The sequence below is a fragment of the Streptomyces sp. NPDC028289 genome (genome assembly GCF_055565975.1).
Map to the genome: position 1 here is coordinate 56,846 of NZ_JBVHTI010000010.1, position 56,849 is coordinate 113,694.

Annotated in this window: 47 protein-coding genes and 1 pseudogene (2 of these 48 running past the window's edge); 23 read left to right on the forward strand and 25 right to left on the reverse strand. The window is 71.7% G+C overall.

Features of this window, described 5'->3' with window-relative positions; genetic code table 11:
- The 4 genes from ACZ4UV_RS42685 to ACZ4UV_RS42700 all read left to right on the forward strand — a co-directional run.
- Positions 1–353, forward strand: partial view of a DUF1684 domain-containing protein gene (locus ACZ4UV_RS42685; RefSeq protein ID WP_390046019.1) — the 3' end only. The gene continues 463 nt to the left of window position 1, outside the view; only the last 353 of its 816 coding nucleotides appear in the window; its start codon lies off the left edge, out of view; it ends in the stop codon at positions 351–353.
- A 251-nt stretch (positions 354–604) separates the two neighbouring features.
- The gene (locus ACZ4UV_RS42690; RefSeq protein ID WP_451016513.1) at positions 605–1,504 is read left to right on the forward strand and encodes a S1 family peptidase; all 900 of its coding nucleotides are present in this window, start codon (positions 605–607) and stop codon (positions 1,502–1,504) included.
- Between the two features lie 134 nt (positions 1,505–1,638).
- Positions 1,639–2,466 (forward strand): slipin family protein, encoded by an 828-nt coding sequence (locus tag ACZ4UV_RS42695; protein ID WP_390046021.1) that lies wholly within the window; start codon positions 1,639–1,641, stop codon positions 2,464–2,466.
- Between the two features lie 295 nt (positions 2,467–2,761).
- Positions 2,762–3,841, forward strand: coding sequence for a S1 family peptidase (locus ACZ4UV_RS42700; protein ID WP_467845631.1), 1,080 nt, complete (start codon positions 2,762–2,764; stop codon positions 3,839–3,841).
- Between the two features lie 115 nt (positions 3,842–3,956).
- Here ACZ4UV_RS42700 and ACZ4UV_RS42705 read toward each other — a convergent pair whose 3' ends face one another.
- The 4 genes from ACZ4UV_RS42705 to ACZ4UV_RS42720 form a co-directional block, all read right to left on the reverse strand.
- A complete protein-coding gene (locus ACZ4UV_RS42705; protein ID WP_451016511.1) occupies positions 3,957–4,157 on the reverse strand; it encodes a hypothetical protein in 201 nt (66 codons plus the stop codon).
- 404 nt (positions 4,158–4,561) lie between these two features.
- On the reverse strand, positions 4,562–5,548 hold the full coding sequence (locus ACZ4UV_RS42710) for a DNA polymerase Y family protein (protein ID WP_467845634.1): 987 nt from the start codon (positions 5,546–5,548) through the stop codon (positions 4,562–4,564).
- 5 nt (positions 5,549–5,553) lie between these two features.
- Complete coding sequence (locus ACZ4UV_RS42715; protein WP_467845637.1) at positions 5,554–9,006, reverse strand: DNA polymerase III subunit alpha; 3,453 nt, start codon at positions 9,004–9,006, stop codon at positions 5,554–5,556.
- Between the two features lie 420 nt (positions 9,007–9,426).
- Positions 9,427–9,801: a cupin domain-containing protein gene (locus tag ACZ4UV_RS42720; RefSeq protein ID WP_390046031.1), complete on the reverse strand. Its 375-nt coding sequence runs from the start codon at positions 9,799–9,801 to the stop codon at positions 9,427–9,429.
- Between the two features lie 85 nt (positions 9,802–9,886).
- Between ACZ4UV_RS42720 and ACZ4UV_RS42725 the strand changes: the two genes are divergently transcribed.
- Together ACZ4UV_RS42725 and ACZ4UV_RS42730 are read left to right on the forward strand one after the other, a co-directional pair.
- Positions 9,887–10,333 carry a MarR family winged helix-turn-helix transcriptional regulator gene (locus ACZ4UV_RS42725; RefSeq protein ID WP_451016508.1) on the forward strand — a complete coding sequence of 149 codons (447 nt, stop codon included), beginning with the start codon at positions 9,887–9,889 and terminating at the stop codon, positions 10,331–10,333.
- 170 nt (positions 10,334–10,503) lie between these two features.
- Positions 10,504–11,364, forward strand: a complete 861-nt coding sequence (locus ACZ4UV_RS42730) for an esterase/lipase family protein (protein WP_467845642.1) — start codon at positions 10,504–10,506, stop codon at positions 11,362–11,364.
- Positions 11,365–11,437: 73 nt separating this feature from the next.
- Here the strand turns inward: ACZ4UV_RS42730 and ACZ4UV_RS42735 are convergent, their stop codons facing one another.
- On the reverse strand, positions 11,438–12,388 hold the full coding sequence (locus tag ACZ4UV_RS42735; RefSeq protein WP_451016506.1) for a lytic polysaccharide monooxygenase auxiliary activity family 9 protein: 951 nt from the start codon (positions 12,386–12,388) through the stop codon (positions 11,438–11,440).
- A gap of 182 nt (positions 12,389–12,570) precedes the next feature.
- Here ACZ4UV_RS42735 and ACZ4UV_RS42740 point away from each other — a divergent pair.
- Positions 12,571–13,018, forward strand: a pseudogene (locus ACZ4UV_RS42740) (GNAT family N-acetyltransferase).
- A gap of 18 nt (positions 13,019–13,036) precedes the next feature.
- Here ACZ4UV_RS42740 and ACZ4UV_RS42745 read toward each other — a convergent pair.
- A complete protein-coding gene (locus ACZ4UV_RS42745; RefSeq protein WP_089102986.1) occupies positions 13,037–13,171 on the reverse strand; it encodes a hypothetical protein in 135 nt (44 codons plus the stop codon).
- 140 nt (positions 13,172–13,311) lie between these two features.
- Between ACZ4UV_RS42745 and ACZ4UV_RS42750 the strand changes: the two genes are divergently transcribed.
- Positions 13,312–13,926: a class I SAM-dependent methyltransferase gene (locus tag ACZ4UV_RS42750; RefSeq protein WP_451016504.1), complete on the forward strand. Its 615-nt coding sequence runs from the start codon at positions 13,312–13,314 to the stop codon at positions 13,924–13,926.
- A gap of 16 nt (positions 13,927–13,942) precedes the next feature.
- On the opposite strand, the gene ACZ4UV_RS42755 is transcribed toward ACZ4UV_RS42750, so the two are convergent.
- The gene (locus ACZ4UV_RS42755) at positions 13,943–14,443 is read right to left on the reverse strand and encodes a ribonuclease FAU-1 family protein (protein WP_351488398.1); all 501 of its coding nucleotides are present in this window, start codon (positions 14,441–14,443) and stop codon (positions 13,943–13,945) included.
- A complete protein-coding gene (locus tag ACZ4UV_RS42760) occupies positions 14,424–15,353 on the reverse strand; it encodes a GNAT family N-acetyltransferase (protein WP_451016503.1) in 930 nt (309 codons plus the stop codon). The genes ACZ4UV_RS42755 and ACZ4UV_RS42760 overlap by 20 nt, the downstream gene beginning before the upstream one ends.
- A 69-nt stretch (positions 15,354–15,422) precedes the next feature.
- On the opposite strand from ACZ4UV_RS42760, the gene ACZ4UV_RS42765 reads away from it, so the two are divergent.
- Complete coding sequence (locus ACZ4UV_RS42765) at positions 15,423–15,794, forward strand: GntR family transcriptional regulator (protein WP_390046046.1); 372 nt, start codon at positions 15,423–15,425, stop codon at positions 15,792–15,794.
- Between the two features lie 302 nt (positions 15,795–16,096).
- On the opposite strand, the gene ACZ4UV_RS42770 is transcribed toward ACZ4UV_RS42765, so the two are convergent.
- Positions 16,097–16,867 (reverse strand): DUF72 domain-containing protein, encoded by a 771-nt coding sequence (locus ACZ4UV_RS42770; protein WP_390046048.1) that lies wholly within the window; start codon positions 16,865–16,867, stop codon positions 16,097–16,099.
- 16 nt (positions 16,868–16,883) lie between these two features.
- A complete protein-coding gene (locus ACZ4UV_RS42775) occupies positions 16,884–17,978 on the reverse strand; it encodes a DUF5925 domain-containing protein (RefSeq protein ID WP_390046050.1) in 1,095 nt (364 codons plus the stop codon).
- A 198-nt stretch (positions 17,979–18,176) separates the two neighbouring features.
- Between ACZ4UV_RS42775 and ACZ4UV_RS42780 the strand changes: the two genes are divergently transcribed.
- The gene (locus tag ACZ4UV_RS42780) at positions 18,177–19,601 is read left to right on the forward strand and encodes a GH39 family glycosyl hydrolase (protein ID WP_451016502.1); all 1,425 of its coding nucleotides are present in this window, start codon (positions 18,177–18,179) and stop codon (positions 19,599–19,601) included.
- Between the two features lie 61 nt (positions 19,602–19,662).
- On the opposite strand, the gene ACZ4UV_RS42785 is transcribed toward ACZ4UV_RS42780, so the two are convergent.
- The 5 genes from ACZ4UV_RS42785 to ACZ4UV_RS42805 all read right to left on the reverse strand — a co-directional run bounded on the left by ACZ4UV_RS42785 (position 19,663) and on the right by ACZ4UV_RS42805 (position 26,794).
- Complete coding sequence (locus tag ACZ4UV_RS42785) at positions 19,663–23,469, reverse strand: lipopolysaccharide biosynthesis protein (protein WP_467845664.1); 3,807 nt, start codon at positions 23,467–23,469, stop codon at positions 19,663–19,665.
- Positions 23,462–24,262, reverse strand: a complete 801-nt coding sequence (locus ACZ4UV_RS42790; RefSeq protein WP_451016500.1) for a polysaccharide deacetylase family protein — start codon at positions 24,260–24,262, stop codon at positions 23,462–23,464. Before ACZ4UV_RS42790 ends, ACZ4UV_RS42785 begins: the two co-directional genes overlap by 8 nt.
- On the reverse strand, positions 24,259–25,278 hold the full coding sequence (locus tag ACZ4UV_RS42795) for a glycosyltransferase family 2 protein (RefSeq protein WP_390046057.1): 1,020 nt from the start codon (positions 25,276–25,278) through the stop codon (positions 24,259–24,261). Before ACZ4UV_RS42795 ends, ACZ4UV_RS42790 begins: the two co-directional genes overlap by 4 nt.
- Positions 25,275–26,096 carry a glycosyltransferase family 2 protein gene (locus ACZ4UV_RS42800; protein WP_451016499.1) on the reverse strand — a complete coding sequence of 274 codons (822 nt, stop codon included), beginning with the start codon at positions 26,094–26,096 and terminating at the stop codon, positions 25,275–25,277. The genes ACZ4UV_RS42795 and ACZ4UV_RS42800 overlap by 4 nt, the downstream gene beginning before the upstream one ends.
- Before the next feature lie 404 nt (positions 26,097–26,500).
- Positions 26,501–26,794: a hypothetical protein gene (locus ACZ4UV_RS42805; protein ID WP_390046059.1), complete on the reverse strand. Its 294-nt coding sequence runs from the start codon at positions 26,792–26,794 to the stop codon at positions 26,501–26,503.
- Positions 26,795–27,242: 448 nt separating this feature from the next.
- Here ACZ4UV_RS42805 and ACZ4UV_RS42810 point away from each other — a divergent pair, with 448 nt between their 5' ends.
- On the forward strand, positions 27,243–28,046 hold the full coding sequence (locus tag ACZ4UV_RS42810) for an SGNH/GDSL hydrolase family protein (RefSeq protein WP_451016497.1): 804 nt from the start codon (positions 27,243–27,245) through the stop codon (positions 28,044–28,046).
- A 3-nt stretch (positions 28,047–28,049) separates the two neighbouring features.
- On the opposite strand, the gene ACZ4UV_RS42815 is transcribed toward ACZ4UV_RS42810, so the two are convergent.
- From ACZ4UV_RS42815 to ACZ4UV_RS42830, 4 genes are read right to left on the reverse strand one after another with little or no spacing between them, the layout of a single operon-like run.
- The gene (locus ACZ4UV_RS42815) at positions 28,050–29,672 is read right to left on the reverse strand and encodes a serine/threonine-protein kinase (RefSeq protein ID WP_467845682.1); all 1,623 of its coding nucleotides are present in this window, start codon (positions 29,670–29,672) and stop codon (positions 28,050–28,052) included.
- Between the two features lie 12 nt (positions 29,673–29,684).
- Entirely contained in the window at positions 29,685–31,472 is a 1,788-nt protein-coding gene (locus ACZ4UV_RS42820) for a HoxN/HupN/NixA family nickel/cobalt transporter (RefSeq protein WP_467845684.1), read from the reverse strand.
- Positions 31,469–33,040 (reverse strand): tetratricopeptide repeat protein, encoded by a 1,572-nt coding sequence (locus tag ACZ4UV_RS42825; RefSeq protein WP_467846491.1) that lies wholly within the window; start codon positions 33,038–33,040, stop codon positions 31,469–31,471. The genes ACZ4UV_RS42820 and ACZ4UV_RS42825 overlap by 4 nt, the downstream gene beginning before the upstream one ends.
- 46 nt (positions 33,041–33,086) lie before the next feature.
- Positions 33,087–34,613 carry a DUF4331 domain-containing protein gene (locus ACZ4UV_RS42830; protein ID WP_390046067.1) on the reverse strand — a complete coding sequence of 509 codons (1,527 nt, stop codon included), beginning with the start codon at positions 34,611–34,613 and terminating at the stop codon, positions 33,087–33,089.
- A gap of 206 nt (positions 34,614–34,819) precedes the next feature.
- Between ACZ4UV_RS42830 and ACZ4UV_RS42835 the strand changes: the two genes are divergently transcribed.
- The 3 genes from ACZ4UV_RS42835 (at position 34,820) to ACZ4UV_RS42845 (ending at position 36,569) form a co-directional block, all read left to right on the forward strand.
- Entirely contained in the window at positions 34,820–35,362 is a 543-nt protein-coding gene (locus tag ACZ4UV_RS42835) for a sigma-70 family RNA polymerase sigma factor (RefSeq protein ID WP_451022422.1), read from the forward strand.
- Positions 35,359–36,162 (forward strand): anti-sigma factor, encoded by an 804-nt coding sequence (locus ACZ4UV_RS42840; RefSeq protein WP_351488434.1) that lies wholly within the window; start codon positions 35,359–35,361, stop codon positions 36,160–36,162. Before ACZ4UV_RS42835 ends, ACZ4UV_RS42840 begins: the two co-directional genes overlap by 4 nt.
- A 137-nt stretch (positions 36,163–36,299) precedes the next feature.
- The gene (locus ACZ4UV_RS42845) at positions 36,300–36,569 is read left to right on the forward strand and encodes a hypothetical protein (protein ID WP_361293154.1); all 270 of its coding nucleotides are present in this window, start codon (positions 36,300–36,302) and stop codon (positions 36,567–36,569) included.
- An 11-nt stretch (positions 36,570–36,580) separates the two neighbouring features.
- Here ACZ4UV_RS42845 and ACZ4UV_RS42850 read toward each other — a convergent pair whose 3' ends face one another.
- From ACZ4UV_RS42850 to ACZ4UV_RS42860, 3 genes are read right to left on the reverse strand one after another with little or no spacing between them, the layout of a single operon-like run.
- The gene (locus tag ACZ4UV_RS42850; protein WP_451022421.1) at positions 36,581–37,789 is read right to left on the reverse strand and encodes a CaiB/BaiF CoA transferase family protein; all 1,209 of its coding nucleotides are present in this window, start codon (positions 37,787–37,789) and stop codon (positions 36,581–36,583) included.
- A gap of 33 nt (positions 37,790–37,822) precedes the next feature.
- Positions 37,823–38,599, reverse strand: coding sequence for an ABC transporter permease (locus tag ACZ4UV_RS42855; protein WP_451022420.1), 777 nt, complete (start codon positions 38,597–38,599; stop codon positions 37,823–37,825).
- Positions 38,596–39,531: an ATP-binding cassette domain-containing protein gene (locus ACZ4UV_RS42860; protein ID WP_351488442.1), complete on the reverse strand. Its 936-nt coding sequence runs from the start codon at positions 39,529–39,531 to the stop codon at positions 38,596–38,598. The genes ACZ4UV_RS42855 and ACZ4UV_RS42860 overlap by 4 nt, the downstream gene beginning before the upstream one ends.
- 63 nt (positions 39,532–39,594) lie before the next feature.
- On the opposite strand from ACZ4UV_RS42860, the gene ACZ4UV_RS42865 reads away from it, so the two are divergent.
- On the forward strand, positions 39,595–40,305 hold the full coding sequence (locus ACZ4UV_RS42865) for a TetR/AcrR family transcriptional regulator (protein WP_451022419.1): 711 nt from the start codon (positions 39,595–39,597) through the stop codon (positions 40,303–40,305).
- 79 nt (positions 40,306–40,384) lie between these two features.
- Here ACZ4UV_RS42865 and ACZ4UV_RS42870 read toward each other — a convergent pair whose 3' ends face one another.
- Genes ACZ4UV_RS42870 through hmgA form a run of 3 tightly spaced genes read right to left on the reverse strand, consistent with a single transcriptional unit; the run spans position 40,385 to position 43,698 of the window.
- On the reverse strand, positions 40,385–41,539 hold the full coding sequence (locus tag ACZ4UV_RS42870; protein ID WP_467845694.1) for a type ISP restriction/modification enzyme: 1,155 nt from the start codon (positions 41,537–41,539) through the stop codon (positions 40,385–40,387).
- A gap of 12 nt (positions 41,540–41,551) precedes the next feature.
- A complete protein-coding gene (locus ACZ4UV_RS42875) occupies positions 41,552–42,301 on the reverse strand; it encodes a GntR family transcriptional regulator (protein WP_390046080.1) in 750 nt (249 codons plus the stop codon).
- Positions 42,302–42,327: 26 nt separating this feature from the next.
- Positions 42,328–43,698, reverse strand: coding sequence for a homogentisate 1,2-dioxygenase (gene hmgA, locus ACZ4UV_RS42880; protein WP_467845698.1), 1,371 nt, complete (start codon positions 43,696–43,698; stop codon positions 42,328–42,330).
- Positions 43,699–43,855: 157 nt separating this feature from the next.
- Between hmgA and ACZ4UV_RS42885 the strand changes: the two genes are divergently transcribed.
- From ACZ4UV_RS42885 to ACZ4UV_RS42920, 8 genes are all read left to right on the forward strand, one after another.
- Positions 43,856–44,404 carry a hypothetical protein gene (locus tag ACZ4UV_RS42885; RefSeq protein ID WP_451022403.1) on the forward strand — a complete coding sequence of 183 codons (549 nt, stop codon included), beginning with the start codon at positions 43,856–43,858 and terminating at the stop codon, positions 44,402–44,404.
- Positions 44,405–44,468: 64 nt separating this feature from the next.
- Positions 44,469–45,086, forward strand: a complete 618-nt coding sequence (locus tag ACZ4UV_RS42890) for a TetR/AcrR family transcriptional regulator (RefSeq protein ID WP_467845703.1) — start codon at positions 44,469–44,471, stop codon at positions 45,084–45,086.
- Positions 45,087–45,151: 65 nt separating this feature from the next.
- On the forward strand, positions 45,152–46,027 hold the full coding sequence (locus ACZ4UV_RS42895; RefSeq protein ID WP_390046088.1) for a hypothetical protein: 876 nt from the start codon (positions 45,152–45,154) through the stop codon (positions 46,025–46,027).
- A gap of 24 nt (positions 46,028–46,051) precedes the next feature.
- The gene (locus tag ACZ4UV_RS42900; protein ID WP_467845709.1) at positions 46,052–51,484 is read left to right on the forward strand and encodes a caspase family protein; all 5,433 of its coding nucleotides are present in this window, start codon (positions 46,052–46,054) and stop codon (positions 51,482–51,484) included.
- Between the two features lie 139 nt (positions 51,485–51,623).
- On the forward strand, positions 51,624–53,855 hold the full coding sequence (locus tag ACZ4UV_RS42905; RefSeq protein WP_467845714.1) for a molybdopterin oxidoreductase family protein: 2,232 nt from the start codon (positions 51,624–51,626) through the stop codon (positions 53,853–53,855).
- 122 nt (positions 53,856–53,977) lie between these two features.
- On the forward strand, positions 53,978–55,366 hold the full coding sequence (locus ACZ4UV_RS42910) for a CitMHS family transporter (protein WP_467845720.1): 1,389 nt from the start codon (positions 53,978–53,980) through the stop codon (positions 55,364–55,366).
- 68 nt (positions 55,367–55,434) lie between these two features.
- On the forward strand, positions 55,435–56,679 hold the full coding sequence (locus tag ACZ4UV_RS42915) for an MFS transporter (protein WP_467845725.1): 1,245 nt from the start codon (positions 55,435–55,437) through the stop codon (positions 56,677–56,679).
- 101 nt (positions 56,680–56,780) lie between these two features.
- Positions 56,781–56,849 carry the start of a hypothetical protein gene (locus tag ACZ4UV_RS42920; protein WP_467845729.1) on the forward strand. The gene runs 699 nt beyond the window's last position, so 69 of the gene's 768 nt are visible here — the first part of the coding sequence; the start codon lies at positions 56,781–56,783; its stop codon lies beyond the right edge, outside the window.

Consider the following 56,849-nt stretch of genomic DNA (forward strand, 5'->3'; position numbering starts at 1 on the left):
ACGACGACCCGCGCACGGTCCGCGTCGGCACCGCGGACGGAGTGGAGCGCGCGCTCGTGCTCGCCGGGGAGCTCGGCTTCGCCGTGGCCGGCCAAGACCTGACGCTGCAGGTCGCCGAGCAGGCCGACGGCCGGCTGTGGGCGGTGTTCGCCGACACCACCAGCGGGGCCGGCAGCTTCCGGTTCAGGTTCCTCTATTCGGCCGCACCGGCCGCCGACGGCTCCACCACCGTCGACTTCAACCGGGCGCAGCTGCCGCAGTGCGCCTTCGCGGACCACTTCATCTGCCCGTTCCCGCCGCCGGGCAACACGCTGGACCTCGCGGTCGAGGCGGGCGAGCGGAAGCTCGCCTGAGGCATTCGACGGACATTCGACAGGGCGTCAACTCGCCCGGACCACGACAGGATCACACAAAGTCGGCATGGTTCGAACACGGTCGCACGGCCGAAAGGCACCCTTGCGGGTACCGGTCGTTCGCCCGAATACTCCCCCTCAGCGCTTGTCAGGGGCATTGCGTGTCCGAAATCCGGGCGCCGCCCACTGGCTGCGCCTCACGGGCCCCGACCCCACGCGGGCCCCCGACTTCCCCTGGGAGGGAACGAAAAGTGAGGATCAAGCGCACGACCCCCCGCAGCGGTATCACGAGACGGACCCGGCTGATCGCCGTGGGCACCGGCTTCCTGGCCGCGGCGGCGCTCGCCGTCCCCACCGCGAGCGCGAGTGACACCCACACCTTCAGCACCACCGAGCTGAAGGCCGTGAACAGCTCCGTCCTGAAGGCGGACGTCCCCGGCACCGCCTGGGCCGTGGACAGCAAGACCAACCGTGTCGTCGTCACCGTCGACTCCACGGTCTCCCAGGCCGAGATCGCCAAGATCAAGCGGCAGGCGGGCGTCAACTCCGGCGCGCTCACCATCAAGCACACCCCCGGCACCTTCAAGAAGCTGATCACCGGCGGCGACGCCATCTACGGCGGCGCCTACCGCTGCTCGCTCGGCTTCAACGTGCACAGCGGCAGCACGTACTACTTCCTGACCGCCGGGCACTGCGGCGAGGTGGCCTCGACCTGGTACAGCAACTCCGGTCACACCACGGTCCTGGGCACGAACGTCGGCTACAGCTTCCCGACGAACGACTTCGCGCTGGTGAAGTACACCAACACCTCGATCGCGCACCCGAGCGCGGTCGGCAGCCAGACCATCTCCAGCGCGGCCACGCCCAGCGTCGGGACGACGGTGTACCGTCGCGGTTCGACCACCGGCACGCACAGCGGCCGGGTCACCGCGCTCAACGCCACCGTCAACTACGGCAGTGGTGACATCGTCTACGGCATGATCCAGACCACGGTCTGCGCCGAGGGCGGCGACAGCGGCGGCCCGCTCTACGGCGGTTCCGTCGCCTACGGTCTGACCTCCGGCGGCAGCGGCGACTGCACCTCCGGCGGTACGACCTTCTTCCAGCCGGTCACCGAGGCGCTGAGCTACTACGGCGTGAGCGTCGGCTGACGACCCCTCGGATCGGCTTCCGGCCGGCTTCCGGCGAGCCCCCGTACGCAACCGGCGTACGGGGGCTCGCCCTTGTACGACCCCGGAGTTACCGTCGAAGGACCGTTGAAGTCAGTCACCCTCTGGGGGCCGGCATGGTCGAGGCGTTGGTGGCGGCCGGAGCCGCTCTCGTGTCCGTCGGAGCGGTCTACGCGCTGGCCGCGGCACGGGTCGTCAGGCAGTACGAGCGAGGCGTGGTGTTCCGCCTCGGACGGCTGCGACCGGAGGTGCGCGAGCCCGGGTTCACCATGATCGTCCCGTTCGTGGACCGGCTCCAGAAGGTCAACATGCAGATCGTCACGATGCCGGTGCCCGCGCAGGAGGGCATCACCCGCGACAACGTGACCGTGCGCGTCGACGCGGTCGTCTACTTCAAGGTGACCGCGCCCGCCGAGGCGGTGGTCCGGGTCGAGGACTACCGGTTCGCGGTCTCGCAGATGGCGCAGACCTCGCTCAGGTCCATCATCGGCAAGAGCGAACTGGACGACCTGCTGTCGAATCGCGAGAAGCTCAACCAGGGCCTGGAGCTGATGATCGACAGCCCGGCCGTGGAGTGGGGCGTCACCATCGACCGCGTCGAGATCAAGGACGTCTCGCTGCCCGAGACCATGAAGCGGTCCATGGCCCGGCAGGCCGAGGCGGACCGGGAGCGCCGGGCCCGCGTCATCAACGCCGACGCCGAACTGCAGGCATCCAAGAAGCTCGCGGAGGCGGCGAAGGAGATGTCGGAGCAGCCCGCCGCGCTCCAACTGCGCTTGCTGCAGACGGTGGTGGCGGTCGCCGCCGAGAAGAACTCGACGCTGGTGCTGCCGTTCCCGGTGGAGCTGCTGAGGTTCCTGGAGCGGGCCCAGCAGCAACTGCCCCCGGGGGGAGGGGCCGACGGTTCCGTCGGGTCGACGGGGGCGGATTCCGGCCAGGGGTAGCGGAGGGACTGCTGGGCGCGGACGTCACTGTCCGCCGTGCGTTGCTCACACGTGTTGTTTGCAGTGCGAATCCTCCGCGGGCGACGCCGGGCGACCCCGGGCGATCCCGGAGCGACCCGGGGGCGACTGTGAACGGTCCGCACACGGGGGGCGCACAACATCCGCGCACACGAGACCTGCAGTCGACCTTGTGTGCTCCCTGTGGGGGTCGGAATAGTGGGCGGCCGTCAACCAGCCTTCCGGCTCCTGAGGTCCCCACAACCTTACGGGCCGACCCCCCACAGGAGGACATGAGTTGAAGCACCGACGCATACCCAGGCGCCGGGCGGCGCTCGCCGGCGCGGGTGTCGCAGCGCTCGCCGCCGCCGGAGTGACCTTCCAGAGTGCGAACGCGAGCGAGCCCGCCAGGACCGCCCTGCCCCAGATCCTGTCCGCCCCGGCGGCCGGAAAGCTCGCCTCGACGCTCACCGCCGACCTCGGCACCGACACGGCGGGCACCTACTACGACGCCCGGTCGAAGAACCTCGTCGTCAACGTGCTCGACGACACCGCGGCCAAGGCCGTCGAGGCGGCCGGGGCGAAGGCGAGACTCGTCGCCAACTCCCTCGCCGAACTCGACGGCGCACGCACCACCCTGAAGCAGGACGCGACCATCCCCGGCACCTCGTGGGCGACCGACCCGGTCGGCAACAAGGTCGTCGTCACCGCCGACAGAACGGTCACCGGGGCCGAACTGGCCAAACTCACCAAGGTCGTCGACGCACTCGGCGGCAAGGCCGAACTCCGGCACTCGAAGGGGGAGTACAAACCCTTCATCGCCGGCGGCGACGCCATCAGCGGGTCGGGCGGCCGCTGCTCGCTCGGCTTCAACGTGGTCAAGGACGGCGAGCCGTACTTCCTGACCGCCGGGCACTGCACCCAGGCCATCTCCACCTGGTCGGACTCCTCCGGGAACGTGATCGGCCAGAACGCCCGGTCCAGCTTCCCCGGCAACGACTTCGGCCTGGTCAAGTACACCTCGGACGTGGACCACCCGAGCGAGGTCGACCTCTACAACGGCTCCGCCCGGCAGATCACCGGCGCGGCCGAGGCCACCGTCGGCATGAAGGTGACCCGCAGCGGCTCCACCACCCAGGTCCACGACGGCACGGTCACCGGCCTCAACGCCACCGTGAACTACTCCGAGGGCACGGTCGGCGGACTCATCCAGACCGACGTGTGCGCCGAGCCCGGCGACAGCGGCGGCTCGCTCTTCTCCGGCAGCAACGCGATCGGCCTGACCTCCGGCGGCAGCGGCGACTGCACCTCCGGCGGGGAGACGTTCTTCCAGCCGGTGACGGAGGCGTTGTCGGCGACGGGGGCGCAGATCGGCTGACGGTTCCGGTATCCGGTTCGGCGACCTGCGCCGTATCCCGGCGAGGGCCTGCCCCCTTCGAGAGGGCAGGCCCTTCGTCGTGCACGTCGTCGCTGGCTCGCAGGGTGACCTGGTGTCAGTCGGCAACGGCCTGAGAGGCGAGGCAGCTGTGCATCGCGGCGACCAGCTCGCCCGGGTCGGCGCCGGCGGCCGTGCCTGCCCGCATCTCGGCGGCGATTCGGCCGAACTTAACGTCCTTGGGCCGGTCGCCGCGGTGGGGCGCGTCGATCGCGACGATCGCGGAACCCCCGGCGGCGTAGTGGCGTGCGCGGGACACGGTGTGGGGGGCGTCCAGTGCTGCCCGCCGCCGTGGCCCAGCAGAATCAGGGGGCGAGTACCGCAGGTTCCCTCCGGCGTCCACAGCACGCCGGTGATCTCGTCGAGGGTGAAGAACTGTTCGGTGACGCCGTCCGACGACGCCTGGGAAGTGAACCGCATCGGCGTTTCAAGGCTTTCGGAAGTGCCCTGTGCGGGCGCTCCCTGGACCACGCAGAGGAGGGAGCCTCGACCTGTCACAGCGTTGATCGGTCTCTCCTCCTCGAATGCGCAGTGGCGCACGGCGGCGCCGAAGTTGTCACGAAGAACGTCACCCGTGCCTCGTCAGTCCACATCACCCCGAGGCATGGGGAGAGGCGCCGCCTCCTGGCCTGGGACACTACGGCGGTCTGTCGGCGCAGGCGGTCAGTTCGCCATGGTGGCCGGACGTACGGCTTCCGGTCCGAAGCGTCGTCGGGCACGGTCCGCGGCGGCTTCGGCGGCGCGGGCGCGGGCGCGGGCGTCGCCGGGGTCCAGGGAAAGCTGGCGGTAGGCCCGGTCGGCCGGCAGCAGGTCGTCCGCGCGGATCACGAAGGCGCGCACCCTCGCTCGCTGCAGGCCGAGACCGGTCAGCAGACCCAGTGCGGTCGCGGCGAGGGAGGGTGAGTGGTTGCTGGGTTCCGGCAGTGTGCGCGTGCGGGTGGTCGAGCTGCGGTCGGCGTACCGCACCGTGAGGGTGAGCCGGCTCGCGATCTGACCTTCGCCGCGCAGCCGTTGACCGACCTGGTCGGCAAGTCCCAGTACCGCGCGGTGGTGTTGGGCAGGATCGAGGCAGTCCCGTTCCAGGACGAGGTCGGCGATCTGGTGCGCCGCGGGTTCCGTGGGGACGACCGGACGGGGGTCGTGGCCGCGGGCGCGTTCGGTCAATAGCCGGGCCTGGCCTGCGCCGAGGAGCCGTTGCAGGGTCGCCGAGGGCAGGTCGGCGATCTGGCCGATGGTGTGCAGACCGTATCGGCGAAGTGTGTCTGCCATGGCACGTCCGATCCCCGGCAGCGCGGTGACCGGGCGGGGGTACAGCCATTCGGCGACCCGCTCGGCGGGGACCCAGGTGGTCGCGCCGGGCGCGGCGGCGTCGGCGGCCATCGCCGCCAGCATGCGGTTGCCCGCGAGCCCGGCGCTGCTGTCGACACCGTAGAGGGCCTTCAGTTTGAGCTTCGCCAGCTGGACCACGTCGTAGGGGGACAGGTCGAAGTACCGAAGCGCCGACGTCAGATCCAGTTGGACGGCGTTGGGCGGGATGGCCTGCACATGAGGCGTGACATCAGACATCAGTTCGATTATGTCGGCGTACTGAGCCTCGGTCAGTGCCGCGTGCAGGTGCAGGTGGGCGATGTGCCGCTGCCGTGTACTCATCCCGCTCATCCCGCGCTCCCGGGGCTTCGGTGGCCGAACTTCTTCAGGTCGGCCGAGCGGGTGCCGGCGGGCTGGAGGTCGGCGTACGGATGCAGCCGTGCGCCCGCGGTGCCGTCGACCAGGGTGCGCTGCGGCTGGGCGGGCGTCGGGTGCGCGCGGCTTCGGCCGAGCAGAGCGAGGGCGGCCTCGGGGCCGTTGTCCCGGCGGGCCGCGGCGATCTCGTCCAGGTCCCAGGCCATGGAGCCGACGACGGTACGACGGGTACCGCGCACCTGGACCGTGCCCCGGACCAAGAGCAGCCCGCTGTGGAAGACCGTGTACGCGCACGCCGGATGGGAGTCCTCGAAGAAGGCCAGGTCGACCAGGCCCGACCCGTCCTCCAGCGTGACGAAGATGATCCGCTTGCCGCTCGCGATCGGCGGCGTCTGGGTCGAGGCCCGGACCCCGGCCACGAGGACCTGCTGACCCGCCCGCAGTCCGGCCAGGTGCGCCGCGTCGGTCGCGCCGATCTCGCGCAGCAACCGGTGGTGGTGTTCCATCAGGTGCCGGGAGACGTCGATGCCGAGGGTGCTCAGCTCGGCGCTCAGGGCCTCGCGGCCGGTCATCTCCGGCAGGCCGCTCGGCTCCGTCCCGCCGATGGCGCCCGCTTCGATGGGCAGTTGTCCCGCACCCGCGGACCGGGTGCGGGACTGCCGGTGCAACTCGGCGATCTGGAGCAGCAGATCACGCCGGGTGAGCCGGCCGTCGTGCAGAGAGCTCAGCGCACCGATCTCGGCGAGGTGTTCGGCGATCGGTCTGCTGGGGTGTGCCCGCTGCCAGAAGTCCGACAGCGATCCGTACGGTTGCCCTTCCTCGATCCGCGCACACTCCGCCTCGCTGATGCCGTGCACCGCGGAGAGAGCGAGGCGTACGCCCCACTGGTCGCCGTCGGTCTTCTCCACGGTGTGCCGCACGCGGGAGTTGTTGACGTCGACGGGCAGAACGGGAACCCCGCCCCGGCGGGCGTCGGCGACCAGGACCCGCTTGGGCCACATCCCGGGGTCGTGTTCGAGCAGGCCGGCCAGCAGGAACGCCGGGTAGTGCGCCTTGAGCCAGGCGCTCTGCAGGGCGGGTACGGCGAAGGCGACCGCGTGGGCGCGGCAGAAGCCGTACGCGCCGAAGGCCTCGACGGTCTTCCACACCTCGTCCCGTACGGCCGCGCTGTAGCCGCGCGCACCGGCCCGCTCGTGGAACCAGTTCCTGATCCTGGGCAGTTGTTCCTTGTCGCCGAGCGCCCGCCGGGTGATCTCCCCGAAGGCCCGGTCGCAGCCGGTCAGCACCCGCAGCGTCTCGATGATCTGCTCGTGCCAGATGGTCACGCCGTAGGTGTCGGCGAGCACCGGCTCCAGGTCCGGGTGGGCGTAGGCGGGTGCGCCGCCGTGGCGGGCGGCGATGTACCGCTCGGGCATGCCACCGGCGACCGGGCCGGGACGGAAGAGGCTGATGTCGGCGATGACGTCCTGGACGTCGCGCGGCTGGAGCCGGGACAGGAGGTCCTGCTGGCCGGGCGACTCCAGCTGGAACAGGCCCAGGGTCTGGCTGGCCTGGATGAGCTTGAAGGCGAAGACGTCGTCGAGCGGCACCTGCCGGGGGTTGTCGAGATCGATGTGGTTGCCGGTGGTCCGTTCGATTTCGGTGACGGCGTGGGCCATCGCGGACTGCATCCGGACGCCCAGGACGTCGAGTTTGATGTTGCCCAGCGCCTCGATCTCCTCCTTCGCGGCCATGGCCATGGGGTAGTCGCCCTGCGGGGTGGGCTGCACCGGCAGCCGGTCCAGGAGGGTGGCGTCGCTGATGACCACGCCGCAGGGGTGCATGGCCATGCCGTGGACCAGGGAGTCGAGGCCCTCGGCGAGCTCCCACAGCGGGCCGTACCGGTGTGCCTCGCCCGCCAGCTGCCGTAGCTCGGGCAGTTCGGCGAGGGCACCGGTGATGTCGCAGGCGCGCAGGTGCGGGAAGCTCTTGGCGATCCGGTCCACGTCGGCGGGCGGGATGCCGAGGGCGAGGCCGGTGTCGCGCAGGGCGCGGCGGGCGCGGTAGGTCTCGGGCATGGCGGTGACGGCCACCCGCTCCTTCCCGAAGCGTTCGAAGATCGTGTCGTAGCACTCCAGGCGGCGGGCGGACTCCACGTCGATGTCGATGTCGGGCAGCGAGGCCCTGCGCACGCTGAGGAAGCGTTCGAACAGCAGGCTGTGGTCGAGCGGGTTGGCGGTGGCGATGTCCAGGGCGTGGCAGACCAGGGAGCCGGCGCCGGAGCCGCGGGCCGCGACCCGGATGCCCTTGGCCCGGATGTCGGCGACGACCTGCGCGACGGCGAGGAAGTACGCGTCGTAGTTCCAGTGGGAGATGACGGCGAGTTCCTCGTCCAGCCGGGCGAGCGCCTCCCGGTCGCGGTCGAGGCCGCGCCGGACCAGGCCGGCCTCACTGCGCAGGCGGAGCAGCCGGGCCGCGCCGTCGGCCCCGGGCTCGGCGCCGAAGAGTGCCGGTTCGGGGAGGTGCGGGGTGCCGAGGCCGAGGTCGGCCGCCGGATCCACGGTGCAGGCGGCCGCGGTGTCCGCGGTGTCGGCCATCAGCCGGTGGGCCCGGTGGGGGTCTGTTCCGGCGCAGTCAGTGATCATGCGGGCGACGGCCGCCATCCCCCTTTCGTCCCTGAGCCAACGCTGCCCGCTGTCCAGCCGGCGCCGGTCGATCGGCCGCAGCAGCCGGGCGGCGTCCAGGACGTCGGCGAGGCGGTGCTGGTCGGGGTCGGCGTAGCGGACGGCGTTGGAGAGCACGGCGGTGGTGCCGGTGCGGTCGGCCAGGGCGAGGGTGCGGGCGGCCAGGCGCAGGGATCCCGGGCCGGTGCCGGAACGTTTCTGCGCGACGGCTTCCAATCGAACATCCCTTCCGAAGATCTCCTGCCAGGGTGTGAGCAGCTTCACCGCGACGTCCTCCCGGCCCACCGACAGCGCCCGTACCGGCTCCGAGAGCGGCCCGAGCAGCACGGTCAGGCCGGGGCCGCCGTGCTCGCGCAGCGCCTCCCATGGCACCACCGGGGGTGTGCCGGACACGGCGCCGACGTGGGCGGCCGACGTGATCCGGCACAGCCGGGCCCAGCCCTCCCGGTCCTGGGCGAGCAGCACGAACCGCAACGGCGGCTCGATCACGTGCGCGCCGCCGCGCGCCGGGGTGCGGCGCCGCCGGACCGGCGGCGGGGGTGCCAGGGCCGCCACCGCGAGGTCGATACCGAAGACCGGCTTGACCCCGCCCTTCAGGCAGGCCTGCGCGAATCGAACAGTCCCGGTGACCGTGTCCCGGTCGGTGAGTGCGAGGGTCGTCATGCCGCGCTCGGCCGCCCGCTGGACGAGCTGCTCGGGGTGGGAGGCGCCGTAGCGGGCGGAGTAACCGGACGCGACGTGCAGATGGGCGAAGCCCGTCATGCCGCACCTCCATCACTCCACCCCTTTTCAGCACGTACGCCCTATATGTTCATCGTACTCTCGTTCGATTACTCTAACCCCATCAACCCCGGTCAGCGACTCTTAATCGAACATGCAAACGATTCTTCGAGGGCGGGTGACGCCCGAAACAGGCATCGCCCGGTCAGTTCCCTGACCGGGCGATGCAGTTGGAGGGAATCGCCTCCGCGGCGTGTCTCGCGCTGCAGGGATTCGGCGATTCGAGATGGGTGGACGGGGCCCACGCGTGAGCGCGGCGCTCGGGGGGATCGTGGCTCTCAGGGGGTGTGCCGGCCGCCTGGCGGCCGTTCCGGCGGGGTTCGTGCCGCGGGTGTCGCCGCCATGAACTGCGCACCGGTCCGGCAGGACGGGCCCACGGGTGGGGCCGTCGGCCCCGGTACGTCAGTTGGCCCACGGCGGCACGATCCTGCTGCCGTCGGCCAGCTCGGCCTCCAGGCCGACGGACGTGGTGACCCAGGAGAGCGCGGTGTGGTCGGTCGGGTTCTCGACGGTGAGGGTGGCGCCGGGGTTGACGATGACGGTGTCGCCGGCCCGGACGCGCTCGGTGCGGCCGTCGACGGTGATCAGGAGCTCGCCGACGAGCAGGTGGAAGATCTCCTCCCGGTTGACGGTGTGGGCGGGCGCCCTGGTCCCGGCCGGTATCTCCCCTCGCCAGGCGCAGAGTTCCTTGCTGCCGGTGCGGGGAGTGGCGTAGGAGACGAAGCGGGCGCCGTGGATCTCGTGGGTGGTGGCCTCGGCGGAGCGGACGACGGGCATGGGTACCTCCTGGCGAAGTGGTCAAGTAGCTTGACTATATGGTCAAGTGGCTTGACCGATCCGTCAAGGGTGTTTCAATGCCTCCGTGCAGAACTCCGAGGCCATGGCCCTGTCCGCAGCCCTGCTCGCCGCAGCCGGTGAGCTGACCCAGCGCATCAACGACGGGGTCGTCGCCCGCGGCTTCGACGGGATGAGGCCCGCCCACGGCTTCGCCTTCTCGCGGCTCGCCCCGGACGGGGCCACCGTCACCGAACTCGCCGCGCATCTCGGGGTGACCAAGCAGGCGGCGAGCCAGCTCGTCGATGAAATCGTGCGCAAGGGGTATGCCGAGCGCCGGCCGCACCCCGGGGACGCGCGGGCGCGGCTGATCGTGCTCACCGGGCGGGGGTGGGCGTGCACGCGGGCCGCGGAGGAGGCGGCCGCGGAGGTCGTGCGGGGCTGGGGTGATGTGCTGGGGGAGGAGGGGGTGCGCGTGTTGCGGCACTCTTTGGCCCGTATCGCCCCCTATGGTCCCCTCAGGCCCATCTGGTGACACCCCGTCAGGTGAGTTGCGCGCGACCGGTTACTCGGAAGTTTTACCGACGCGTAACTTCACGCTTTCACTACTCGCCCGTAACTTGATGGGTGAACAGCATCCTTCGTGATCCGGATCACAGGGCGTAAGGCCGTCGTACCTCCCTTGAGCCGCAAGGAGATCACCCGATGCTGCCCTGGAAACGAGTGCTCAGACCCCTCACCGCGCTGCTCCTCGCCGCCGCCGTCGCCACCGTTCCCGCCGCCACCGCCCACGCCTCCAGCGCCCCCACCACCGGCTGGAACGACTACTCCTGCCGCCCCTCCGCCGCCCACCCCCGCCCGGTGATCCTGGTCCACGGCACCCTCGGCAACTCCGTCGACAACTGGCTCTCCCTCGCCCCGTATTTGGAGGACCGCGGCTACTGCGTCTTCTCCCTCGACTACGGCCAGCTGTCCGGCGTCCCCGTCTTCTACGGACTCGGCCCCATCGACAAGTCGGCAGAGCAACTCTCCGCCTTCGTAGACAAAGTGCTCGCCGCGACCGGCGCCGCCAAGGCCGACCTCGTCGGCCACTCCCAGGGCGGCATGATGCCCCGCTACTACCTGAAGTTCCTCGGCGGCTCCGCCAAGGTGAACGCCCTCGTCGGCCTCGCCCCCGACAACCACGGCGCCACCCTCAGCGGCCTCACCAACCTGCTGCCGTACTTCCCCGGCGCCTCGGACCTGATCAAGGCCACCACCCCAGGCCTCGCCGACCAGATCCCGGGCTCCGACTTCCTCGCCAAGCTCAACGCGGGCGGCGACACCGTCCCCGGGGTGCACTACACGGTCATCGCCACCAAGTACGACGAGGTGGCCACGCCCTGGCAGAGCCAGTACCTGAGCGGCTCCGACGTCCACAACGTCCTGCTCCAGGACCTCTGCTCGCTCGACCTCTCCGAGCACGTGGCGATCGGGCTCTTCGACCGGATCGCGTTCCACGAGGTGGCCAACGCGCTCGACCCGGCCCACGCCACCGCCACCACCTGTGCGTCGGCGTTCAGCTGAGCCTTCGCCCAACTGAACGCCGCCGGGGCCTGTCCGGCCTGAGCCGCCGGTCAGGCCCCGGAGCCATGAGGGATCAGCGCCGCGGCGCCCCCCGCCGAACCGACAGGAGGAGCGCGCTGGAGCCCAGCGCCAGAGCGGCCGCCCCGCCGATCGCGAGGTACGGCGCGGAGCCGTCGCCGCCGGTCGCGGCGAGTGTCGTCTCCGTACTTCCGGCGGGCTCGGGCGCGTTGGCCTCCGTGGCCGGTGCCGCCGAGGTGCTCGCGTCGTCGTCGCCGTGACCGCCGTGCCCGATCGTCGACCTGCCGGCACCGGCCGCGATCTGCTCGTCGGTGGGGGTGGAGGCGGTCGGGGCCGGGGAGGCGTTCGTGGCCGTACCTGTGTGGGCTTTGTCACCGCCCCCGAAGTCGACGTCCGAGCAGGAGTAGAAGGCCTCCGGGCTGTCCGAGCGCTGCCAGATCGCGTACAGCAGCTGGCGGCCGGTGCGCTCGGGGAGGGTGCCGGAGAACGTGTAGAAGCCGCCGGCGGCAACCGGGTCGGTGGCCGTCGCCACCGGGTGGTCGAGGTCCAGGTCCGCCCAGGCCGGCGGCTTGGCCGGGTCGTAACCGGCCTTGGTGAGGTACACCTTGAAGGTGCCCTTGTGCGGCGCGGTCACCCGGTACCTGAAGGTGTACGACCCGCTGCTCACGTTGGTCGCCGGCCAGTCGGCGCGGGCCAGGTCGAGACCCTTGAACTCGTCGTTGCCCGCGCTGCACAGCTTCCCGTCCGGGATCAGCGCCTGGTGCCGGCCGTTCGCGTCGCCGATGCGGATGCCGTTCCAGTCGTAGAGGGCCTGCGTGCCGCCGGCCGCGACCGCCGCCTTGCACGCGTCCGACGTCGGGCTCTCCGGGTTCTCCGCGTAACACTGGGCGACCCGGCTGACCGGGTCGCCCATCGTGCCGTGCGCGGACGCCGGCGCGGCGGCGAGCGTGACCGCACCCACGCCGAGCGCGACGGCGACGGCGATCTGACGGCGTGTTGCGAGCATGCGGAGACTCCTCGGAACGGTCCTCGGGGCGGGCTCGGTCCCGCCTGCTGGATCCCGTGGGGGCGATCAGAAAGCTAGCCCCAAGAAACCGTGAAATCGCCTGCTGGGAGCGGGCGACGGAGATCCTTATGGTCGCCTTAAGGGAGTGTTCGGACTGCGCTGAGGTAGCTAGCGTTCACGCCATGACGAACGACGAGATCCGGCCCGCCCGGCCCGCCGACGTACCGGCCGTGAAGGCCGTGACCGACATGGCGTACCACCACTACATCGCGCGGATCGGGGTGGTGCCGCAGCCCATGGAGGCGGACCACATGGCGAACGTGGCAGCGGGCCGGGTGTTCGTCGTCGGAGAGCCGGTGACCGGGCTCGTCGTCATCGAGGCCCACGACGGCCACCTGTTCCTCGACAGCATCGCCGTCCACCCCGACGCGCACGGCGGGGGTGGGACGGCGGCTGCTGGAGTTCGTGGACGCACGCGCGCGTGCGCTCGGCCTGCCCGAGGTCAGGCTCTACATGAACGCGTCGATGTGGGAGAACCAGAAGATCTACCCGAAGTACGGGTACGAAGTCGTCGAGCGGCGTGCGGACGGGCCCTACGACCGTATCCACTACCGCAAGCGGCTGGACTGAAGGGCGTGGGGGCGCATGTCAGCCGTCCGGCCACCAGGTGCGTGCGATGTCCTTGCGCACCTCGGGGCGGCCGGCGGGGCGCTCGTCGGCCTCCTCGCGGATCCGGCGGCTGTCTGTCCTCTTCAGGGGCTTCTGCACAGTTGTGCGGCGCATGGCTGCCTCCTTCAGGGCCTACCGAGTTCCGCGTTGTCACGGAGGTAGACGCTTTTGGCGAGAGTTCCTCATCGATGCCGGTCTGTCAGTGGTCGCTGTCACACGGATCGAGTGTCAGTGGTGGGTGTCACGCTGGGGGCATGAGGAATGAAAGTGATCGGACGGTTGCGGTGAGTGTCGACTGGGATGCCGAGGCGGCCCGGTTCGACGAGGAGCCGGATCACGGCCTCGGCGCCCCCGAGGTCCGGGCGGCCTGGGCGGCGCGGCTGAGGGCGTGGCTGCCCGAGCGCCCCGCCGACCTCCTCGACCTCGGCTGCGGCACCGGCAGCCTGGCCCTCCTCGCCGCCGAGCAGGGCCATCGCGTCACAGGGGTCGACAGCTCCCCGGCGATGGTGGAGCGGGCCCGCGCCAAGCTGGCCGGCCGTGACGCGGTGTTCCTGCCCGGCGACGCGGCGGCGCCGCCGGTGGGCGAGCGGCTCTTCGACGTCCTTCTCGTACGGCATGTGCTGTGGGCGCTGCCCGACCCCGCGCGCGTGCTGCGGCACTGGCGGGGCCTGCTGCGGCCCGGAGGGCGGTTCGTGCTGGTGGAAGGGGTATGGGGGACCGTGACCCCGGTCGGCATACCCGCCGACCGGCTCGCCGCCCTCCTCGCGCCGCTCGCCGCGGACGTGCGCGTGGAGCCGCTGTCGGCGCAGGCGGTGCTGTGGGGCAAGGAGGTGGACGACGAGCGGTACGCGGTGGTGGCGACGGTGTGAGGGGGTCTCGGGGGCTTCAGGACAGCAGGGCGGTGAAATCCGGCTTCCGGGCCAGGCTCTCCAGCGTGTCCAGCGCGGCCTCGGCCGCCGCCGCGGCCTCCGGGTCCCGCTCCGCCAGCCCGCTCTCGGCGAACTCGTCCTCGTCCAGGCGGCGTACGTCCGTGCCGTCGGCGGAACGCCACAGGTCCAGGTCGAGGTCCTCGACGACCAGCCGGCCGCCGCTGAGCGTCGCCGGACGGGTGACGTCGCAGTACCAGCCCTTCAGCGTGCCGTCGGCGGCGCGGACCTCCTTCACCGCGTACCAGCGGTCCCGCCAGTAGAACTCGGTGAAGACATCGCCCTGTTCGAAGCGGACGAAGCCGAAGTCGCGCGGCGTGTCGCCGGCCCAGGGGGCACGCACGGCGATCCGGGTACCGTCGTCGTGCAGCAGCTCGGCGGGGTAACGGATCTTCGTACGGCCCGCCTTGACCAGCTCGACGTCCACCGTGCCGGTCGGCTCAGCCGAGTTCACGGACATACCTGACCTCCGTCGCGCAGATTTCGTACCCGAACCACTTGTTGATCGCCAGCATCGGGCCGTTGCCGCTGTCGTTGCCCGTCAACGCCTGGGTGAAGCCGGCGGCGCGGGCACGGTGCAGTGAGTCGTTCTTGGCGAGCTTGGCCAGCCCCTGGCCGCGGAAGGCGCGGGCGGTGCCGGTCATGACGGTGCCGTACCGGGTGCCGCCGTCGGTGCGGGCCGCGCTGAAGGCCGCGGGGCGGCCGTCGACCAGGACGACCGACGACAGCTCATGGCTGAGCAGCGGGTGTCGCCAGGTCTCGTCCAGCCAGGCCTCGTAGTCGGCGAACTCGAAGTCGATGTCGCTCGGTTCGTCCAGCAGCGTCTCCGCGTCGAGGTCGAAGAGCGGACGGGGGTCGTCGGCGAAGTCGGCGGCGGTGCGCAGCTCCACACCGGGCGGGGGAGTCCGCAGCGGGGGCAGCTCGCCGTGCGCGAGGTCGAGACGGAGGAAGTGGGCCGAGCGGCTCGCGGTGTAGCCGCGGCGCTCGGCGAAGGCACGGTTGGCCGGGGCGTCCAGCACCCAGGCGTACGACGTGCTCGCGCCCACCGCCGACAGGTGCGCCTCCGCCGTACGGACCAGGAGGGCGCCGGCGCCCCGGCCGGTGCGCTCCGGATGCACGTACACGTTGGCGAAGCCCTGGCCCGGCTCCGTGCTCTCGTGGGCGAGGCCGACCTGGGCGGTGCCGATCACCTCGCCGTCCTCCTCCGCGACCAGCTGGCGGAAGCGGGCGTCGGGGTGGGCGTGCGTGAGGTCGTGGACCAGCGACTCCGGGGTGTACAGCATGAAGGGGAGGGCGAGCTGCCGGACCCGGGCGAAGCCCTCGGCGTCGGACCGGACGTCCGGGCGCAGGTCGCGCACGATCACTGTCATGGGGCGCACGCTATGCGGGACGTGTGCGGGATGCCTCTCATTTTCCGGCGGGTACGGGAGAATCGGGCCGTGACCTTGAAGATCCACATCGATGACAGCGCGCCGCCGTACGAGCAGGTGCGGGCGCAGATCTCCGAGCAGGCGCGGGGCGGGGTGCTGCCGGTGGGATACCGGCTGCCGACGGTGCGGGGGCTGGCCGAGTCGCTGGGCCTGGCGGTGAACACCGTGGCCAAGGCGTACCGGGCCCTGGAGACCGACGGGGTGATCGAGACGCGGGGGCGCAACGGCACGTTCGTCGCGGCGGCGGGGTCGGCGGCGGAGCGGGAAGCGGCGGTCGCCGCGCAGGCCTATGCCGACCGGGTCCGGCGACTCGGGCTGGCCGAGGAGGAGGCGCTGTCCGCGGTGCGGGATGCGGTGCGGGCGGCGTACGGGGCGAGCTGAGGCCGGCTCGGCACCGCCGAAATCCGCCGTCGCGGCTGATCACCGCCGCGGCGGAAGAAAAAGAGCCGGAGGGAGGGGCCGGGTTGGTGGGGTGGGGTGAGTCGGCGGAAGGGACCGAGGCGGCGGGAAACCCTGAGGTGGTGGGGAAGTCCGATGATGGTTGCCTGTGGTCCTTCTCCTCCGTCGGCTCTCTTTCTCCGCCGCAACGGCGATCAGCCACGGCGGTGCCGTACTTTGCTCGGCCCCGACGTGGCAAGCGCGGCGTCAGCCGCTCGTGCTCAGCTCCAGCGTCCTGGTCGCCGTCAGCCGCTCGTGCTCAGCTCCGGCGTCCTGGTCGCCGTCAGCCCCGCCCGTTCCGCCGCCCTCCCGAACGCCACCGCGTCCCGCACCGCCGCCCCGCCCGGGTCGTTGTTGAAGTACGTGTAGACGTCGGCCTTCCTGGGGTACGCCGTGGCGATGCGGTCGACCCACGTCTCCAGGGAGCGGCGGCCGTAGCGGGGCCAAGGCTGGGCCCGGCCCTCGTGGAAGCGGACGTAGGCCCAGTCGGCGGTGCGCCAGAGCGGGGTCATGGGGCGGGCCTGGATGTCGGCCCAGCACAGGGCCGCGCCCCGGGACTCAAGGACCTCCCGGGTCTCCCGCGTCCACCAGGAGTCGTGGCGGGGTTCCACCGCCACCCTCGTACCGCGCGGGAAGCACGACAGACAGGCGTCCAGCAGGGGCGGGTCCGCCCTGAGCGTCGGCGGGAGCTGGAGCAGGACCGGGCCCAGCCGGTCGCCGAGGCCCGCCGCGTGGGTCATCAGGCGGTCGACCGGCTCCTCGGGGTCCTTGAGCCGTTTGATGTGCGAGAGGTAGCGGCTCGCCTTGACCGCGATCACGAAGTCCGGCGGGACCCGGTCCCGCCAGGACTCGAAGTTCTCGCGGCTCGGGAGGCGGTAGAACGCGTTGTTCAGCTCGACCGTCGTGAAGTGCCGTGCGTACTCCTCCAGCCACGAGCGCAGGGGCACGTCGGCCGGGTACAGGACGTTCCGCCAGTCCTTGTACTGCCAGCCCGAGGTTCCGATGAACAGGGGCATACCCCCCATCAAAGCACTACAGGTACAGCCCCGCGTCCGTGCCCTCCCGCGCCCCCGGCACCGACGTCGGCGCCGTGCCCCGGCGCAGTGCGTACAGCTCCGCCAGGGTCGCCCCGTCCCGGCCCACACCCTCCTCCGCGCCCAGCCAGTTCACCGCCTCGCGGTGGGTCAGCGGGCCCACCTCGATCCGGGCCAGGCAGCGGCCGGGGCGGACCACCGCGGGGTGCAGCCGCTCCAGGTCCTCGTTGGTGGTGACGCCGACCAGGACGTTGCGGCCCTGGCCGAGCAGACCGTCGGTGAGGTTCAGCAGCCGGGACAGCGCCTGCCCGGCCGTGTGCTTGGCCTCGCCGCGGATCAGTTCGTCGCAGTCCTCGAGCAGCAGGAGCCGCCAGCGGCCCTTGCCGGCGCCGTCCTCCTCGCCGATCGCGATGTCCATCAGATAGCCGACGTCGGAGAAGAGCCGCTCCGGGTCGAGGACGCAGTCCACCTGGCACCAGTCCCGCCAGGAACGGGCGAGGGTGCGCAGCGCGGAGGTCTTGCCGGTGCCGGGCGGTCCGTGCAGGAGGAGCAGACGGCCCGCGATGTCCTCGGGCGTCGTCTTCATCAGGTGGTCCATCGCATCCGCGACCGGCGCGGTGTAGTTGGCGCGGACCTCGTCCCAGGTGCCCGCGGAGATCTGCCGGGTGGTGCGGTGCGGGCCACGGCGCGGGGAGACGTACCAGAAGCCCATGGTCACGTTCTCCGGCTGCGGTTCCGGCTCGTCGGCCGCGCCGTCCGTCGCCTCGTTGAGCACCTTGGCGGCCAGCTCGGCGGTGGTGGCGGTGACGGTGACGTCGGCACCCCGGTTCCAGCGGGAGACGAGGAGGGTCCAGCCGTCGCCCTCCGCGAGGGTCGCGCTGCGGTCGTCGTCGCGGGCCACCCGCAGCACCCGCGCCTCCTTCGGCAGCAGGGTCGCCCCGGAACGCACCCGGTCGATGTTGGCCGCGTGCGAGTACGGCTGCTCGCCCGTCGCGAAGCGGCCGAGGAACAGCGCGTCGACGACATCGGACGGGGAGTCGGAGTCGTCGACGTTGAGCCGGATCGGCAGCGTCTCGTGCGGCTTGGCAGACATGCCGCCATGATCCGTCACCGGGGCCCGCAGCGCACCCGTTTTCCGAAGTGGGAGGGGAGTGTCGGGTGTGCACCGAGCTTCCGGAGTATTCCGAAATGGTCACGCACGCAGCCCCCGGGTGCTCGCGCCCCTGTTACACGGCTGTCGATCCCCGATACCTGCCCCCGGGGGCGATTTCCGCCGTTAAAGTTGTCCTTGATGGGACGTCATGGGTGGAATTCGGGGGCTCGGCGGTGGCGGCTCACCGCCCTGCTCGGGGTGGGTGTGGCCGTGCTCGCCCTGATCGTGACACTGGTCAACACACTTCCCGGGGGCGGCGCCGGCACCGCGGGGACGACCCGCGACGGCGACAAGGTGCACGGCACCCCCGCCACCCCGCCGGAGACCACCGGGCCGTCCGTGGGCTGGGGCTTCACCCACACCCAGTACAGCGCCGACGAGGGCAGCACGACCGCCACCGAGCGGGTCGAGGACCGGCTCTCCCAGGACGCCGGCATGCCGCAGGACCAGGCCATCATGGGCTGGGGCGCCGACAACCCCGAGCCGGTGAAGGGGCGTTACGACTTCGGCGCACTGGACCGGCGCGTCGACTTCATGCGCAGGTCGGGCGGCACCCCGGTGATCACCCTGTGCTGCTCCCCGGACTGGATGAAGGGCGGCAGGGCCGGGGTGGACAACACCGACTGGAGCCAGACCGCCCTGGAGACCGCGCCCACCCCCGACCACTACCAGGACTACGCCGATCTCGCCGCGACCGTCGCGAGGCGCTATCCGGACGTGCGGCACTTCATCGTCTGGAACGAGTTCAAGGGTTTCTGGAACAACGCGAAGGGCCGCTGGGACTACGAGGGCTACACCGAGCTCTACAACCTCGTCTACAAGGCGTTGAAGGCGGTGAACAAGGACATCATGGTCGGCGGGCCCTACCTCGTCATGGACAGCTTCGACCCGCGCCAGACCGAGAACGCCTCCGCCACCCTCAAGGGCTCGTGGGGCGTCATGGACCAGCGGGTCGTCGACGCCTTCGGCTACTGGAACGCCCACAAGGCGGGCGCCGACTTCGTGGTCGTCGACGGGTCCAGCTACACCAACGACGACGACATGCTGCCGGACGAGTTCGCCGCCACGGAGAAACTGACCTACGTCAGCGAGTGGGTGCGCAAGCAGACGCACGACCTGCCGCTGTGGTGGGCCGAGTACTACGTCGAGCCCGCCGACGGCCAGGACCGGCGCGACGGCTGGACCGAGGACCACCGGGTCGCCGTCCAGGCCGCCGGCATGATCGCCCTGGTCAGGGGCGGCGCCGACTCCGGCTTCTACTGGAACCCGGAGGACGAGAAGGGCGGCGACTGCGCCGGCTGCCTGTGGACGACGACCGACAGCGCGAACGGCGGGCGGGCACTGCCCATGTACGACCTGGTGGCACGGTTCGGGAAGGCGTTCCCGCCGGGGACCAGGTACGAGACGGTCTCCGTCGCCCAGGACGACGTGCCCAACGTCCGCGTCCTCGCCAGTGACAGGACGGTCCTGGTGGTCAACACCCTCGACCGGGCGATCAGCGCGCAGGTGGACGGGAAGCGGTTCGGGATGAAGGCCTACGAGGTGAAGTGGCTCACCAGGTGAACCGGTTGAGCCGGGTGAACCGGCTGAACCGGGTGAGCCACTTCGACCCCGTCGCCTGAGGTCACTTGATGGTCAGGAACCGCTGCGCCAACGAGGCCAGCAGCACCGCCAGCAGCGGCAGCGAGAACCAGAAGCTGCCCTGCAGCAACCGCAGTTGACGCACTCCGGGCCGGACCGCGACCCGGACCACCTCACGCGCCGTCAGCAGCAGGACCAGCGCGACGGCGGCGAGACCGCCGATCACCGACCACGGCGTCCAGGTGATCCGCGGCCCGATCGGTCCCGGATCCGGCTTCTCCACCGCGCCCGCGGGCTGCCTGCGCAGCGCGTACATGGTGACGTCGTCGTTGACCAGGACCTTCGTCAGGTCCTGCCGGTTGTCCAGGTTCCGGATCAGCCGGCTCTCCCAGGTCGCCGAGTAGCCGGCGTCCAGCCGAAGATAGGTGACCTGACTGCTGTTGACCATCAGATACGAGTGCGGGCCCGCGTCCTTCAGCGCCTTGACCAGGCTCGACACCAGTACCGGGTCGGCCGGGGCGAGCGTCGGCACGTAGTCGACCCGCTCCATGTCCTTCGCGCCCCACGGTATCGCCGGGGTCACGTCGTTGACGGTGTCGTTGCTCAGCCACAGCAGCCGTACCGTCGGCTGGTCGTGGGCGTAGACGTAGTCCATGGCGGCGACCTCGCCGGGCCGGACCCGCTCGAAGGACTCGTTGCCCCAACGGGCCACCAGGAAACCGCCCACGAGCAGCAACCCGGCCATGAGCGCGGCCACCGGCGCCAGGCTGACCCGGTCCTTCTCGCGCTCCTTCGCCGTGACCCCGGTGCGCGGGAACAGGGCCAGCCCGGCCAGCAGGGCCGCGCCCGGCACCGCGAACATGAAGACGCGCAGCGCCATCTCGCCGCCGTACGACTGCATGCCGAAGCCCAGGAACGGGACGAAGGTCAGGACCGGCAGGGAACGCTCGCGGTACCTGTGGAAGCGGCGGCGCCACCAGCCCCAGACGGCGAACGCCATCATGCTCCCGGCCAGCAGGACCCGGACGTACAGCACCAGCTTGTGGGTGGAACTGCCGCCCTGGATACGGCCGGAGACCGAGGTGGTGACATTGCTGCCGACCCCGCCGACCCCGCCGAACAGGTCGTTGAAGTGCCCCGACCAGTACGGCTCGGCCATGAAGCCCAGCCAGACGGCCGCGACCACCCCGAACAGGATGGGCAGGCCCCGCAGTTCGGACCGGCCGACCAGTACCAGGACCGCCAGCACGCCCAGCATCACGAACGGGGTGAGCTGGTGCGCCGGGACCGTCGCCGCGTAGAGGCCGATCAGCACCATGAGCAGCACGGCCTGCTGACGGCGGTCGGCCGGCTCGACCTCCGCCTCGCCCGGCCGGAACTTCGCCCAGACGACGTGCGGGGCGCGGAACCACACGAGCAGGATCGCCACGAACAGCAGATAGAGCAGGTACGTGAAGCCCTGCGGGGAGAAGTAGTCCTGGCCGACCCAGCCGCACAGCACGAAGAACCAGATGCCGGTCCACTTCGCCCGCCAGCTCGCCCGCAGCGACCGCGCGAGCAGGAACATCGGGGCCAGGTAGGCGAGCTGGATGAACGTCGGCCACCAGCGGATGACCTCGGTGAAGTCCGTGACCCCGCACGCCCGGCCGATGAACGCGGCCGCCGCGAAGAAGCCCGGCCAGCTCCAGCGGGCGTCCAGGTCCGGTACGGCCGAGCCGGTGCGGTCGATGTAGTCGATGAACCCGAGGTGCTGCCAGGCGGTCGGGAAGCGCGGCTCCGTCTCGATCACGGAGGGCAGGGCATGGAGCGACACGACCGTCGCCAGCAGGGTGACGAGGAGCAGCGCCTTGTGCTCCCGGCGCAGCCACAGCAGCGCGGCGAACACCGTGACCAGCAGCGCCGCCCCGACCAGCGTAGGCAGCGGCAGCACCGAGACCAGCCCGAGCCCGCCCATCCGGTCCAGGTCGGCGTCGTCGAGCCGGGCCGCCGGCACCCAGTAGAGCAGCAGAGCGGCGATCAGCAGGCAGCCGAGGACGACCCCCGGGCGGGTCGGCGTCAGCCGCTCCCGCAGCGAGCGCGCGGACGCGGGCGCGGACTCCTCCGGAGCCTCGGCCGGTACGTCCGGCTCCTCGGGTACAACCGCCTTCCCGAACGGTGCGTCGACCTCCGCCTCCCTCAGCAGCGAGGCCTCGGCAGGCCCGAGCGAGGCCTCCGAGTGCGGCTCCCTCTCCTCCACCGGCAGCCCCGGATTCCGCGGCGGCCGCAGTGCCCGCGTCGGCCGGTCGCCCGGTCGGACAACGGGCGTACCCGTGGGCGGGGTTCCCGGACCGGGCCGGACGTCCGGCCGCCGCTCCACATGGTCGAAGTCCACATGGATGCCGAGGGCGAGGGTGTCGGTGTCCAGCGCCCACGCCGGGCCCCGCCTGCGCGGGGCGGTGGCGGGCGGGACCTCGCGCGTCCCCAGGTCGGCGAGGTCCCCGTCCGGAGCGGTGTCCGCGGGGACCTCGGCCGGGGCGGCCCGCAGGGTCCGCCACAGCCGGGGCGCCGCGATCGTCACGATCACCGCGAGGCTGGAGATCTCGGCCACGCCCGCGCCGGTCAGCCCCATCCGGGGCAGCAGGAGCAGGGTCAGCCCGAGCACCAGCACGCACAACAGGCCCTGCAGCCAGGCGAGGCCGCCGGTACGGCTCTGCGCGCGCAGCACCGCGAAGTACGTCTCCATCACGACCCGGAGCAGGGCGCCGACCGCGAACCAGCGCAGCAGCGGGGTCGCCGCGTCCGCGTAGCCGGGGCCGAACACGCCGAGGATCCAGGGCGCCCCGAAGAACAGCAGCGCGCAGATGGGGATCATGATCCGGGCCATCCGCCGCAGCGCGGCCCGGGCGTTGCCGGCCAGCCGGGCCGGGTCGTGCGAGCCCTCGACGGTGAGCGAGGCGCCCATGTTGATGGCGAGCAGGTTGGTGGTGCCGCCGATGGTGGTGGTGATGTAGAAGTACGCGTTGTCCTCGGAGCTGACCTGCGAGGCGATGATGACCGGGACCAGGTAGACCACGGCGAGGGAGAACAGCGAGCCGGTGTAGTCGCCGGCCAGGAACCTGCCGATCTCCTGCAGCGTGGGCGGCTTGGCGTGGTCCGCGGTCGCCTTGACGTGCCGCGGCACCAGGCGCCGGAACACCAGCCAGCCCAGCGGGACGAAGGAGGTGGCGATCGCGGCGACCCAGGAGACGAAGACACCGGCCATCGGGACCGCCGCCGCGAAGGCGACGAGCAGCGCCAGCTTGACGGCCGAGAACACGGTGTTGCCCACCGGCACCCAGGGCGCGTTGCGCAGCCCGGTCAGCACCCCGTCCTGGAGCGTGAGCAGGTTCCAGGCGATCACCGCCACGACGAACCCGAGCCCGGGCAGCGGCCCGTGCAGGAAGCGGTACGACGGCCCCCACACGCCGAGCGTCATCAGGAAGACCCCGGCCGCCAGCGCCACGACCAGCGAACTGCCGGCGTAGGTGCGGAAGATGAGCTTGCCGGTCTGGCGTCCGGCGACCGGGATGAAGCGGGCCAGGGCGCCGGTCAGGGTCACCGCGGTGAGTCCCGCGAGGAGCTTCATGGCGGCGATGGCGGCGGAGCCCTGGCCGACGGCCGATTCGGAGTAGTAGCGGGCGGCGGCCAGCCAGAAGCCGAGCCCCAGGACGGCGGAGATGCCGGTGTTCAGCATCAGCGCATAGGCGTTCCGGAAGAGCGGACTGCCGCCGGACGAGCCGCCCCGTCCGGGCAGGCGAAGACGGCGCCCCGACTGCTCGGGCGCCGGCGTCTCGGTTGTCGCGGTCTCGGTTGTGGTCGTCGTGTCAGACACGGGAACGGATGGCCTTCCGGCGGACCTGGCGTGCTCTGCGGAGAACGGCGTACCCCTTGGTGAGGGCACGGTCCCTGGCGAAGTTGCGGGCGATCGAACGGCCTTCGAGCAGCCGCGCGAACTCCGCGGCGTCCGTACTGCGGCGCACGGTGACGCGCTGCAGCGCGAACGGACCCTGACGACGGCGGGCGAGATCGTTGCCGACGGCGAGCGCCTGGGTGTACCCGGCCGCCCGCACGGCCTGCCGGACCCGGCGGCTGGAGTAGCCGTACGGGTAGGCGAACGAGGCGGGCGCCGCGCCGAGTTCGTCGGTGACGATCTCCCGGCTGCGCACCAGTTCGGTGCGCAGCCGGTCGTCGTCCAGCTGGTCGAGCTGCGGGTGGGTGTGGCTGTGCCCGCCGATCTCGCAGCCGGCGCCCGCGAGTTCGCGTACCTGGTCCCAGTCGAGCATGGCGTCCAGGCCGCCTCCGGTGTCGTACGCGCCCCTGATCCAGCCCGTCGAGACGAACAGCGTGGAGGCGAAGCCGTGCTTGGCGAGCACGGACAGGGCGTGCCGGTGCACGCCCTCGTAGCCGTCGTCGAAGGTGATCAGGACCGGACGGTCGGGGAGCGAGCCGCCCGAACGCCAACCCGCGGCCAGGTCGGCCGTGCTGACGGGGGTGAGGCCCAGGTCGCCGACGAGCGCCATCTGCTCGGCGAACGCCTCCGGCGCCACCGACAGCGCGCGGGTGGCGTCGTTGGGCGCGGTCGCGACCGAGTGGTACATGAGGATCGGGACCGGGGCGTCTCTCATGAGCCACCCCCGTCGGCAGGGGCGGACGTGCAGCCCGGTCCGCCCTCGATCCCGGCGACGGCGAAGGCCGCCCCGCCCCGCCGCGCCCGCACGCTCCCCACCACGTAGCCGCCCGCCGCCGTCAGCACCCCGGCGACGATCGCGCCCGCCCGGCCCGCGCCGCCCGGCCGGGCCAGCAGTGCGTCCCGCAGGCCACGAGCGACCCCCGCGGGCAGCACACGCGTGGTGTACCGGCGTTCGGACTCCAGGCCCTTCCCGGCGCCCACACTGCGGGCGACCAGGGCCTTGGAGAGGCCCTCGGCGTAGGCCCGGGTGCGGAAGTACCCGAAGTGCTCACGGACTTCCGGGACCCGGTGGTGGATCACCGCGCGGTCGTCGATGAGCAGCACGGCGTCCGGGCGGGCCCGGGTGAGCCGGATGCACAGCTCCGTCTCCTCGCAGCCCAGCGGGCGTCTGTCGCCGTCGCGGCCGATGCCGGTGGCGAAGCCGCCCGCCGCGTCGAAGGCGGTACGCCGGAAAGAAGCGTTTCCGCCGAGGACGTTCCGGACCCGGACGCGGCCCGCCGGCAGCCCCCGGTAGGTGCAGCCGACGACCCAGTCGAACTCCTCCGGGAACCAGTCCGGGCGGCGGCCCGAGGCCCAGATCGGCATGGTCCGGCCGCCGACGGCCATCACCTTCGGGTCGGCGTACCCCTCGGCGAAGCGGCGCAGCCAGTCCCGCTCGGCCACGGCGTCGTCGTCCAGGAAGGCGATCACCTCGCCGTAGGAGGCGGCGATGCCCGTGTTGCGGCCCGCGGACAGGCCGCGGGGACCCGCGTTGGCGAGCACCCGCACCCCCGTGGCCTCCTTGTACTCCTTCGTGAGCCGTTCCAGGAGCGCCGCGTTGTGGTCGACGACCAGCAGGGTCTCCAGCGCCGGATACGACTGGGCGCGCACCGAGGAGACCGCCGCGAGGATGTCCTCCCAGCGGTCCTCGGTGTACACGCAGATCACGACGGAGATGTCGGGATCGCTCAAGACGACTCTCCCTGGCCCGTGGTGAGCATCGGGGAGTGCCGCACCTGCCGTCGCAGGTCACGCCGGTTGGAGCGCTCCTTCAGGATCACCTTGAGCACCCGCAGCCCGTCGCGTACGGCCCGCAGGTTGCTGGTGCCGTGGATGCGGAGGTACTCGTAGCTCGGGATCTCCTGCACCTTCAGGCCCGCCTTGACCACCCGGATGTTGATCAGGGTCTCGATCTCGAAGCCGGTGCAGTCGAGGTCGATCTTGTCGAGGCAGTGCCGCCAGAACGCGTTGTATCCGTAGCAGAGGTCGGTGTACCGGGCGCCGAACTTACGGTTGACGACGGTGCACAGCGCCCAGTTGCCGAGCTTGCGGATGAAGGTCATGTCGTCCGTGCCGCCGCCGTTGGCGAAGCGCGAGCCCTTGGCGAAGTCGGCGCCCGAGACCAGGGCGGAGACGTACGACACGATCTCGTGGCCGTCGGCCGAGCCGTCCGCGTCCACCATGACGATGATGTCGCCGGTGCACGCCTCGAACCCGGTGATGAGGGCATCTCCCTTGCCCTTGCCACTCTGTTCGACGACTTTCACTTCGGGCCACAACTCCCGCGCTACTTCCACGGTGTTGTCGGTGGAATTACCGTCCACAAGGACCACTTCGTGTATCCAGCCGGGAAGTGTCTTGAAGACGTAGGGGAGATTCTCCGCCTCATTCATGGCGGGAATCACCACACTCACCGGCGGTGTGATCGCCAGGTGGGAGGAGATCGGCCGGTATTCGGCGGCCATGAACGGATCTTGGCCCGAAGTCGGCTGACGCAGAACAGAACTCACGAGTCTTGTCCCTCTCGTCCGGTGGACCGCCCGCCCCTTGGGCAGCCCGCATTGGTGTCCGGTTCGAAAGGGGGGTTCTTCTCACCCGTGGCACGGAGAAAGGATCTCCGTACTCGCAGGTGAGCTGGTAAAGCTGCCCGGTCTGCCGGCAAACGGCAGCCGGTCGCGCGGCACGACTCGGAAACGACAGTGGTCATTGCGGTCACCGAGCACGGCACCCCCCTACCGCGCCCCGCCCCGGAACATCGCGGTCCTTGAGCCCTCCCCTGGAGCCGCTTGATGACGATCCGATGCGGGTGAGATGTATGACGGTATTGACGATTGAACCAGTATGGCAAGTCCCGGAACTGGTTCTCACGTTTTTATTGGTTTGGCCGTTACGAAACTTTGGCCGACCTCGTTCTTCAACTCGAACGGATTTTCCCGGTTCGTCGGGGCATCCGTTCGAGAATGCGTTCCACCGGTCGCAGGAGTACCAGCAGAAGCAGCAGAAGGCTGATCGCGGTCACGGCGACGATGCCGCCGCGCCAGGACCAGCGGTGAAAGGCGAGCATTCCCTGGGCGACAAGCATGTCCAGAGCGACGGCGCCCGCCAGTGCGGTGAGTGCGCGGGCGAACGGGTCGAATCCGCGCAGTGCCGCACCGATCGCCGCGGCCGGCGCGGCGAGCAGGAAGAACAGCGCGAACGGCCCGCGCAACGACGAGCCGGAGTCGGTGAGTGCGAGCAGCGCACCCGTACCGGCTACGGCCGTCGCGGCCCCTGCGAGCAGGGGTCTCAGGTCCCTCCCTGGTCCTGGCCGTGCCCGTTCGTCCGCTGTTGATGATGTCTTGAGACGTATGGCCTGCATGGCCGACTTTGCCCCCCAAGGCGTCGGATGCCGGACTTCAATGTCGCGCAGCCGAACTGGAGGCGTCAAGCGGGTCTCCGGACATGACCGTTCCCCGGAGACACCTGATGCCTCCGGGGAACAAGTCGCTCGATTCCGGTGCGTTTCGGTGATCGATTACGACCCGGGCTTCAGGGGGCTCGTTTCTCCCGAAGGGCTGTCAGGTTGAGGTCCTGAACAGTTTTGGCATGGACACTTCCCGTCAACACGCGTAGTTGCTACGACGGTTGTGGCAGAGATCCTGCTAAAGGGAGGTTCCATGAGACGTTCCCGAATTACGGCATACGTGACTTCACTCCTCCTCGCCACCGGCCTTGCCCTCACCGGAGCGGCCGCGGCGGACGCGCAGGCCGCGACCGGGGGCTATGTGGCGCTCGGCGACTCGTACGCGTCCGGCGTCGGCGCAGGCAGCTACATCAGCTCAAGCGGCAGCTGCGACCGCAGCACCAACGCCTACCCCTACCTGTGGAACGCCGCCCACAGCCCGTCCTCGTTCTCGTTCCTCGCCTGCTCGGGCGCCACCACCGACGACGTGCTCTCCGGTCAGCTCGGCACGCTCAGCTCCTCCACCGCCCTGGTCTCCATCACCATCGGCGGCAACGACGCGGGCTTCGCCGACGTCATGACGACCTGTGTGCTCAGCTCGGACAGCACCTGCCTGTCCCGCATCAGCACCGCCGAGGCGTACGTCGACTCCACCCTCCCCGGCAAGCTCGACAACGTGTACGACGCGATCAGCGCCAAGGCCCCCAACGCCAAGGTCGTCGTCCTCGGCTACCCCCGCTTCTACCTGCTGGGTACCACCTGCCTCGGCCTCTCCTCGACCAAGCGCACCGCCATCAACAACGCCGCCGACTACATCGACACCGCGATCGCCAAGCGCGCCGCCGACCACGGGTTCACCTTCGGCGACGTCCGCACGCCGTTCTCGAGCCACGAGATCTGCTCCAGCAGCTCCTGGCTGCACAGCGTCAACTGGCTGGACATCACCGAGTCCTACCACCCCACCGCGTCCGGCCAGTCCGGCGGCTATCTGCCGATCCTGACCAGCAACGCGTCCTGAGTTCTAGTACGAACCAGAGGGCGAAGGCGAAGCGGAGGCCCCGTCGGTCGGGGTCTCCGTCGTCTTGGTGCAGGTGACCGAGAACGGTACCGAGTTGGACGTCGTCTCCACCGGGCTGCGCACCTCGACGGCGATCGCGTCGCTCAGCGTCCCGCTGTCGGACCAGGTCGTCACGGTCACCCCCGTCTGCCGGCTCTTCCCGCCGCCGTCCGGGAAGGACAGCGTCTTCCAGCCCTGGTCGTCGAGCTTCCCGTTCTTCAGCACCCACCGGTACTGCACGTCCTCGGGCACGCTCCCGACGGTGATCGTCGCCGTGAACGTGGGCGCCTGCGCCGTCGACGGCGGACAGGACCCCGAATAGTCCGTCCGGGACCCGGTCACACTGACCTTCACGCTCTGCTCGGGCGCACTGCTGCTCGCGGACGCCGACGGGGACTTGGAGGCGGCACGGCTGCTCTGGCTGGGCGCCGGGGAGCTGAGGTTGCTGGCCGACTGGCTCGCCCCGGCGTTGCCACCGCCGCCGTCGCCGTTGTCGTGGTTGAGGAGGGCGTACGTCAGTCCGCCGAGCGCCAGGGCGACCAGCACCAGGCCGACGAGCAGCACGGTGCCCGCCCTGCGGTTGCCGTCGCGGTCGGAGGCGGGCGGCGGGGTGTCCGTCGGGGTGGGCAACGGGGGCGTGGGGGAGAACGGCCGGGTCTGCCGGGCGTAGAGGGTCGGGGCCTCGTACGGCGCCGGGACCGGGACGGTGGCGGCCGTGCCCGGGGTGCCCCCGGCCGCGACCAGTCGCAGGTCGTGCTCGGCCTGTTCGGCGGAGATCCGCGCGGCCGGGTCCTTGCGGAGCAGCCCCTCGATGACGGGGGTGAGCGGTCCGGCCCGGTACGGCGGCGGCAACTCCTCGTCGACCACGGCCCGCAGGGTGCTCAGCGGGGTGTCCTGCCGGAACGGCGAGGCGCCCTCGACCGCCGCGTACAGCAGGACGCCCAGCGACCACAGGTCGGACTCGGGGCCGAACGCCCGCCCGAGCGCCCGCTCCGGGGCGAGGAACTCCGGTGAGCCGATCACCTCGCCGGTCATCGTCAGCGCCGAGCTGCCCTCGACGGTGGCGATGCCGAAGTCGGTGAGCACCACCCGGCCGTCGTTCGACAGCAGCACGTTGCCGGGTTTCACGTCCCGGTGCAGCACCCCGGCGGCATGCGCGGCCCGCAGTGCGGACAGCACCTCGGCGCCGACGCCGGCCGCCCGCTGCGGGGACATCGGCCCCTCCGCCTCCAGCACGTCGGCGAGGGACACGCCCGGGATCAACTCCATGACGATCCAGGGCCGTCCGCCCTCCATCGCCACGTCGTACACCGTCACCACATTGCGGTTCGCGACCCGGGCCGCGGCCCAGGCCTCGCGTTCCAGCCGGGCGTACATCCGCTCGACGTCGGAGCCGGGCAGCCCGGCGGGCGCCCGCACCTCCTTGACGGCGACGTCACGGCCCAGCACCTCGTCGCGGGCCCGCCACACGGTGCCCATGCCACCCTCGCCCAGCGGGGACAGCAGTCGGTAGCGGCCCGCGATCACTCGCTCACGGCCGGGCTCTTCGGTCACGGGTGCCCCCCACGGCAGCTCGCGCGAATTCATCACAAACGTAACTCAGAGAAGTGCGGACGCGGCCCCCTTGAGCACCAGTCCGGCGCCCAGGGCCACGACCACGAGTGCCGAGACGAGCGGAATGGTCCTGCGGACCAGCGCCGCCATGGGGTGGGTGGTCCAGCTAGGGCGTTTGTCCATCACCCGAGTCATTCCCGTACCCAGCTTGACGACGGCGAACCCGGCGGCGGTCAGCGTCAGTGCGAGACCGACGCCGTAGGCGACCACGAGAAGCAGCCCGAACCAGGCCTGGCCGAGGGCGGCGGCGCCGACGAGCACGACCACGGCGGAGGGGCTGGGGACGAGGCCGCCGGCGAAGCCGAGGAGGATGGTGCCGCGGAGGGTGGGGGTCGTGGGGTGGGTGTGGGTGAACCCGCCGTGACTGTGCGGCATGTCGGTGTGGCCGTGATCGGGGGCTGCGCCCCCGGACCCTCCTTCGGCCTGAACGGCCTCGTCCTCAAACGCGGGACGGGCTGAAGAATGTGGCTGGGCGCCGCGGTCATGGCCATGAGCGTGGTGGTGGTCATGAGGGTGTTCGTTGCCATGAGAGTGGTCGTGCCCGTGATCGTGCGTGTGGCCGTGATCGTGCGTGTGGCCGTGGCCGTGGTCGTGGGTGTGGCCGTGGTCGTGGGTGTGGGCACGGGCGTGCTCGTGTGCCCCCACGAGGGCCAGCTCCTGATTCCCGGCCGCCTCGTGCTCGTGCTCGTGGTCGTGCTCGTGCTCGTGGTCGTGCTCGTGCTGGTGGCCGTGCGCGTGTGCCTGCTCGTGGCTCCGGTTCCGCCATGCCCTGCGGGTCAGGTTCGCGCCCGCCGCCAGGACCATGAGGCCGCTCGCGATGCCCAGCCAGGCGATCACGGACGGTGTGGCCGCCGAGCCCGCCGTCACCATGACGCCGAGGGCGACCACGCCCAGGGTGTGGGTGACCGTGACCGACGCGGCCAGCGGGAGGACGTCGCGGAGGCGGGCGCGGCCGCCGCGGGCCGCTGCCGTCGCCGCCATCAGGGTCTTGCCGTGGCCCGGTGCGAGGGCGTGCATCGCGCCGAGGCCGATCGAGATGAGGAGCGCGAGCACCGCGAAGCCGACGGTGAGGTGGTTGCGGGCGACCAGGTCGGTCAGGGCCTGGGTCCAGCGGTCGATGCCCCGGGGGAGGATCTCGGCGCCCGGGGTGTCCTGCCGTTCCTGCGCGAGGGCCGGGCCGCCGGGCCGCACGTGGACGGCGGCGGTCGTGATGTCGGCCGGGGAGGAGAGCAGGTCCTTGGGGTAGCTGGTGAGTTCGTGGGAGACGGACGTCTTCGGTACGTCCGTCTTCGTCAGGGTCATCCGGTCGCCGCGCGCCGTGATCTCCCGCCAGCCGGGCCCGGTGTCGGCGCCCGCGCTGTGGAAGGTGAGGGTGGCGGTGGTGCCCTCGGGGAGGGGCGCGGTGAAGCGGCACTCCACCCGGAGGGTGTTCAGGCCCGCCTGGCCGGGGCGGAGTTCGGCGTGGCTGGTCCGCACGGTCAGCGGGGTGGTACGGCCGTCGACGGTGAGCTTGCTGCCGTCGGCCGCGGTCGTGCAGCGCTGCTCGGCCCACTTCGCCGTGCCCAGCCGCTTCAGGTCGGGCTTGGCCTGGGTCGCCGGGATCTCGGCGAGGTCCTCGACGTGGTCGACGCGGAGCTGCCCGGGGGCGGCGACGAGGCCGTCGTACTTGTTGACGGTGAAGTTGCCGAGCGGGTGGGCGCTCGCGGCCGTGGCGGGGAGGAGGGCCAGGGCGCAGGCCGTGGTGAAGAGGGCGGCGATCCGGCGGAGGTTCACTTCGTGGCCTCCAGCGCCTTGCGGGCCGCACGGGCGCCCAGCGGGGAGAAGCCCGGGTTGAGCTTGAGGGCCTTGGTGAGGGCGGCCCGGCCGGCCGCCTTCTCGCCGTTGGCCAGCTCGATCGTGCCCTGGTGGTAGAGGAAGGAGGCGTTGCGGTAGCCGGTGGCGGTGGCCCGGCGGGTGTACGGCAGTGCTTCCTTGTCCTTGCCGTTGACGTGCAGCGCCCAGGCCAGTGCGTCCGCCGTGTGCACGGTGTGGCGGCGGGCCCACTCGGCGCGGGCGGCCTTGAGGGCCTCGGCCTTGTTGCCGTGGTCGGCGGCGGCGAGGGCGGTGTCGAGGTCGGCGTTGACGCCATTGGCGCGGGCGAGCGCGATCCACGCCTCGACCAGCGCGTACTGGTCCTGGGCCTTCTCCTTGTCGCCCTTGGCGTTCCGGTCCTCGTACAGCTCGCCGAGTTCGACCAGCGGCTGGGGGAGCGGATAGCGGGAGACGACCAGTTCCATGCCCTTGATGGCGTCGGCCCGGTCACCGGTCGCCGCCTGGGCGCGGGCCCTGCCCTCCAGCGCGGGGAGGTAGTTCTCGTCGGCGGTCAGGGCGCGCGCGTAGTAGTCCAGCGCGCTCTTGTAGTCACCCTGGTTCCAGGCGAGCAGGCCGAGCTGGGCGGCCACGTAGGAGATGTCGCCCTTGGACGTGGCCGTGGACAGGGCCTGCTCCAGCACCCGCTGGGCGCCCTTCACGTCACCGCGCAGCTCTCGTACGTACGCGTACCGGGTGAACACCGGGACGCCGGGCTTGCGCTGGTCCGCGAGGTCGGCCGCCTTGCTCGCCTCGTCGTAGCGGCCGAGTTCGACCAGGGCGTCGATACGGGAGGACAAGGCGTTCGCGCTGTACGGGTTCTGCTTCAGGGCCTGGTCCGCGTAGGTGAGCGCCCGCGCGAACTCGTGCCGGGCGGCGGCCAGCGCGGCCTCGCCGGCCAGCGCCTGGTCGTTGTCCGGGGTGATCTGGAGCGCGCGCTCGAGGGACTTCTCGGCCTGCGGGTAGCGCGACGGGTCGCCCTTGGTGCGGGCCTGCTCGACGTAGGCGAGGCCGAGGGTGGCCCAGCTGTCGGAGTCCTTCGGCTGGGAACGGAGATGGGCCTGCAGGGAGGCGATCGTCGTGTCGAGGTCCCCGCTCGCCAGCAGCGCCGGGTCCACCGCGCTCGACGTGGCCACCGGCGCCGTCCCGCCGTCCCGCGAGGACCCGAAGGCGATCGCCCCGCCGGTCAGCGCGATCGCCATCAGCAGGGCGGAACCGGCGAGTTGGGCCCGCCGCCAGTTCCGCCCCGCGGCGGCGAACCGGCGCAGGGCGGTGACGCGCTCGTCGTCCTTCGTCTCGACGGGCTGCTTCTCGTTCGTACCCGGGGCCATGCCCTCTCCTAGTAACTGTTCGCGCGGGGCGGCGCGGCCCGCGCCGTGGGGGATTGGGTGGGTGCGGGCCGCGCCAGTACATGAGGGGCGTGAATCGAGCGCCCCGTGAGGGGCGCTGGGGGCACCCCCGGCCGAAGGCTGGGGGAGGAACTGCGCGATCAGCCACCGCCGACCCGCAGCCGCCCGACTGCCCCGGTAGGAAAGGCGATCAGTAAGGTCGCCGCATCCGCCGCCGCCACCAGCCGAACCCGGTGCCGATCAGCAGCACGCCCGCCGCACCCGCGGCCGCCGAGCCCGCGATCAGCGTCATGTTGTTGTCACCGGAACCGGTCAGGGCGTCACCCAGCGCGCTCTTCGTGCTGCTGCCGGCCGCCGCCTTGGCGATCTTGCCGCGCGAGCCCGCCGTCGGCTCGGCCACGTACGGGAAGTACTTCTCGAAGCTCTTGTCGTTCTTGTCGACCGCGTCGCCCAGGTCGTTCTTGGAACCGACCAGTTCGCCCTCCATGACCTGGAGCGCCTCGTCGATCACGTCGTCGGTGAGCCGGCGTCCGTTCGGGAAGCCCTGGTTGTCACCGTCCAGCACACCGAGCCGCTTGGGCTTGGCGGTGGGCTTGATGGACGTGTTGAGGCGGAGCATCTCCGACGGCTTCGCCTGCGGCTGCAGCGTGTTGAGGCCCTTGACGCCCGTCAGGAACACGCTGACGAGGTCGTTGCGGGGCTCCGAGGGCGCCTTGATGTGGTAGATCGCCTCGATGAGCTTCGGCAGTTCCGGGTTGGTGACGTTCTTCAGGAACTGCGCGTCGTCCTTGGGCTCGGACGCGTTGAACTTGTCCTTGTCCTTCTGCGGGTTGACGACCTCGTTGACCAGCGGGTTGCCGAGGCGCGAGACCTGCGTGTAGTAGCCCTGCGCGTTCCTGCGCTGGGTCGTCGCGTAGATGCCGACGGTCGGACGCGACGCCGACTGCCGGATCAGGGAGTTCGGCACCTGGAGGGCGATCGTGTTGACGTTGTAGCCCTTGAGGGTGTCGTTGCCGACCTCGCTCAGGTTGCCGCCGTACAGCAGGTCGAAGACGCGCAGGTCGGCGAAGAACGGGTCGTCGGCCTGGCCGGCGAAGGTCGCGCCGCCGTTCGAGGTCTTGTAGATGGCCTGGGAGCGCAGCTTCGCGTAGTCGGGCATCGACGCCTTGCCGACGTCCGAGGGAGCCGCCGGGACGTTGTCGGCGATCCTCGTCTTGTACTGCTGCCTGCCGTTCTTGAGCTTGATGAGGTCGAGGTCGTACGACTGCGTCACGTTCAGGTCGGGGTCGTTCAGGCTGTCGACCACGCCCGTGTTGTAAAGGAACGTCTTCTTGTTCTTGATCTGGGTCTTGAAGGTGTAACGGAAGATCAGGTCGTCCTTCGCGTCACCGTTGTTGTCGATGTGGATGTCGTACTGGGCGTCCTCGGCGAACTGGTAGAAGTTCGGGCCGCCGGCCGGCTCCTCGAAGGGGATGTAGTCCGACACGATCGTCGTGGTGTCGGGCTTGTCCGGGCTGACGAACGCGTACAGGTCGGTGTTGTCGTACTGCGGGGTGCCCGAGATGAGCGGGGCCTCCCGGTGGGAGGAGGCGGAGGCCGCCCCCGGTTCCAGCGCGGCGACGCTGGCGGCTGTGATCCCGCCGGTGGCCAGTGCCCCACAGATGAGCGTGACAAGGCCCTTGCGCCCCGCGCCGCCCCTGGAGTTTAGAGGTGTCATGCCGTCCGTCCCTCGGTCCCAACTTGCTTGACGGACGGGTATACGGAGCCGGAGGGCCGTTTGGATTGGTCGGAGGAAAAAAATCTTTTCTTCCTGCTCGACCCGCGTTTTTGCCTCCCGCATACGTACTTCTGCCGGAGGTGCGTCAGTTGCGAATGTCTGGAGTGGGAGGACGGGCCGGGTGCGGCCACAGAAGGGGGAACAGGGTGGACGCGGACGAACTGCTGGTGCTCGTCGCCGGTGGCGACCAGAAGGCGTTCGAGGACCTCTACGGACTGGTGTCCGGGCCGGTGTTCGGTCTCGTACGCCGCGTGGTCCGCGACCCCGCCCAGTCCGAGGAGGTGGCCCAGGAGGTGCTCCTCGAACTCTGGCGCTCCGCCGCCAGGTTCGACCCCGGCCGGGGCAGCGCCCTCTCCTGGATCCTCACCCTCGCCCACCGCCGCGCCGTCGACCGGGTGCGCAGCGCCCGCGCGGCCGGCGAACGCGAACAGCGCGAGGCGCTGCGGGCCGGCGAACCCGCCTTCGACCAGGTCGCCGAGACGGTGGAAGCCGGCTTGGAGCGCGAGTGGGTACGCCGCTGCCTGGACCGGCTCACCGCCCTGCAGCGCCAGTCCGTCACCCTCGCCTACTACGACGGCTACACGTACCGTGAGGTCGCCGAGCGGCTCAAGCTGCCGCTGGGCACGGTCAAGACACGGATGCGCGACGGGCTCACCCGGCTGCGCGACTGCCTGGGAGGTGCGGCGTGAGCCTGGTCGGCCGCCTGCTGCACCGCGAGGACCTGCACTCGCTGGCCGCGCCCTACGCCCTGGACGCCCTGGAGCCCGGTGAGCGGCGCCGCTTCGAGAAGCACCTGAAGGGCTGCGACAGGTGTGCCGAGGAGGTCCGGGCGCTGACCGAGGACGCGGTACGGCTCGCCTTCTCCGCGGCGGCCCCGCCGCCCCTCGCGATGCGCGGCCGGGTGCTGGCCGCCGTCCGCGCCACCCCGCAGGAGCCGGCCCCCGGCCAGGAGCGCGTGCCCAACCTGCCGCCGCACGTGTGGGGCGCACAGCCCCCGCCGCCGCGCCGCCGTCCGCGCCCCCTGTTCGTGCCGTTCGCCACCGCCACCGCGGCCGCCGCGCTGGTCGTCGCCTCGCTGTTCGCGGTACAGGCCGACCGGACGCAGAACCAGCTCGACGCCGAGCGGGCCCAGTCGAGTGAGATCGCCCACGTTCTGGCCGCGACCGACGCCCGCGCGACCAGCTACAAGGACGCCCAGGGCCGAAGTATCGGAGCGGTCGCCTCCGTATCGGAGGGGCAGGCCGTCGTCACGCTCAGCGGATACGGCACCCCGTCCAACGGCCGCGTGCACCAGCTCTGGCTCATGCGCCCCCGTGTGCAACCGCGCTCCCTCGGGCTCTTCGAGGGCGACACGCCCCTGGTCGCCACGGGTCTGAGCAAGTCGGCGACGTCACTCGCGGTGACCGTGGAGCCCGCCGGCGGGTCAGCGCAGCCCACCAGCCAGCCAGTTGTCCAACTCGCCCTGAAATCGGTTGGATTCGGAGAGTAGTCGAAGCGTAGTTCAAGAGGGGTCGTCAACACCCTTGCGGGGAAGGTGAATCCTGTGACCGCGATACACGAGTGCCCCATCGGGGCGATAGGGTTACCCTGCCCGGGCCGGGTGGACTCGTACGGGTGGGGAGTGACATGGATCAGATAACACGCAGCAGGGCGAGGGTTCCTGCGATCACCTGCGGGAGCGGTGCGACCAGTTCGCGCCTCGACCGCCATCTGTCGGTGCTGGCGGGTCCCGCCATACCGCAGCAGCAGGCGGTCGAGGCGACGTCGCTGATGCGTGAGCTGACCGCGCGTGAACCCGCGCAGCGCAGCGACCGGGTCACGCGGGTCAGCCGCGTCTCCCTGTTCGCGCCACTGCGCCGCCTGCGCCGTTCGCTGTTCGGCGGCAACAAGCACTGACCGCCTGACCGTCAGGCCCGCGCCCAGGCCGCCACACCGTCCCGGCGCAGCGCTGCGATCTCCGCGTCCGTCATCCCCACGGCACGCAGCAGCGCCTCGGTGTGCTGTCCGAGCGCGGGCACATCCCCCATCCGCGCCTCGTCCCCGCCCGGCAGCGTGATGGGCGGCAGCAACGCACGCAGCGGCCCGACCGGCGAACCCACTTCCCGCCACCGCTCCCGGGCCGCCAGCTGCGGGTGCCCGGCCAGCTCGTGCAGATCCCGCAGCCGCGCGCACGCGATGCCCGCGGCCTCCAGCCGTGTCAGCGCCTCGTCGGCGCCGAGTGCCCGGAGAGCCGTCCCGACCAGTTCGTCGGTCCGCGCGCGGTTCGCCACCCGTGCTGCGTTCGTCGCGAACGCCGCATCCGTGCCCAACTCCGGCCGTCCGATCACCTGTTCGGCAAGCCGCCGCCACTCCCGGTCGTTCTGCACCGACAGCAGCACCCGCCCCCCGTCCGCGGTCGGGTAGGCGTCGTACGGCGCGATCACGGCGTGCGCCAGACCGGTCCGCTCGGGCGGTGTCCCGCCGTGGACGGTGTGATGCAGCGGATGCCCCAGCCACTCGGCCAGCGCCTCCAGCATCGACACCTCCACCGGCCCGCCCTGCCCGGTCGTGCCGCGCCGCACCAGCGCCGCGAGGACGCCCGAGAAGGCGTACATGGCCGCCGCGATGTCCGCCGCCGGGATCCCCGCCTTCACGGGCTGCTCCGGCGTCCCGGTGACCGACACCAGGCCCGCCTCGCACTGCACGAGCATGTCGTACGCGCGTTTGCCGGCGTACGGCCCGGACGCCCCGTAACCGGAGATGTCCACGGCGACCAGCCGGGGGTGCGCGGCGCACAGCGTGGCCGCGTCGAGCCCGAGCCGGGACGCGGCACCGTGGGCCAGGTTCTGCACGAAGACGTCGGCGTCCGCGACCAGCCGCCGCACGACGTCCAGGCCGCGCGGGTCCTTCAGGTCCAGCGCGATGGACTCCTTGCCCCGGTTGCACCACACGAAGTGCGAGGCGAGACCGCGGGCGGCGGTGTCGTAGCCGCGGGCGAAGTCCCCGCCGTCGGTGCGTTCGACCTTGATGACCCGGGCGCCGAGATCGGCGAGCTGCCGGGTGGCGAAGGGGGCGGCGACGGCCTGCTCGACGGCGACGACGGTGATGCCTTCAAGGGGCAGCGGGAGACGGTCCATGCGCTGGATCATGTCCGGTGACCGGCGGGTTTGTCAGTAGCGCCCGTACCGGCGGACGGCGAGGGGCAGGAAGACGGCGATGAGGACCAGGCTCCAGGCGAGCGACCCCGCGACGGGGTGCGCCACCGGCCAGGCCGCGCCGGCGGGTACGGGAGCGTTGCCGAAGAGGTCGCGCAGGGCGGTCGTCACCGCGCTGATCGGGTTCCACTCGGCGAGCGTGCGCAGCCAGCCCGGGAGGTTGCCGGTGGGGATGTAGGCGTTGGACAGCAGCGGCAGCACGAAGGTGGACGCGCCGAGCTGACCGGCGGCCTCCTCGCTGCGGGTGAGCAGGCCGAGGTGGATGCCGACGGTCGTGCAGGCGAAGCGGAACAGGAGCAGGAGGCCCACCGCGCCGGCCGCCGCGGCCGCCGATCCCTCGACGCGCCAGCCCACGGCGAGCCCCACCAGCAGCAGGGGCACGGTACCCGCCGTGGTGACGACGAGGTCGGCCACCGCCTGCCCGAGCGGTGCCGCGGCCCGGCTCAACGGCATGGTCCTGAAGCGGTCCGTCACTCCTCGGTGGGTGTCCTGAGCGGCCTGGAACATCCCGGTCATGACCCCGCCGGCCGCGGTCGCGACCAACAGCCCCGGGACGAGGAACGAGCGGTACTCCGGGCCCGGCATCGTCAGTGCGCTGCCGAAGACGTAGCCGAAGAACAGCAGCATGTTGACCGGCATCAGCTGGGTGAGGACCGCGAGGCCGGGGCTGTTGCGGACCCGGCGCAGCTGCCGGCCCGTCATCGCAACACCTTCGTACACGAGCGCACTCATGCGGGACTTCCCGTCAGTCGGAGGAAAACGTCGTCGAGGGTCGGTGGTCTGAGGCTCGCGTCCAGCAGCGGGACACCCGCCGCGTCGAGTTCGCGCACCAGGCGGGGGAGGGTGAGGGTGGGGTCCGTGGTGACGGCGCCGACGGTGTGCCGGTCGTGGTCGAACTGCGGCTCCCTGCCGGTGAGCCGGTCGAGAACCGCGGCCGCGTGCGGCAGCGCGTCCCGGTCGGCGACCACCGCCTGCGCGTACCAGCCGATGAGTGCCTTCAGTTCGGCGGGAGAGCCGGTGTGGGCCACCCGGCCCCGGTCGATCAGCACGATGTCGTCGGCGAGCCGGTCGGCCTCCTCCAGGTACTGCGTGGTGAGCAGCACCGTCGTGCCCTCGGCCGTCACGTCGCGCACCGCTTCCCAGATGCCGTTGCGGCCGGCCGGGTCGAGGCCGGTGGTGGGCTCGTCGAGGAAGAGCACGGCGGGACGGCGGACCAGGCTCGCGGCGAGGTCGAGGCGGCGGCGCATACCGCCGGAGTAGGTGGCCGCCTTGCGGTCGGCCGCCTCGGTGAGACCGAAGCGGCCGAGGAGTTCGGCCGCGCGGTCGTCCGGCCTCCGCACCCGGAGCAGCCGGGCGAAGAGGCGCAGGTTCTCACGGCCGGTGAGATCGCCGTCGACCGAGGCGTACTGGCCGGTGACGCCGATGCTGCGGCGCACGGCCGCCGGGTCCCGGACCACGTCGTGCCCCGCGACGCGGGCGGAGCCCGCGTCGGGCCGGAGGAGGGTGGCCAGCAGTCGTACGACCGTGGTCTTCCCGGCCCCGTTCGGTCCGAGCAGTCCGCAGACCGTGCCCTGCCGGACGGCCAGATCGAGACCGTGCAGCGCGGACACCGTGCCGAAGCGCTTCTCCAGACCTTCACTAAGTACAGCGTACGTAGTAGTCATGGGCCGACCATAGCGCACTACGTACGGTGTACGTAACTAGCATGGGGGGCGAGGTGATGATCGATGGCAGTCCGAGGGGCCGAACCCGGGGTGATCTGGGCCCGCCCGGAGCGCACGGGGCGAGGGCCGAAGCCGACGTTCACGCGCGCCGACATCGCTGCCGTCGCGGTGCGGATCGCCGACGCGGAGGGGCTGGACGCCGTGTCGATGCGACATGTGGCGGCCGGGGTGGGGTGCGGGACGATGTCCCTGTACAACCACGTCCCCCGCAAGGAGGACCTGTACGAGCTGATGTTTGACGCGGCCAGCTCGGAGCACGAGCTGTGGGAGCCGACGGGGGACTGGCGGGCCGACATGATGCGGGTCGCCGAGCAGACGCGGGATCTGATGCGCCGGCATCCCTGGGTGCCGCGTCTGATGTCACCCGTCTACGGGTTCAGCCCCCATGCCCTGCGCTATCTGGAGCACTGTCTGGCCTGCCTGGATCCGCTGGACGTGTCGTACGGCACCAAGTTCGAGCTGATCGCCATGGTGAACGGTGTGGTCACGACCTATGTGCGGAACGAGATCGACACGGCCGAACGGGTGCGGAACCTGCCCTGGTCCGAGGAGCGGGAGAACGCGGCGCGGCTCGCCTATCTCGGAGGGCAGATCGCCTCGGGGGCGTATCCGCGGATGGCCGCGGCGTTTGCGGGGGATGCGGGGCCGGTTGACATGGAGGGGGTTTTCCGGCGGGCGGTGGAGAGGGTGTTGGACGGGTTCGCGACGTCGTAGCCTGCGGGTCGGTGGGGGCTTGTCGCGCAGTTCCTCCCCCAGCCTTCGGCCGGGAGTACCCCCAGCGCCCCTGGGTACGTCACAGCAGCGTTAGTTGACCCGCCGGGCCTTCTTCCGTGTGTTCCAGGATCGAGGCTGGTTTGCGGGCTGTCCCCGGAGGTGGGAGTACGCCCGCTGTCATGAGGTCTGCCGCCGTGATCCGCGTCTTGATCTCCAGGGTGGCCTGCTGGGCGCGGACGTCGGCCAGCAGGGCCAGGACCGTGATCAGTTCCAGCAGTTCCGAGGTCCATGACTGGGACCAGGCCGGCGGGGTAATCGCCGCCAGGGTTCCCGGTTCCGTCGGCTCCGTCGTTCGTGCCGCGAACCATGCCTCCAGGACCCGTACCTCGCCCGTCCTGAAGTCCCACGCCTCCGGCGGGACCGGGGAGATGCGGCCCTCGTCGAGGTGGAGGGCTTCCTCCTCCGGGTCGTAGAGGATCGTGAGGGGGCGGGCCGGAAGCGGGGCCCGGACGTACGGGCGGCGGCCGCCCGGGAGCTTGGGACGGTCGCCGTCGCGGCGCAGCAGCCACAGTGCCCGGTGGCCGAGTTCCACGCCCTGTTCCCAGAGTTCCGTGTCGTCGGTGAGCGGGAGGGTGCGGTCCGGGCGGATCGCGGTCAGGGCCCAGGCGAGTACGTCCAGCGGGGCGACGCCCCGGCCCAGCCGGTCGGCCAGGTGTTCCGGCAGTCCCGGCGCCAGGTTCGGCTCGGCGCCGCCCGGGCGGCGGTACAGCGGGCGGATACGGCCCGCACGCAGGGTGGGGAGCAGGGAAGTCGCGAGCAGGGGCACGCCCTCCGCCGACTCCACCGCGAAGACCTGGTGGTCGTCCGCCACCCGCCACAACTCCGGGCGGGCGGTGTCGATCAGGCGGTGGTCCGGGATCAGCCACTGTTCGTCGAACGGGGCGGCCAGGACGCGGACCGGGGCCGGGCAGGGGCCCGACGCGTCGGCGAGCGGTCCGGTGCCGCTGGGCTGGCCGGGGAGCTGGGCGACCGCGGAGTGGACGGTCCGGGCCCGCGTCGGCTCGAACAACGTCTCCCGGTCGGGGCCCTCGGCCTTGAGGAGGGCGTCCCAGCGGGTCTTCAGGGTCGCCGGGTCGGGCGCCGTCGGCCACCCCCGGCCGAGCCGCAGTGGTGCGACGGACCACGGCATGAGGTCCGCCAGCAGCGGAGCGTCGTCGTGCGTCACGCCCGGCATCGTACGACGACTTCAGGTGGCGTCGAGCGTGACCGTGAAGGAGAAACGGTCGCCGCGGTAGTGGATGACCGCCAGGTCCAGGACCCGGCCTGCGGTGTCGTAGGTGACACCCGTGTAGTGCAGGATCGGGCTGAGGAGCGGGACTTGGAGCAGCCGGGCGGTCTCCGGGTCGGCCAGCCGGGCCGCCACCGTGTCCGTGATGCGGCTGATGTCCGCGCCGACGACGTCCCGGAGCACCTTGGTCATCGGCCAGCGGGACAGGTCCTCCGGATCGATGCGGTCGGCCAGTTCGGGGCGGACGTGGTTGCGGGCGTGGTTGGTGGGCTCGCCCGTCTGTTCGTCACTGCGCAGGCGGTGGTACGTCGCCACCTCGGCGAGATCCGGGAAGTACTCGATGAGTTCGCCGGTGACGGGCACCGTGCCGTGCTCCAGCAGCTCCGCCGTCATCCCCGACTGCTGGGCCACGATCGCGTCCACCGAGCCCAGCAGCCGTACCGGGGTGCCGCGCCGGGCGTCCGGCTCGATGAAGGTGCCCCGGCGGCGGTGCCGGCTGATCAGGCCCTCGTCCTCCAGCTCCTTCAGCGCCTGCCGCATGGTCAGCACGCTGACTCCGTAGTGCTCCGCGAGCTGTTCCTCGGTGGGCAGCCGGAGCGGGTCCCGGGGCGAGCGGCCGAGTATCGAGGCGCGCAGCGACTGCGACACCTGGTACCAGAGCGGCAGCTTGCGGTTGAGGACGATGGAGTCCGGGGCGAAGGAGGTCACGGGCCATCCGTACCGGTGAGGGATTTTCAGTGCAAGGGGCGGAAGTGCCGTTCCAGGCCCTGCCACACGTCGTCGTACCGCTGCTGGAGGTGTCCGGCGGTCGCCGCCTGCGGGGTGAGCGTCACCGGCCAGCGGGTCTCGAACATGAAGGCCAGGCCGTCGTCCACCTTCTGGGGCTTCAGCTCGGCCGCGCTCGCCCGGTCGAACGTCTCCCGGTCCGGACCGTGCGCCGACATCATGTTGTGCAGCGACCCGCCGCCCGGCACGAAGCCCCCCTTTCCGGCGGTCTTCGCGTCGTAGGCGCCCTCGACGAGCCCCATGTACTCGGTCATCACGTTCCGGTGGAAGTACGGCGGCCGGAAGGTGTTCTCGCCCACCAGCCAGCGCGGCGCGAAGACCACGAAGTCGACACCCGCCAGTCCCGGAGTGTCGGACGGGGACGTCAGCACCGTGAAGATCGACGGATCGGGGTGGTCGTAGGAGATGCTGCCGATCACATTGAAACGGCGCAGATCATAGGCGTACGGCACATGTGTGCCATGCCAGGCGACCACGTCCAGTGGGGAGTGGTCATATGTGGCGGTCCACAGGTTGCCGCAGAACTTGTTGACCACCTCCACCGGGCCCTCGACGTCCTCGTAGGCGGCGACGGGGGCCAGGAAATCCCGCGCTGCGGCGAGGCCGTTGGCGCCGATCGGGCCGAGGTCGGGGAGGCGGAAGGGCGCGCCGTAGTTCTCGCACACATAACCCCGGGCCGTGTCATCCAGCAGCTCCACACGGAAGCGGACCCCGCGGGGGATCAGCGCCACATGTCCCGGCTCCACATGCAGCAGGCCGAACTCCGTACGCAGCAGCAGTCCGCCGTGCTCCGGGACGATCAGCAGCTCGCCGTCCGCGTCGGAGAAGACCCGCTCCATGGAGACGTCGGCGTGGTAGAGGTGCACGGCCATGCCGGTGCGCTGGGTGGCGTCGCCGTTGCCGCCCAGGGTCCACAGGCCGGTGAGGAAGTCCGTGCCGGGCGAGGGCTGCGGGAGGGGGTTCCAGCGCAGCCGGTTCGGGTCCGGGGTGGTGTCCGTGAAGGGGGCGGTGCGCAGCCCGCCGTTGCCGGCGGCGCGGGTGAAGGCCGGGTGGGCGGCCGAGGGGCGGATCCGGTACAGCCAGGAGCGGCGGTTGTGGGCCCGCGGCTCGGTGAAGGCCGTACCGCTGAGCTGCTCGGCGTACAGGCCGAGGGGGGCGCGCTGCGGGGAGTTGCGGCCCTCGGGCAGGGCGCCGGGCACCGCCTCCGAGGAGTGCTCGTTGCCGAACCCGGAGAGGTACGCCAGCCCCTCGGCGGTCTTCCGCGCTTCCCCGCGCTCCCGCTCGAACGCGCTCGCGCGGGAGGTGCCCCCATCGCTCATGATCGCTCCCTGAACCTGCGTGCCATCGATTCCTATGCATCACCGTAGGATTGCGTGGAGACGGGTGCAAGAGGGCCGGGATCATCCCGGCGGTGTATGGCGAGAACCCGACTTCAGGGGGATCCGGTCCGCGGCGTGCTGTTCTACGCTCCCGGGCATGTCGTGGACGCGTGGACTGCCGGGTGCGCTCGCGGTCTGCGTGCTGCTGCTGGTCGCCGCGGCGGGGTGCGGGACCGGGACGGTGCACGGGCAGCGGGGGACGGGGTCGCCCTCACCGGTGGGCAAGATCCTCGACGACACCGACGAGAGCGGACGCCACTACCGCGAGGTGGACAAGAGACAGGCGCCCGAGGTGGGCACGGTGGTCACCCCGGACGCGTCCGGTGGCTGGGACGTACGGCTCGACGTGCACCGTTTCCGGTTCTCCCGGGCGGGCACCGCGGCGAAGGCGGTCGCCGGCCGGGGGCTCGCCTACCTCTTCGTGGACGGCGGCCTGGTGACGCGGCTACGCACCCCCGTCTACCACCTGTCCGCCGGCCTCGTCCCGCACGGCACCCACCACATCACCGCCCGGCTCTACGCGGACGACGGCACGGTCTGGGCCGTGCACGGCAAGCCGGTGGAGAGCACGGCGGATGTCACGGCCTCCGGTGCGGAGACGGCGAAACCGACCGCTACCGGTACGACCGGGGCGGCCGCCGGATGAGTGCATGGGCCATCCGTCCACGTACTGGGGGGCGAGGTTCACCTGATCCCTACGGAAAGGCATCATGAAGCCCGTGCCCCCAGCGACCTCGCTCCGAAAAGCGCCCGTACAGCGCCGCAGCGCCGAACGACTGACCAGGATTCTCGACGCCTGCGCCGACCTCCTCGACGAGGTCGGCTACGACGAGCTGAGCACCCGGGCCGTCGCGGTGCGCGCCGGGGTGCCCATCGGCTCGGTCTACCGCTTCTTCGGCAACAAGCGACAGATGGCCGACGCCCTCGCCCAGCGCAACCTGGAGCGCTTCACCGAGCGTGTCACCGAGCGGCTGAAGGAGGCAGCGAAGGGCGACTGGCGGACCGCGATGGACGCGGTGCTCGACGAGTACCTGGCCATGAAGCGCACCGCCCCGGGCTTCTCCCTCGTCGACTTCGGCAACCAGATCCCGGTCGGCGCCCGCCACTCCGAACCCAACCGCAGAGTCGCCGACCGCCTGACCGACCTCCTCGCCGGCTACCTCGGCCGCACCCCCGACGAGGCCCTGCGCCGCACCTTCCTGGTGGCCGTGGAAACCGCCGACACCCTGGTCCACCTGTCCTTCCGGGTGGACCCGGAGGGCGACGAGGAGATCATCAGGGAGATGCGGGAGCTGCTGCGGGCGTATCTGGGGCGGGTGCTGGACTGAACAGGTCCCGGAGGAACTCCCGTTGCTAGTCTGAGTGCACGCTGGGGTCGCGCACGGGGGGACGTATGGCTCGGGTGGTCTGCATCCATGGAATCGGCCGGCAGCACACGGGGGAGCGGGAGCTGCACGGGGCATGGCACCCCGCCCTCTGCGACGGCCTGATCCGTGCCGGAGCCGTGACCGACCTCGCTGCGGACGATGTGCGCTGCGTCTTCTACGGCGACCTGTTCCGGCCGCCCGGACGCACACTCGCACTCACCGATCCGCCCCTCGACGCCTCCGACGTCGCGGACGGCTTCGAGACCGAACTCCTGCTGGCATGGTGGGCGGAGGCGGCCCGGACGGACGGCACGGTACTGCCGCCCGACGCCCGTACCCTGGCCCGCACCCCCCAGGCCGTGCAGCGAGCCCTGAACGCCCTCAGCCGCTCCCGCTTCTTCGCCGGCGTCGCCCTGCGCGGTCTCGTACTCGACCTCAGGCAGGTGCGCGGGTACTTGTGCGATCCGGCGCTGCGGGACGCCGTCCAGCAGCGGGTCGCCGACGCGGTGACCGAGCGCACCCGGGTCGTGGTGGGCCACTCGCTCGGCAGCGTCGTCGCCTACGAGGCGCTGTGCGCCCGTCCGGACTGGCCGGTGCGCGCCCTGCTGACGCTGGGCTCGCCGCTGGGTGTGCGCAACCTGGTCTTCGACCGGTTGCGCACCGGCCCCGCCGGATCGCCTGGTGACTGGCCGGGTTCCGTACGGCAGTGGACCAATCTCGCGGACGCCGGGGACGTCGTCGCCCTGGTGAAGGACCTGCGGCCGCTGTTCGGCGAGCGGGTCAGGTGTCAGGTGGTCCACAACGGGGCACGGGCCCATGACGCGACGCGGTATCTCAACACGGCGGAGGCGGGACGCGCGGTGGAGGAGGGGTGCCGGGAGACGGGGGAGGCCGGGGTATGAGCGCCAGACGCCGGTGGGTGGGCCATGGACGCGGCACCGCGCCCCGCTGAGGCGACGGACGGCCCGGTGGCGGGCACCTCGCGCCGCTTCCTCATCGCCGCCGCCGTCACCTCCGTCGCCGCGCATCCCGAGGCGGAGCGAGCGGAACTCGCCGACGACGTGCACCGGATCGAGGAACTCTTCCTCGGACCGCTCGGCTACCGCCGGGGCACGGATCTCGCCCTCGACCCGACCTGCCGCCAACTCCAGGACGCACTACGGGCGTTCGCCACCGCCCCGGACCGCAGTCCCGAGGATTACGTGGTCCTCTACCTCGCCACGCACGGGGTCACCGCCGAGCACAGCGGACGCCATTATCTGCTGCTGCACGACAGCGACGCACGGGATCTGCGCGGCACCGCCCTGCCCACCGAGGACCTGGTCGCCCAGCTCTGGGAGGACACTCCCGTCGAGCGGCTCCTGGTGCTGATCGACGCCTGCTACTCCGAGGAGGGGGCCGACCGGGCGCTGCGCGGTGCGCTGGAGGCCCGCCGCTTCCGGGAGCCGGTCACCGAGCACGGGACCACCGGCCTGGTCCTCGTCTCCTCCTCGCGCCGCAAGGAGGAGGCGTACACCGGGGCCCTTTCGGCGGCCTTCGACCGGGCAGTGCGCCGTACGGCCACCGCCGGGCACGCGCCCGCCCACATCAGTCTCGAACACGTCATGGCGGCCATCCGCAGCGACCCCGAGGTTCCCGCCGCCCAGCGCCCCGTCTGGTCCCTCACCCACGCCACCGGGGACATCCCGGCCTTCCTCCCCAACCCCCGGCACGTACCCGGCTCCGCCGGGCTCAAGCTGGAGGAGATCGACCGCATCGTCGATCTCGGCGCCCGCGAACGTGGCGCCCGCGACCAGGACATGCGGGAGTTCTTCGTACCCCGCGCCCGCGGTACCGACGTGCCCACCGAGGACGTCTGGGACTTCACCGGCCGCCATGCGGCACTGGGCGACATCACCACCTGGCTCGACCCGCGCCGGGTCGGGGAACGCCTGTGCGTGGTCACCGGGGACCCCGGGTCCGGGAAGTCCTCGCTGCTGGGCATGGTGGCCGTCCTCACCGACGACCACCGCCACGAGTCCGTACCCCGCACCGGGCTGCCCGCGCTGCTGCCCCGTCCCGGCGACGTGGACGTCCGCATCAACGCGAGCCATCTCTCCACGCGCCAGCTCCTGGACGCCCTGTCGGCGGCCGCGGGCTGCGCCGCCGACTCGTTGGGGGCGCTCACCGCGCACCTCCAGACCAGGACCCGCCCGCTCGTCGTCCTCGTCGACTCGCTGGACGAGGCGTTGACCCCGCACGAGGCCGTCGACGAGTTGTTCCTCCCGCTCACCGACCCCGAACGCCGCCTCCAGCTGCGCCTGTTGATCGGCGCCCGCCCGCACATCGCCGCACGTCTGGCCGCCGTCGGCCCGCGCATCGACCTCGACTCCGAGCGGTACGGCGACCCGGATGCCGTCCGCGCCTACACCCGCAAGCTGCTGTGCGCCGACGGCTCGGTTCTCAAGGCCGCCGTACCCCGGTTGGTGGACGAGATCGCGGAGGCGGTCGCGGCGGCCGCCGGCCGGTCCTTCCTGGTCGCCCGGATCACCGCCCGCACCATCGCCCGCGAACCCCGGCCGCCGGACCCGCACGACCCGCGCTGGCGTGACGGCCTCCCCCGGCTGCCCGGTGAGGCGATGGAACGCGATCTGGTGCAGCGCCTCGGCCCGTTGGCCGCCCGGGCCCGCGACCTCCTCCTCCCGCTCGCCTACGCCCAGGGCGCCGGCCTGCCCTGGGCCGGCATCTGGCCCCGGCTGGCCACGGCGCTCACCGGCACGCAGTACAGCGACGAGCACATCGTCTGGCTGCGGCAGGCGGCCGGGTCGTACGTGGTGGAAAGCGTCGAGAGCGGAGGGTCGGTCTACCGCGTCTACCACCGGGCGCTCATCGAGTACCTGCGCGAGGGGCGGGACCCGGCGGCGATCCAGCGTACGGTGACCGAGGTGCTGCGGGACATCCAGCACCCCTACGTCCGGCGGTACCTGGCCCTGCACGCCGGCGCGGGCGGGGTCCTCGACCCCCTGGTCCAGGACGCGGCCTTCGTGCTGGGCGCCGAGCCGGGCCCGCTGCTCGCCGCCCTGCCCGGTCTCCGCAGCCGGGAGGGCCGCCGCGCCGGGCAGGCGATACGCGACCTGGAGGAGCGGCTGCGGGACCGGGCGGGTGCGGGCGCGGACCCGCAGATCAGGGCCGAACTGCGGCTGGCGGCGGTGTGCCGCAGGGCGCAGCCCCTGGCGGACTCCTGCGACACCGGGGAGGGCGAGCTGCCGTGGCGCGCACGCTGGGCGGCGTGGAACCCGCACGAAGGGAACCGGCGGTACGCGGCGATGATGTTCGGGGTCGGGAACGGGGTGGTGGTGCCCGAGCGGTACGGTGCCCGGTTCCTGGACCTGTCGCCCTGGGACGGTGCGATGTGGTGCGACCTTGACAGTGGCACCTGGCAAGCGGTGCACCCGCAGCGGGGCGACCCGTACGCGTGGACGATCACGGCCACACCCCAGGTGAAGGGCGCGGCGGCCGGCCTGACCTGGACCACACGCCTGGCGATCGAGGACGAGAAGATCGTCACGAAGAACTACGCGCGCCTGCTCCACCTGTGGGGCACCTTCGGGCGGCAGACCTGGCTGCTTCCGCCCGGCCCGACGGACACGGAACCCGAGCGGCGCCTGCCGGAGCCGCCGTCGGAAGTGGCCGTACTCGCGGGGGCCGACGGCCGGGCCGGCATGGCGGCACTGCGGCTCGACGGCGGGCTGCTCGTCTATCGGCTCGGCGCTGCCCGCGCCCACCCCCCGCTGACGCGCGCACAACGCCGGGCACTGTGGGACTTCCAGATCAGCAACTGGGAGGAGCGTGCGGAGGAACTGTCGGCCGAGTTCCTCCTCGCCCTCACGCCCGAGGGACCGGGCACCCGAATCACCGTGTGCGCGGCGCCCGAGGGCCTGCCGGACCTGACGCTGCTGCTGGGGTACGAGGACGGGCGGGTGGTGCCGTTCGATGCGGAGAGCGGCACATCGGGCGTCGAGGTGAACACCGGGCACGAGGGGCCGGTCACCCGGATCGAGTGGGTGGCCGGCCACCCGCAGGGCAGCCTCTTCGTCACCGCGGGCGACGACCACACGGTCCGGCTGTCCGCCGTGGCCACCCGCGGACCGCTGCGGACCCTGTTGAGGAGCACCTTCCCCGTCGCCTCCTTCGCGGTGCACCGGGTCGGTCGGCAGTGGATCGTCGCCGTGGTCACCGCCGACGGCCAGCTGCACCGGATCGACCTGGACAGCGGCCGTCCGATCGGTCTGCCCCTGCGGGTCGACGCCGGCACCGCGAGCCGGGTGGCCGCCTTCGACCTCGGACCCACCGCCTGTGTCTCCGTGCAGGGGAACAACAGTGGTCTCCAGCTCTATGACCTGGTCTCGGGGGAGCGCGTGGGCGGCCAGGTCCGCAGACACGCCGCCGCGGCCGTCTGTGCGGCGGGTGGCACGGTCTGCGCGGGGGGTTCCGACGGTGTCGTACGGTTCTGGCCCTCCGTCCACGCCGCCGACTCGGTGCAGATCACCGCGCACGAAGGCTCGTTGCTGGCGGCCGGCGAGATCCGTGGACCGGGCGGTGCGCCCGCGCTGCTCACGGTCGGTGTGGACGCCCGGATCCGCTGCTGGGACCTGGACCGGCCGCACGAGCTGTGGCGCCGCAGGGTCCTCGACCCGGGCCCCTGGGAGGTCCCGCTGATCGGCTGCGCCGCCGTGGGACACACGGCGGACGGCCGGTCCCACGTGGTCACAGGAGAGCATGGTGGCCGGGTCGCGGTACTCGTGCTGCAGGACGGACTCCCGGTGGCCGAGCAGGAGTTCACGCTTCCCGAGATCGTCACCGCCGTCACGGCGGGCCGGGTCCGGGACCGGGACGTGGTGGTCGTCGGCACCGGATCCGGCAGGATGTTCTGCTGGGACGTGGGTGCGGGGCGGATGTACGCGTCGGGACCGGCCCCGGCCGAGCCGGTGTGGCTCACGGCGCTCGCCCTCGCCCCCGACGGCACAGGGCGGCTGGCGGCGGGCGCATCCGACGGATCCGTCCGGGAGTGGTCGCTGCCGGGGTACCGGCCGCTCGGACCGGCCCGCGCCGCACACCGGGGCACGGTCCTCGCCCTCGCCCACGCCGGCGGCCGGCTCTTCGGCTGCGGCACGGACTCCCGGCTGGTGTGCCTGGACGACGGCTGGGAGCGGCGGATGCCGCAGCCCGTCGGCTCCCTGTACGCCACCCGCGACGGCCTGCTGTGCGGTGACGAGCAGGGACAGGTCTGGCAAGTGCGGGAGACCCCCGAGGGCCGGCGCGTGGTGGAACTGCTGGACGCCGTACGGCCCGTGGCGGCGGTGGCGGCGGTGGCGCTGGACGGGGGCCTGGCGGTCGTCGCGGGCAGCGCCGACGGGTCGCTCCAGGTACGGGACGGCGAGACCGGGGCGTTGCTGCGGCGGCTGCGTCCGGTCAGCGGCGGCGGGGTGGAGCAACTCGCCACCGTCGCCTGGCGGTCGCCCCGCCGGCCGGTCCGCCCGCTGCTGTTCGCCCGGGGCACCGACGGCCTGCTGGAGTACTGGGACTTCGGGACCCGCGGAGCCGTCGCCTCCGCGGGACGGCCCCTGGTCACGCCCGTACCGCACCAGCGCCGGGAACGGGTGCGGCTGGCCGTGCTCCCGGACGGCCCGGATGCCCAGGCGCTGCTCTCGCTGGCGGTCTGGGACGCGCGGCCCAATCCGCTGCTCTATGGCACCGAGCCCGACCTCCATGTCGCCGTCCACGACATCGCCCACGGGCCCCGGCACGACCAACCGTGTCTGGCCGAGGCGGAGGAGACCGAGGTCGGCGCGGTGCGCGCGGTGCGCTGCGCGGGCCGGCTGCTGGTCCTGGTCCACGTCGCAGGGGTGGGCGTACGGGTGCTGGACACGTCGACCCGGCGCTGGGCGGTCCTGCACGGGCTGGACATGACCGAGGCGTTCACCCTGACGGGGCCGGGCGGCGACGAACTCCTGCTGACCGGCGGGCACCACACCCGCATCATCGCGTGGGAGTCCCTGCTGCCCCGTTTCACCGGTCCGGGCGAGCGCCCGCCCCGGCATCGTCCCGCCACGGGCGGACGCCGCCTCTACCGCCGCCGGCCGTCGCCGCCACCCGTGGCCCACGAGCACGTCACGCGAGTGGACGTCGACTACGCCGCCCTGCTGCCGGACGGCGAGTGCTACGCCGTGGCGAGCAGGGACGCGGTGGTCGTCATGGGCACCCGCACCGGCGTCGTCCACCGCGAAGTGGACCTCCCCTCCCCGTGCACCGCCCTCGCCGCCGGCCCCCGGGGCGAACTCGTCGTCGGCACCCGCAACGGAGTCATCCTCTTCGACTGAGGTGCCCCCGCTGGGTGCCGGCGCCGCGACCCTGCCGTCTGCGCGCAGGCTTCCCACCTCACCCCCACCGTGGACTCCCCACGCGACATACCGCCCGGTATGCTCACCGTCCAAGGCACCGCCGCCCCCGGGAGGAACCATGCCGCGCACCGCCCTCCGCATCTGCCCCCTCTGCGAGGCCACCTGCGGCCTGACCCTCACCATCGAGGGCACCCGCGTCACCGGAGCCCGCGGTGACCGCGAGGACGTCTTCAGCAAGGGGTTCATCTGCCCGAAGGGCGCCTCCTTCGGCGCCGTCGACGGCGACCCCGACCGGCTGCGCACCCCCCTCGTCCGCAGGGACGGCGAGCTGCGCGAGGCCACCTGGACGGAGGCCTTCGACGCCGTCGCCGCCGGGATCCGCGGCGTCGTCGAACGGTACGGCCCGCACTCCGTCGGGGTCGTCCTCGGCAACCCCAACGTCCACACCGTGGCCGGCGGCCTCTACCCGCAGGTCCTGGTCGGCGCCCTCGGCACCCGCAGCGTCTTCACCGCGTCCACGGTCGACCAGATGCCCAAGCACGTCTCCAGCGGACTGCTCTTCGGCGACGCCAACGCCATACCGGTGCCCGACCTCGACCGCACCGACCACCTCCTCCTCATCGGCGCCAACCCCCTGGAGTCCAACGGGAGTCTGTGCACCGCCCCCGACTTCCCCGGCAAACTCAAGGCGCTCAGGGCCCGCGGCGGCACCCTCACCGTCATCGACCCGCGCCGCACCCGCACCGCCAAGCTCGCCGACCGGCACATCGCCATCCGGCCCGGTGCCGACGCCCTGTTGCTCGCCGCGATGGCCCAAGTGCTCTTCGAGGAGGGCCTGGCGGACCTCGGCCGCCTCGCCCCGCACGTCGAGGGACTCGCCGAACTCCGCGCCGAACTCAGCGACTTCACCCCGGATGCGGTCGCCGACGCCTGTGACGTCGACGCCGGGACCATCCGCGTCCTCGCCCGCGAACTCGCCGCCGCGCCGACGGCCGCCGTGTACGGCCGGATCGGCAGCTGCACCGTCCCGCACGGCACCCTGGCCAGCTGGCTCGTCGACGTCCTCAACATCCTCACCGGCAACCTCGACCGGCCCGGCGGCGCGCTCTTCCCGCAGGCCGCCACCGACCGGACCCCGCGACCGGCCGGTCCCGGCCGGGGCTTCGCGCTCGGGCGCTGGCACTCCCGGGTCAGCCGGCACCCCGAGGCGAAGGGCGAGTTGCCGCTCTCCGCGCTCGCCGAGGAGATCGACACCGCGACGGCGGAGGGCGAGCCCATCCGGGCGCTGATCGCCGTCGCCACCAACCCCGTCCTCTCCGCCCCGGACGGCGACCGCCTCGACAAGGCCCTGGACTCCCTCGACTTCATGGTCAGCGTCGACCCCTACCTCAACGAGACCGCCCGCCACGCCGACGTCGTGCTGCCCCCGCCGCCGCCCTCGCAGAGCCCGCACCACGACTTCGCCTTCAACACCCTCGCCGTGCGCAACCAGGTCCGCTACTCCCGCCCCGCCGTCCCGCTGGAGCCCGGCAGGATGGCGGAGACCGAGATCCTGGCCCGGCTGGTCCTCGCGGCCGGCGGCATGCACGGCGCCACACCGTCCGCCGTGGACGACATGGTCATCGGCCAGACCCTGGGGAAAGCGGTCAAGGAGCCCCACTCGCCCGTGCACGGCCGGGACCCGCAGGAGCTCGCCGGGCTGCTCACCGGGGAGAGCGGGCCCGAGCGCCGGATCGACCTGATGCTGCGCCTCGGCCCCTACGGCGACGGCTTCGGCGTACGGCCCGGCGGGCTCACCCTGGAGCACCTGCTCGCCCACCCGCACGGCATCGACCTCGGCCCCCTCACGTCACGCCTCCCGCAGCCGCTGAAGACCAGGAGCGGCAAGGTCGAACTCCTGCCGCGGCCGATCGCCGACGACCTGCCCCGGCTGCGCGCGGCCCTCGGCACCAGCCCCGCGGCGCTCGTCCTCGTCGGCCGCCGGCACCTGCGCTCCAACAACAGCTGGATGCACAACGTGCCCGCCCTCACCGGCGGCTCCAACCGCTGCACCCTGCACATCCACCCCGAGGACGCAGAACGGCTCGGCGTGCGCGACGGGGCCGACGTCCGCGTCAAGGGCGCCGGCGGCGAGGTGGTCACCCCCGCCGAGGTCACCGAGGGCGTCCGGCCGGGAGTCGTCAGCCTGCCGCACGGCTGGGGCCACGACCGCCCCGGCACCCGCCTCAGCCACGCCGCCACCGCCCCCGGCGTCAACGTCAACCAGCTCCTCGACGGCAGCCTGCTCGACCCGCTGTCCGGCAACGCCGTGCTCAACGGCATCCCCATCGAGGTGACCGCAACCCTGTGACCTGGAGTTTTGCGCTTATTGCTCGCGTGTCAACGTCTTGTTAAGGACGTTTGACGCGACCTAACGTCGTCGCACCGCCGGCCCTGGTGGGAGTTCAAGGGCGAACGTTAGGTGATCCACTCATGCTGACCATCCTCGGCTTCGCCATGATCGCGACCTTCCTGGTCCTGATCATGCTGAAGAAGATGTCGCCGATCGCGGCGCTCGTGCTGATCCCCGCGCTGTTCTGCGCGGCCGTCGGCAAGGGCGCCCACCTCGGCGACTACGTCATCGACGGCGTCACCAGCCTCGCGCCCACCGCGGCGATGCTGATGTTCGCGATCGTCTACTTCGGCGTGATGATCGACGTCGGCCTCTTCGACCCGGTCGTCAAGGGGATCCTGAGGTTCTGCAAGGCCGACCCGCTGCGGATCGTCGTCGGCACGGCCGTACTCGCCGCGATCGTCTCGCTGGACGGCGACGGTTCCACCACCTTCATGATCACCGTCTCGGCGATGTACCCGCTGTACAAGCGCCTGAAGATGAGCCTGGTCGTGATGACCGGGGTCGCCGCGATGGCCAACGGCGTGATGAACACCCTGCCCTGGGGCGGCCCCACCGCGCGTGCCGCCACCGCGCTCAAGCTGGACGCGAGCGACATCTTCGTGCCGATGATCCCGGCACTGGCCACGGGCCTGCTGTTCGTCTTCGCCCTCGCCTACGTCCTCGGCCGCCGCGAGCGCACACGGCTCGGCGTGCTGACGCTGGACGAGGTGCTGGTCGAGGAGCCGGAGACGGTTCTCGTGGGCGTGGGCAAGGCCCCTTCCCACACCGGCGGTCCGGGCTCGGGCACCGGCGCGGACCTTCCCGGCGAGCCGGCGGACGACGGCTTCCAGGGCCTCGACCCGCACCGCGAGACCCTGCGGCCCAGGCTTTACTGGTTCAACGCGCTGCTCACGGTCGCCCTGCTCACCGCCATGATCATGGAGTGGCTGCCGATCCCGGTGCTGTTCCTGCTCGGCGCGGCCCTGGCCCTGACCGTCAACTACCCTCAGATGCCCGCCCAGAGGGCCCGGATCGCCGCGCACGCCGAGAACGTCCTCAACGTCTCCGGGATGGTCTTCGCCGCCGCCGTCTTCACCGGCGTCCTCCAGGGCACCGGCATGGTCGACCACATGGCCGACTGGCTCGTCGGCAACATCCCGGACGGCATGGGCCCGCACATGGCCCTCGTCACCGGCGTGCTGAGCATTCCGCTCACGTACTTCATGTCGAACGACGGCTTCTACTTCGGCATCCTCCCGGTCCTCGCCGAGGCCGGCCAGGCCCACGGCGTCCCGGCGGTGGAGATCGCCCGCGCCTCGATCGTCGGCCAGCCGCTGCACATGTCCAGCCCGCTCGTGCCCGCCGTCTACGTCCTGGTCGGCATGGCCAAGGTCGAGTTCGGCGACCACACGCGGTTCGTCGTGAAGTGGGCCGCGCTGACATCGGTGGTGGTGCTCGGGGCAGGAATCCTGTTCGGGACCATGTGACATAGCACTGGGAGCTGTATGACACGGTACCGCCGGGAACTATGTGACATACCACTGGGAGGTTCACCATGGCGCCCGGCAGGAACCGCCGCTGGCTGCTCCGCCTCGTCATCGCCTTCGGCTTCGCGCAGAGTGCGGTGTCGATGGCCCGCCCCGCCGTCTCCTACCGGGCACTCGCCCTCGGCGCGGACGAACGGGCCGTCGGCGTCCTCGCGGGTGTCTACGCCCTGCTCCCGCTCTTCGCCGCCGTACCGCTCGGCCGCCGCACCGACCACGGCCGCTGCGCACCCCTGCTGCCCGTCGGCGTCGTCCTGATATCCGGCGGCTGCGCGCTCAGCGGAGTCGCCGGCTCCCTCTGGGCGATGGCCCTGTGGAGCGGGGTGATGGGCCTCGGCCACCTCTGCTTCGTGATCGGCGCGCAGTCGCTGGTGGCCCGCCAGTCGGCACCGCACGAACAGGACCGCAACTTCGGCCACTTCACCATCGGCGCGTCGCTGGGCCAGCTGGTCGGGCCGATCGCCGCGGGTGCGGTCATCGGCGGCCCGGACATGGCGGGGACGAGTGCGCTCGCGCTGGTGGTGGCGGGTGCGGGGGCGGCGGTCGCGTTCACGTCACTGTGGCGCATCGAGGACCGCACCGCGGTCAAGTCCCGTCCGGCGGCGGGGGACCGGGTGCCGGTGGGCCGCATCCTGCGCGCCCGGGGCGTTCCCGCCGGCATGCTGATCAGCCTCTCGGTGCTGTCCGCGACCGACATCCTGACCGCGTACCTTCCCGTGGTCGGCGAGCACCGGGACATCTCCCCGGCCGTGATCGGCGTGCTGCTCAGTGTGCGGGCGGGGGCGACGATCGCCTGCCGGCTCGTCCTCACACCGCTGCTCCGGCTGCTCGGGCGGCCGGTGCTGCTGACGGTGACCTGCTTCCTGGCGGCCGCGCTGTGCGCGGGGATCGCGGTGCCGGCGCCGGTGTGGGTGCTGGCCCTGATGCTCGCCGCACTCGGCTTCTGCCTGGGGGTCGGACAGCCGCTGTCGATGACGACGGTCGTCCAGGCCGCACCCGAGGGCGCCCGCTCCACGGCGCTCGCCCTGCGGCTGACCGGCAACCGGCTGGGCCAGGTGGCCGCGCCGGCCGGGGCGGGGCTGCTGGCGGGAGTGGCCGGGGTGGCCGCGCCGTTCGTGATGCTGGGCACGTTGCTGCTGGTGTCGGCGGGGGTGGCGGTGCGCTCGCCGGGGGCGGTGGGGCGGGGCGAGGGCGCCGGTGCGGTGCCGTCGACGCGGCGAAAGGGCCGGGCGTTGCGCCGCACGAGCGATATCTGACGGCGCGTCGGACGTGGATGCCGCGGGTCGTGGAGTGCATGAGTGACAGTCCAGACGAAAGGCCGATTTGTATGAAAATCATCTAACTCGGAGGAGCTTGCATGGTCACGCTCACACTTCCGCGCACCGCCGGTTCCCGTGCGGGCGCCACCGTCGTCCTCTCCGCCCTC

Coding starts and splice junctions, on each gene's coding strand:
- ACZ4UV_RS42780 (WP_451016502.1), top strand. CDS start 18,177: ATGGGACGTCATGGGTGGAATTCGGGGGCTCGGCGGTGGCGGCTCACC.
- ACZ4UV_RS42830 (WP_390046067.1), bottom strand. CDS start 34,613: ATGACACCTCTAAACTCCAGGGGCGGCGCGGGGCGCAAGGGCCTTGTC.
- ACZ4UV_RS42910 (WP_467845720.1), top strand. CDS start 53,978: ATGCTGACCATCCTCGGCTTCGCCATGATCGCGACCTTCCTGGTCCTG.
- ACZ4UV_RS42850 (WP_451022421.1), bottom strand. CDS start 37,789: ATGGACCGTCTCCCGCTGCCCCTTGAAGGCATCACCGTCGTCGCCGTC.
- ACZ4UV_RS42860 (WP_351488442.1), bottom strand. CDS start 39,531: ATGACTACTACGTACGCTGTACTTAGTGAAGGTCTGGAGAAGCGCTTC.
- ACZ4UV_RS42715 (WP_467845637.1), bottom strand. CDS start 9,006: ATGACGGGCTTCGCCCATCTGCACGTCGCGTCCGGTTACTCCGCCCGC.
- ACZ4UV_RS42890 (WP_467845703.1), top strand. CDS start 44,469: ATGAAGCCCGTGCCCCCAGCGACCTCGCTCCGAAAAGCGCCCGTACAG.
- ACZ4UV_RS42885 (WP_451022403.1), top strand. CDS start 43,856: ATGTCGTGGACGCGTGGACTGCCGGGTGCGCTCGCGGTCTGCGTGCTG.
- ACZ4UV_RS42695 (WP_390046021.1), top strand. CDS start 1,639: ATGGTCGAGGCGTTGGTGGCGGCCGGAGCCGCTCTCGTGTCCGTCGGA.
- ACZ4UV_RS42900 (WP_467845709.1), top strand. CDS start 46,052: ATGGACGCGGCACCGCGCCCCGCTGAGGCGACGGACGGCCCGGTGGCG.
- hmgA (WP_467845698.1), bottom strand. CDS start 43,698: ATGAGCGATGGGGGCACCTCCCGCGCGAGCGCGTTCGAGCGGGAGCGC.
- ACZ4UV_RS42770 (WP_390046048.1), bottom strand. CDS start 16,867: ATGCCCCTGTTCATCGGAACCTCGGGCTGGCAGTACAAGGACTGGCGG.
- ACZ4UV_RS42895 (WP_390046088.1), top strand. CDS start 45,152: ATGGCTCGGGTGGTCTGCATCCATGGAATCGGCCGGCAGCACACGGGG.
- ACZ4UV_RS42750 (WP_451016504.1), top strand. CDS start 13,312: ATGAGGAATGAAAGTGATCGGACGGTTGCGGTGAGTGTCGACTGGGAT.
- ACZ4UV_RS42855 (WP_451022420.1), bottom strand. CDS start 38,599: ATGAGTGCGCTCGTGTACGAAGGTGTTGCGATGACGGGCCGGCAGCTG.
- ACZ4UV_RS42745 (WP_089102986.1), bottom strand. CDS start 13,171: ATGCGCCGCACAACTGTGCAGAAGCCCCTGAAGAGGACAGACAGCCGC.
- ACZ4UV_RS42870 (WP_467845694.1), bottom strand. CDS start 41,539: ATGCCGGGCGTGACGCACGACGACGCTCCGCTGCTGGCGGACCTCATG.
- ACZ4UV_RS42790 (WP_451016500.1), bottom strand. CDS start 24,262: ATGAGAGACGCCCCGGTCCCGATCCTCATGTACCACTCGGTCGCGACC.
- ACZ4UV_RS42865 (WP_451022419.1), top strand. CDS start 39,595: ATGGCAGTCCGAGGGGCCGAACCCGGGGTGATCTGGGCCCGCCCGGAG.
- ACZ4UV_RS42710 (WP_467845634.1), bottom strand. CDS start 5,548: ATGAGTACACGGCAGCGGCACATCGCCCACCTGCACCTGCACGCGGCA.
- ACZ4UV_RS42760 (WP_451016503.1), bottom strand. CDS start 15,353: ATGACAGTGATCGTGCGCGACCTGCGCCCGGACGTCCGGTCCGACGCC.
- ACZ4UV_RS42810 (WP_451016497.1), top strand. CDS start 27,243: ATGAGACGTTCCCGAATTACGGCATACGTGACTTCACTCCTCCTCGCC.
- ACZ4UV_RS42720 (WP_390046031.1), bottom strand. CDS start 9,801: ATGCCCGTCGTCCGCTCCGCCGAGGCCACCACCCACGAGATCCACGGC.
- ACZ4UV_RS42755 (WP_351488398.1), bottom strand. CDS start 14,443: ATGTCCGTGAACTCGGCTGAGCCGACCGGCACGGTGGACGTCGAGCTG.
- ACZ4UV_RS42915 (WP_467845725.1), top strand. CDS start 55,435: ATGGCGCCCGGCAGGAACCGCCGCTGGCTGCTCCGCCTCGTCATCGCC.
- ACZ4UV_RS42845 (WP_361293154.1), top strand. CDS start 36,300: ATGGATCAGATAACACGCAGCAGGGCGAGGGTTCCTGCGATCACCTGC.
- ACZ4UV_RS42775 (WP_390046050.1), bottom strand. CDS start 17,978: ATGTCTGCCAAGCCGCACGAGACGCTGCCGATCCGGCTCAACGTCGAC.
- ACZ4UV_RS42815 (WP_467845682.1), bottom strand. CDS start 29,672: ATGAATTCGCGCGAGCTGCCGTGGGGGGCACCCGTGACCGAAGAGCCC.
- ACZ4UV_RS42730 (WP_467845642.1), top strand. CDS start 10,504: ATGCTGCCCTGGAAACGAGTGCTCAGACCCCTCACCGCGCTGCTCCTC.
- ACZ4UV_RS42735 (WP_451016506.1), bottom strand. CDS start 12,388: ATGCTCGCAACACGCCGTCAGATCGCCGTCGCCGTCGCGCTCGGCGTG.
- ACZ4UV_RS42905 (WP_467845714.1), top strand. CDS start 51,624: ATGCCGCGCACCGCCCTCCGCATCTGCCCCCTCTGCGAGGCCACCTGC.